44 protein-coding genes and 1 tRNA gene are annotated in these 47,543 nt (G+C 38.6%); 21 read left to right on the forward strand and 24 right to left on the reverse strand.

The features are described from left to right. Positions 1 to 90 precede the first annotated feature (90 nt). The 4 genes from GQR47_RS17200 to GQR47_RS17215 form a co-directional block, all read right to left on the reverse strand. The gene (locus GQR47_RS17200; RefSeq protein ID WP_165724207.1) at positions 91 to 1,131 is read right to left on the reverse strand and encodes a nucleoid-associated protein; all 1,041 of its coding nucleotides are present in this window, start codon (positions 1,129 to 1,131) and stop codon (positions 91 to 93) included. 107 nt (positions 1,132 to 1,238) lie between these two features. Next, positions 1,239 to 1,559, reverse strand: a complete 321-nt coding sequence (locus GQR47_RS17205) for a DUF4124 domain-containing protein (RefSeq protein ID WP_154903441.1) — start codon at positions 1,557 to 1,559, stop codon at positions 1,239 to 1,241. A gap of 394 nt (positions 1,560 to 1,953) precedes the next feature. Beyond that, positions 1,954 to 3,102, reverse strand: a complete 1,149-nt coding sequence (locus GQR47_RS17210) for a hypothetical protein (RefSeq protein WP_154903442.1) — start codon at positions 3,100 to 3,102, stop codon at positions 1,954 to 1,956. Between the two features lie 314 nt (positions 3,103 to 3,416). Next, positions 3,417 to 4,220 carry a DUF2306 domain-containing protein gene (locus GQR47_RS17215; protein ID WP_240915907.1) on the reverse strand — a complete coding sequence of 268 codons (804 nt, stop codon included), beginning with the start codon at positions 4,218 to 4,220 and terminating at the stop codon, positions 3,417 to 3,419. Between the two features lie 359 nt (positions 4,221 to 4,579). Between GQR47_RS17215 and GQR47_RS17220 the strand changes: the two genes are divergently transcribed. Continuing rightward, on the forward strand, positions 4,580 to 5,596 hold the full coding sequence (locus tag GQR47_RS17220; RefSeq protein ID WP_240915908.1) for an AraC family transcriptional regulator: 1,017 nt from the start codon (positions 4,580 to 4,582) through the stop codon (positions 5,594 to 5,596). Positions 5,597 to 6,044: 448 nt separating this feature from the next. On the opposite strand, the gene GQR47_RS17230 is transcribed toward GQR47_RS17220, so the two are convergent. Beyond that, complete coding sequence (locus tag GQR47_RS17230; protein WP_024596321.1) at positions 6,045 to 6,353, reverse strand: hypothetical protein; 309 nt, start codon at positions 6,351 to 6,353, stop codon at positions 6,045 to 6,047. Positions 6,354 to 6,737: 384 nt separating this feature from the next. Beyond that, positions 6,738 to 6,983, reverse strand: coding sequence for a DUF4235 domain-containing protein (locus GQR47_RS17235; protein WP_002958040.1), 246 nt, complete (start codon positions 6,981 to 6,983; stop codon positions 6,738 to 6,740). Positions 6,984 to 7,332: 349 nt separating this feature from the next. Here GQR47_RS17235 and GQR47_RS17240 point away from each other — a divergent pair, with 349 nt between their 5' ends. The 7 genes from GQR47_RS17240 (at position 7,333) to GQR47_RS17270 (ending at position 12,926) form a co-directional block, all read left to right on the forward strand. Then, positions 7,333 to 8,565, forward strand: a complete 1,233-nt coding sequence (locus tag GQR47_RS17240) for a cytochrome C (protein WP_154903444.1) — start codon at positions 7,333 to 7,335, stop codon at positions 8,563 to 8,565. 211 nt (positions 8,566 to 8,776) lie between these two features. Then, the gene (locus GQR47_RS17245) at positions 8,777 to 9,271 is read left to right on the forward strand and encodes a general stress protein (protein WP_002958042.1); all 495 of its coding nucleotides are present in this window, start codon (positions 8,777 to 8,779) and stop codon (positions 9,269 to 9,271) included. Between the two features lie 589 nt (positions 9,272 to 9,860). Beyond that, positions 9,861 to 10,430 (forward strand): superoxide dismutase family protein, encoded by a 570-nt coding sequence (gene sodC, locus GQR47_RS17250; RefSeq protein ID WP_154903445.1) that lies wholly within the window; start codon positions 9,861 to 9,863, stop codon positions 10,428 to 10,430. 16 nt (positions 10,431 to 10,446) lie between these two features. Then, positions 10,447 to 10,680, forward strand: a complete 234-nt coding sequence (locus GQR47_RS17255) for a ChaB family protein (protein WP_154903446.1) — start codon at positions 10,447 to 10,449, stop codon at positions 10,678 to 10,680. Positions 10,681 to 10,912: 232 nt separating this feature from the next. Then, on the forward strand, positions 10,913 to 11,527 hold the full coding sequence (locus GQR47_RS17260; protein ID WP_154903447.1) for an ACP phosphodiesterase: 615 nt from the start codon (positions 10,913 to 10,915) through the stop codon (positions 11,525 to 11,527). 84 nt (positions 11,528 to 11,611) lie between these two features. Then, complete coding sequence (locus GQR47_RS17265) at positions 11,612 to 12,547, forward strand: hypothetical protein (RefSeq protein WP_154903448.1); 936 nt, start codon at positions 11,612 to 11,614, stop codon at positions 12,545 to 12,547. A 37-nt stretch (positions 12,548 to 12,584) separates the two neighbouring features. Further along, on the forward strand, positions 12,585 to 12,926 hold the full coding sequence (locus tag GQR47_RS17270; RefSeq protein WP_024604747.1) for a YajD family HNH nuclease: 342 nt from the start codon (positions 12,585 to 12,587) through the stop codon (positions 12,924 to 12,926). Between the two features lie 3 nt (positions 12,927 to 12,929). On the opposite strand, the gene GQR47_RS17275 is transcribed toward GQR47_RS17270, so the two are convergent. The 5 genes from GQR47_RS17275 to GQR47_RS17295 form a co-directional block, all read right to left on the reverse strand. Beyond that, on the reverse strand, positions 12,930 to 15,107 hold the full coding sequence (locus GQR47_RS17275) for a response regulator (protein ID WP_165724208.1): 2,178 nt from the start codon (positions 15,105 to 15,107) through the stop codon (positions 12,930 to 12,932). Positions 15,108 to 15,402: 295 nt separating this feature from the next. Further along, positions 15,403 to 16,080, reverse strand: a complete 678-nt coding sequence (locus tag GQR47_RS17280; protein WP_138488585.1) for a DUF799 domain-containing protein — start codon at positions 16,078 to 16,080, stop codon at positions 15,403 to 15,405. Position 16,081: 1 nt separating this feature from the next. Further along, positions 16,082 to 16,429: a DUF4810 domain-containing protein gene (locus tag GQR47_RS17285; protein WP_008165258.1), complete on the reverse strand. Its 348-nt coding sequence runs from the start codon at positions 16,427 to 16,429 to the stop codon at positions 16,082 to 16,084. After that, positions 16,429 to 17,109, reverse strand: coding sequence for a CsgG/HfaB family protein (locus GQR47_RS17290; protein ID WP_076923668.1), 681 nt, complete (start codon positions 17,107 to 17,109; stop codon positions 16,429 to 16,431). Before GQR47_RS17290 ends, GQR47_RS17285 begins: the two co-directional genes overlap by 1 nt. Positions 17,110 to 17,531: 422 nt before the next feature. After that, entirely contained in the window at positions 17,532 to 18,185 is a 654-nt protein-coding gene (locus GQR47_RS17295) for a DUF1223 domain-containing protein (RefSeq protein WP_240915909.1), read from the reverse strand. Between the two features lie 177 nt (positions 18,186 to 18,362). Here GQR47_RS17295 and GQR47_RS17300 point away from each other — a divergent pair, with 177 nt between their 5' ends. Further along, positions 18,363 to 19,040, forward strand: a complete 678-nt coding sequence (locus tag GQR47_RS17300; protein ID WP_154903450.1) for a glutathione S-transferase family protein — start codon at positions 18,363 to 18,365, stop codon at positions 19,038 to 19,040. Positions 19,041 to 19,092: 52 nt separating this feature from the next. On the opposite strand, the gene GQR47_RS17305 is transcribed toward GQR47_RS17300, so the two are convergent. The 7 genes from GQR47_RS17305 to GQR47_RS17335 all read right to left on the reverse strand — a co-directional run bounded on the left by GQR47_RS17305 (position 19,093) and on the right by GQR47_RS17335 (position 29,583). Beyond that, positions 19,093 to 20,832, reverse strand: a complete 1,740-nt coding sequence (locus GQR47_RS17305) for a SulP family inorganic anion transporter (RefSeq protein ID WP_154903451.1) — start codon at positions 20,830 to 20,832, stop codon at positions 19,093 to 19,095. A gap of 257 nt (positions 20,833 to 21,089) precedes the next feature. Beyond that, positions 21,090 to 21,881: a hypothetical protein gene (locus tag GQR47_RS17310; RefSeq protein ID WP_058154191.1), complete on the reverse strand. Its 792-nt coding sequence runs from the start codon at positions 21,879 to 21,881 to the stop codon at positions 21,090 to 21,092. A gap of 309 nt (positions 21,882 to 22,190) precedes the next feature. After that, complete coding sequence (locus GQR47_RS17315) at positions 22,191 to 25,130, reverse strand: TonB-dependent receptor (RefSeq protein ID WP_154903452.1); 2,940 nt, start codon at positions 25,128 to 25,130, stop codon at positions 22,191 to 22,193. A 609-nt stretch (positions 25,131 to 25,739) separates the two neighbouring features. After that, positions 25,740 to 26,264 (reverse strand): DNA starvation/stationary phase protection protein Dps, encoded by a 525-nt coding sequence (dps, locus tag GQR47_RS17320; protein ID WP_024595435.1) that lies wholly within the window; start codon positions 26,262 to 26,264, stop codon positions 25,740 to 25,742. 236 nt (positions 26,265 to 26,500) lie between these two features. After that, a complete protein-coding gene (locus GQR47_RS17325; protein WP_024605487.1) occupies positions 26,501 to 26,869 on the reverse strand; it encodes a DUF2237 domain-containing protein in 369 nt (122 codons plus the stop codon). 135 nt (positions 26,870 to 27,004) lie between these two features. Next, positions 27,005 to 28,867: a bifunctional glutathionylspermidine amidase/synthase gene (gss, locus tag GQR47_RS17330; protein ID WP_154903454.1), complete on the reverse strand. Its 1,863-nt coding sequence runs from the start codon at positions 28,865 to 28,867 to the stop codon at positions 27,005 to 27,007. Between the two features lie 329 nt (positions 28,868 to 29,196). Then, positions 29,197 to 29,583, reverse strand: a complete 387-nt coding sequence (locus GQR47_RS17335; protein WP_154903455.1) for a hypothetical protein — start codon at positions 29,581 to 29,583, stop codon at positions 29,197 to 29,199. A 368-nt stretch (positions 29,584 to 29,951) separates the two neighbouring features. Here GQR47_RS17335 and GQR47_RS17340 point away from each other — a divergent pair, with 368 nt between their 5' ends. The 4 genes from GQR47_RS17340 to GQR47_RS17355 all read left to right on the forward strand — a co-directional run bounded on the left by GQR47_RS17340 (position 29,952) and on the right by GQR47_RS17355 (position 34,247). Next, the gene (locus GQR47_RS17340; RefSeq protein ID WP_154903456.1) at positions 29,952 to 30,785 is read left to right on the forward strand and encodes a mechanosensitive ion channel domain-containing protein; all 834 of its coding nucleotides are present in this window, start codon (positions 29,952 to 29,954) and stop codon (positions 30,783 to 30,785) included. Positions 30,786 to 31,026: 241 nt separating this feature from the next. Then, positions 31,027 to 33,099: a catalase gene (locus GQR47_RS17345; RefSeq protein ID WP_154903457.1), complete on the forward strand. Its 2,073-nt coding sequence runs from the start codon at positions 31,027 to 31,029 to the stop codon at positions 33,097 to 33,099. 103 nt (positions 33,100 to 33,202) lie between these two features. After that, positions 33,203 to 33,673 (forward strand): GFA family protein, encoded by a 471-nt coding sequence (locus tag GQR47_RS17350; RefSeq protein WP_058154198.1) that lies wholly within the window; start codon positions 33,203 to 33,205, stop codon positions 33,671 to 33,673. A 100-nt stretch (positions 33,674 to 33,773) separates the two neighbouring features. Further along, a complete protein-coding gene (locus tag GQR47_RS17355) occupies positions 33,774 to 34,247 on the forward strand; it encodes a VOC family protein (protein ID WP_154903458.1) in 474 nt (157 codons plus the stop codon). Between the two features lie 218 nt (positions 34,248 to 34,465). Here GQR47_RS17355 and GQR47_RS17360 read toward each other — a convergent pair. Next, positions 34,466 to 34,550 (reverse strand) — tRNA-Leu (locus tag GQR47_RS17360). Positions 34,551 to 34,941: 391 nt separating this feature from the next. Here GQR47_RS17360 and GQR47_RS17365 point away from each other — a divergent pair. The 4 genes from GQR47_RS17365 to GQR47_RS17380 all read left to right on the forward strand — a co-directional run bounded on the left by GQR47_RS17365 (position 34,942) and on the right by GQR47_RS17380 (position 38,590). Continuing rightward, the gene (locus tag GQR47_RS17365) at positions 34,942 to 35,931 is read left to right on the forward strand and encodes a fatty acid desaturase (protein WP_154903459.1); all 990 of its coding nucleotides are present in this window, start codon (positions 34,942 to 34,944) and stop codon (positions 35,929 to 35,931) included. 399 nt (positions 35,932 to 36,330) lie between these two features. After that, on the forward strand, positions 36,331 to 37,623 hold the full coding sequence (locus GQR47_RS17370; RefSeq protein WP_002958068.1) for an amidohydrolase: 1,293 nt from the start codon (positions 36,331 to 36,333) through the stop codon (positions 37,621 to 37,623). A gap of 234 nt (positions 37,624 to 37,857) precedes the next feature. Continuing rightward, positions 37,858 to 38,271, forward strand: coding sequence for a GFA family protein (locus GQR47_RS17375; protein ID WP_007377055.1), 414 nt, complete (start codon positions 37,858 to 37,860; stop codon positions 38,269 to 38,271). A gap of 97 nt (positions 38,272 to 38,368) precedes the next feature. Continuing rightward, positions 38,369 to 38,590 carry a hypothetical protein gene (locus tag GQR47_RS17380; RefSeq protein ID WP_154903460.1) on the forward strand — a complete coding sequence of 74 codons (222 nt, stop codon included), beginning with the start codon at positions 38,369 to 38,371 and terminating at the stop codon, positions 38,588 to 38,590. Here GQR47_RS17380 and GQR47_RS17385 read toward each other — a convergent pair. Next, positions 38,579 to 39,775 carry an MFS transporter gene (locus GQR47_RS17385; protein WP_154903461.1) on the reverse strand — a complete coding sequence of 399 codons (1,197 nt, stop codon included), beginning with the start codon at positions 39,773 to 39,775 and terminating at the stop codon, positions 38,579 to 38,581. The two genes, GQR47_RS17380 and GQR47_RS17385, sit on opposite strands and share 12 nt — an antisense overlap. 106 nt (positions 39,776 to 39,881) lie before the next feature. Between GQR47_RS17385 and GQR47_RS17390 the strand changes: the two genes are divergently transcribed. After that, on the forward strand, positions 39,882 to 40,676 hold the full coding sequence (locus GQR47_RS17390; protein ID WP_154903462.1) for a helix-turn-helix transcriptional regulator: 795 nt from the start codon (positions 39,882 to 39,884) through the stop codon (positions 40,674 to 40,676). A 7-nt stretch (positions 40,677 to 40,683) separates the two neighbouring features. Here GQR47_RS17390 and GQR47_RS17395 read toward each other — a convergent pair whose 3' ends face one another. The 3 genes from GQR47_RS17395 to GQR47_RS17405 all read right to left on the reverse strand — a co-directional run bounded on the left by GQR47_RS17395 (position 40,684) and on the right by GQR47_RS17405 (position 44,194). After that, complete coding sequence (locus GQR47_RS17395; RefSeq protein ID WP_165724209.1) at positions 40,684 to 42,744, reverse strand: TonB-dependent receptor; 2,061 nt, start codon at positions 42,742 to 42,744, stop codon at positions 40,684 to 40,686. Positions 42,745 to 42,818: 74 nt separating this feature from the next. Continuing rightward, entirely contained in the window at positions 42,819 to 43,475 is a 657-nt protein-coding gene (locus tag GQR47_RS17400) for a YoaK family protein (protein ID WP_154903464.1), read from the reverse strand. A 29-nt stretch (positions 43,476 to 43,504) separates the two neighbouring features. Then, the gene (locus tag GQR47_RS17405) at positions 43,505 to 44,194 is read right to left on the reverse strand and encodes a transporter substrate-binding domain-containing protein (RefSeq protein WP_154903465.1); all 690 of its coding nucleotides are present in this window, start codon (positions 44,192 to 44,194) and stop codon (positions 43,505 to 43,507) included. A gap of 123 nt (positions 44,195 to 44,317) precedes the next feature. On the opposite strand from GQR47_RS17405, the gene GQR47_RS17410 reads away from it, so the two are divergent. The 3 genes from GQR47_RS17410 (at position 44,318) to GQR47_RS17420 (ending at position 46,111) form a co-directional block, all read left to right on the forward strand. Continuing rightward, complete coding sequence (locus GQR47_RS17410; RefSeq protein ID WP_024595124.1) at positions 44,318 to 44,566, forward strand: TIGR03643 family protein; 249 nt, start codon at positions 44,318 to 44,320, stop codon at positions 44,564 to 44,566. A gap of 76 nt (positions 44,567 to 44,642) precedes the next feature. Continuing rightward, entirely contained in the window at positions 44,643 to 45,005 is a 363-nt protein-coding gene (locus GQR47_RS17415; RefSeq protein ID WP_002958080.1) for a hypothetical protein, read from the forward strand. A gap of 23 nt (positions 45,006 to 45,028) precedes the next feature. Then, on the forward strand, positions 45,029 to 46,111 hold the full coding sequence (locus GQR47_RS17420) for an endonuclease/exonuclease/phosphatase family protein (protein ID WP_154903466.1): 1,083 nt from the start codon (positions 45,029 to 45,031) through the stop codon (positions 46,109 to 46,111). 259 nt (positions 46,112 to 46,370) lie between these two features. Here the strand turns inward: GQR47_RS17420 and GQR47_RS17425 are convergent, their stop codons facing one another. Then, entirely contained in the window at positions 46,371 to 47,255 is an 885-nt protein-coding gene (locus tag GQR47_RS17425) for a hypothetical protein (RefSeq protein WP_154903467.1), read from the reverse strand. Positions 47,256 to 47,543: the final 288 nt, after the last annotated feature.

Raw genomic sequence — 47,543 nt, forward strand, 5'->3', positions numbered from 1 at the left:
AAACAGACTACTATGATAATTTAAACGAGTCAGGTAAAGTGGCCTGACTTAAACAAACTGGTCTCCGATGAACTCGGGGCGATTCAATAATTAAGTTTTAGAGCTCGTTTTACTTGCCTCTTCTTCCTCCAAAGCTTCACGAAGAGAGTCAGGTATTTCATTAATCAACAAAGTATCATTTTCGTAAACTACTTGTTTACCTAACATCTCCCTATCAAAACTTATTGATAGGCCATTACCTTTCCCTGTGATTTTTTTATAGCTTCGAAGCGTTGCTTTATGTATTACAATTTCTTCCGGTAAATCATAGTGTTCTCTAGCGTGAATTACAAAATCATCATTATTTTCAGGAAATACATGCTTACCTATATTGCTTAAGCAAACTTCCTCTCCATTTTTATTTTTTTGAGTAATATAGTCATGGGTTGAGGCTAGTTTCTGTGAAACACCATCGTCATCTAATTTACATGTCGTTCTAGCAAAATTTCTTACTGCATCTTTTAAATTGTTTGTTTCTATTTGAGAAGCATTTTTATCGCGTTGACATCCTATGAACTCTTCAAAATAGTCTCTAACTTCAGCAGCAAGGCCTGTTCTAAAACGAATATACCTTGTGGATAGACCATCCTGCCATTGCGTTAAGTTTATAGCAGCTCCTAAGTGTAATTTCTTAAGATCCAACACTTGGCTAGGTATGACATCTAAAGCAGTGTCTGATACATTAATTCCATCAGTTTTATTCAATATAGCAACACCTAACCATTCTTGCTTCCGAGATTCATATTGATAGAAGACTAAATAACCACCTTTAACGGTATTGAGTTGATTGTGTTTTAATATCCCTTCGTAAAGCTCTGCAAGATCTTTAGTTAAAGCTGTAAAGTCTTTACATTTTAGTTTGTCATAATGCTGGTTAAGCTTTTGCTCAAAAGCTGGTTGGAGATCAGTATCAGAATTAACGCCAAACTCACCTATACTTAAACTAGCTAAACTGAATAATGCTAGTAAGTCATCTGTTAATTTTGCTGCTAAGCCCTTAACTTCATTTTCTTTAGGCCTTAAATGCTTAGTTAAAGGTTCTCCATCTTTGTCTCGCTTAACCACATGGATTATGAGATGTTTTATTGACATAATTTTTCCTATTATATTTTTATTTTTGGATAAAATGTTTAACAGTACTGAGTCCAGTACCGTTATGATCTAAAAAGCACTCAGAGAAGGTTGTGTCATCATAAGTATCATAGCCATTTTTTAGCTTTAACTTCTAAAGCTAACAACTTCCTAGCGTCGCTATCATTCTGTTCCCAGCGCTTATAGTGGTTAACAATCTTAACGGGTGCAGGATTTTTCCATAATCTAGTTTGCTTTAAGAATTGGTTAACTAGTTTGCTAGGGTTCGCTTTAGCATTACTTTTGCCCGCTTGTACTTTGACTATTTGGGCATTAGCACTACAAGGCTGATCACTGAATGTGATTACATCGTTTACAGTGCATTTGTATACTTGTGCTGCGTTGAGTTGGGCACTCATTATTAGTGCAAATAATAAAATCCGTTTCACTTAAAATCCTTTTAAATAGTTACTTATAAAGCAGTATTACAAATCTTTCCCATCCACATAACTCGACCAACTACATGTAGTTGAGCTAAGCTTTCTTGAGGTACGAGTTGAGTCTCGTAGGCTGGGCTGTCTGAAAGTATTTTAATACCGCCTGTAAATTGGCTTTGTATGCGCTTTACCAGTAGGTGGCTGTCTAAGCCTATAATATGAATGCCACCTACAAAATACCTGTAGGGTCACCCATTAGAAAGTTTCGGTCAAGCACAATCGCTAGGGTCAGGTCTTTTTTTGCCTTTTGTGATTAAGGAAAAGTGCAAAACCTGCCCCTAGTAACCCCATTTAAAAAGGGCAATATTATTGCCCTTTTTTACACGCTTAAATTGGTAGTTTTAAACTATAGCGCGACTAAGCTTTGCTCTAGCATTGCCTTTATTTGTTTTACTATTTTAGCTTCTGTTTCAGGTTCGAATTGTTGTATACGTGGGGTATGAATATGCCCTGTAGGTATACTTGAATTAAGCGCATCGCGCAGGCGAATACTTCGGTACGATATTTCGTTAGACAAGTAACCACCGCCGCCGCCATTTACCGCAATACTATTTTTAAGATCGCCGTACGAACCCGCTTTATAGGTTTTTTCAAGCGTAGTGACTTCATGATTGTCGATAACTTTATAAGGGCCTTTGGCTTGTTGCATGTAAGTTACAGGCAAGCTAAATTTTACAAACTCATTGCCTGGGAGTGGTCGGCCATTAAGCTTTGGTATGACTGGGCTTGTTTGCGTTCCACCATACACAATATTGGCATTATCTGGGGCGGTTACACTGCGGCGTTTACCTGGGAAACGCTCTAAATCAAACTCTGTTCTGCCCATACTTACGGTTACTACCATGTCTACATTATTAAGTGCGTAGTAGGGGGCAAGTAGTGATTCTATTATACCTTGATCAAAGTCTTCGTAGCGCACAGGCACCATAACGGTGTTAATTTCTGCGCTCACGCCGTTGTAATTAATAACTTGGCCGTCGAGTAATAACGCCGCAACACCTGAGGGGTTACTTTGGTTTATGTTTTTATCGAGTAAAAAAGGGTCAAAGCCTGTTAGTAATATTTTTTTAGTGCTGCCTGATGAAAAAGCAAGGTCGGTACGGCCTCTACTGCCTTCCTCAAGTAGGGTTAGTAAAGTATTTAGTTGAGCCTGCGTAATTGAGAATTTAGGTGAAGTTGTGCGTATTACTTTACTTGAAAGCAGGCGTGCCCAGTAGAGCTCTCGGTCGTCGTAGTTACTGGTTTTTATTATGCGTTGCTTGGCGTTTTCCCACAGTTCAAAGCTAAAGTTTTGTACTAATGCTTTTGCACTTTTAAAGTCGTTTAATTCTTTAAATTGTTGCTCAAAACTTGATACTTGTGAGGTAAATGCATTTAAAACATTTGGCATTGTCGATTGGGCTTTGTTGATACGCTGTTCTTCAACAGTTAAAGGATTACTTAAAGCAGCGAATGAAGAGGCAATTAAGCTGGTCGCTAATAATACTTTGATCATAATACTCCTAAGATAAAGCTATTGTTTTATGTGTAATTTACTATCCTACTATTGCTAACTTAGGGCAACCAATTAACGTTGAATCGACTGAAATTTGCTTTTGTTGTTTGTTAAAAACCAAGGGGAGAGAAATTTTGCTTAATATATCAAGGGTCTAAATTATAGTTTATTGCTCATTGAGTTACTTACTATGTCTAGACCGCTATGAATAGAATAAAAAATACACTTTTTAAGTGATGACGTTTTTTAACTGTTTTTTACACTGTATTTGTCCACTTACATCGTTCTCTCTTCTTTAATGATTATTGAGTATGTTAGCCAACTATCGCTGGGTACCAACTTGCAAACACTACACCAAATAAGCCGACTAAAAATACAATGGATATCAACATCATTAAAGCAGCGGTGGCGATTATTATTACTCTATTAGACGTTTTACCTGCATACCTGACTAACTCAGCTATGAGCAGCGGCATAATATAAGAACATACGCTAATAGTTAACACGGTTGGACCTGTAAACGTTGCAGTATCAATTCCTAGTGAGCCGAACATTAAAAACCAGGCAAAAATCATCAGCCTAAAAAATAAAACGCCGTTTGCTGCAAGGTATAAACGTATAGCCCAAATTTTATGTTTAGTGATATTCCGCCTTCTGGCCGCTTGTACGGCTAATATACTCGCTAAAATAACCACGCAACCACCAAGCATAGTCAACACATGCATCAAGGTGTTACCAACGGTTCCTCTGGCTATCATAAGGTACATACCTGCTAAAGAGATGGTACAGGCTAACATTACGAACACGCGGCCATTATAGCGGTGAAACTTAGTATACTTTGCTCTTATTGCGGGTATTAGCTGTAAGCTACCGCCAATTATCATCACGATGGCGAGTAACACATGCAGAGCGTACATTGAATTGCCGGTGGGATCGTTGGCAACATAGGCGGTGCTATTTAGACGACTCCAGCCAGATATTCCCGTAGTGACCCCCGTAAGCCCGTATCCCAAGGAGAGGTAAATAACAAAGCAGGTTTGTGCCATTAACAGGCACGTGAACCACATTTTTTTACTCATCTCAAGTAGCTCATTGGGCGTTTTTTTTATTGTTTGCATTAACATGTGCTTTTCCAGGAAATCTTTTCAATAGCCCAAATATAAAGACTTTCATGGTGATTGCTTCTCAAATTCGGAATTTGAGCAACGATATATTGATAATTTTTTGTAATTAGTTAGGGCGGTATAGACACATTCACTAACAAAGTTTTTTTGCCAACATACATGTTAATTTGTACCATGTAATTCAGTCCACGTTGTTGGTTAAAACGTCATTTTAAGAGCACGCTATTATGCAAAATTATTCCCCTTATTATTTTCTTCTTTTTGTTTGTATGGGGTTAATGTTTTTAAATGCGCTGAAAAAAGATAAGCAGCTGGTTAATTATTTATTTGTGATATTTTGTGGCTCCCTTTGTATGGTGGCAGCACAAAAGCTCAGTGCGCAAAGTATTGGCGCGTATCAATATTTAATCGGGTTGTTCACTTGCGCAACATGTAATGTTTCATGGCTGATTGCAAGAACGTTATTTCGTGAGCATTCGCCAATTTCCCGCAGGCATGTGGCTTTTGCTGCAACCATTGCCGGCTTGATCATGTTTAATCAAACATGGCACTACTTAGTGAGCCTTGATCCTCAGCCTTTACCTGCCAATGATATAATGTGGCGCTTAAAGCAAGGGGTGAATGAGGTCACCATATTGCTTTCATCAAGTATCCTTGCGCTTTCTTTTTGGGAGGCGTTTAGAGGTTATAGTAAAAAAACACAGTCACAAAAAATGCAATCAGTCATCTTTGGGAGCGCTTGGGTTTTAGCTGTGTTTAATGCAAGTATTTTTCCTAAGTTTATTTTTAGCGCGGCTGAAATTGAGCTGTATAACCCCATTATCATAACTTCATCTGCACTTTTAATAGTATTTGCAATGCAGGGAGTTATGCTGCTTCAAGCAATTACTACTAATAAGCAAAAGTTAAATCACAATAGTAAGAGCAAGACTGCTTTTGATACTGATGATGTAAAAGAGTCTTGTGGTAGTGTTCATTACCAAGAGCAAGTGCCCTCAGAATTAATAGGAGGTATTGCTGAACTGATGAGCGAGCAGCAGTTATTTTTACAAACTAGCCTTAAAATTTCAGATTTTGCACAAGCGCTCAAAGTGCCGGAATACAAAATTAGTAGAGCAATTCGCTATCACTATAAAGTAGCTAACTTTAATCTGTTTATTAACCAATACCGTGTAAATTATGCGAAGACATTATTAGCAAGTGAACAAGCCAAAGAGTGGAGTATTTTGAGCATTGCACTTGAAAGTGGTTTTTCTTCTCTTGCTACGTTTAATCGTGTGTTTAAAGATATTGTCGGCGGTATTCCTAACGAATATCGAAAACAAAACGATGACTACTATAATAAAGGTATACGGGAGCTTGTTGATTAGCCAGCTACGTTAAATTATCTGTAAATAAACCAAAAGGGTCTAATTTTAACTTCATATCAATGGTCTAGATTTATAGTTTATTGCTCATTGAGTTAATTATTATGTCTAGACCGCTGCGAATAGAGTATGAGAATACGTTTAACCGTGTAATGAAACGTTGAGAAGGCCGTGAAAATACCTTTTTAGTGATGAGGGTCTGAAGTGTTTTTTATACTGCATTGAGCAAGCAAGCCTTCGTTTTAATATTGAAGTGCATTCTTATTGTTTTATGGCCAATTACCATCATCTGCTAATAAAAATCCCCGAGTCGAAATTGGTTTTTATGGGTTCTATTTTAAGTGCTCATAAAAGTAAAAAGCCGTTACGGCAATGCAATGGCTTTTCATTATGGTTTTATGTGCTTTGGCAATACGAGCGTAAGGCTTTATACCCCTTTAAAAATCTCGCTTTAATCATCTGGCCCTTTTAAGGTAAACACTAAATGTTTACGCATATCCTTTAAAATCACGCCTTTTTTAAGCATTGCGCCGCTTAAGCGTTTTTGCCATTTTAATAAATCTGGCTCTGCGGCTGCTAAGGCTTGCTCGTTTTCAAACTGAAAACACAGCAGTAGCGAACTTGGAAATAAGTGATATTCCACATCAAACCAGCATTGCAGCATGCCTGGGAGCTCAGCGCGGCCTTGCTCTTCTAATTTTTCAGCAGTATTAAGTACAAGCGCTTGCTGTTTTATTTGCACTGCAGAGAGTTTTTTCATTATTAAAATCCAAGTTAGCGGCTAAAAAATGCAGCCGGAATGTGGGCATTATACGCAAGCTTATAGGCAGGCAACAACTTTGAAAGGGAGTTAATGTCCAATAGAGTGTATCTGCTTAAAATAAAGGGTCATGTTGCAAGGCACCTCCAGTTTTTCAACCTATGTAGGTCGGATAAGTTGCGCAGCCGCGTCATCCGACTTTTTAAGTTTCATCACTGAACTCCGATTTGGGTATTAATATATTTTTTAGCTCAATAGTTAAGTAACCTTAACCTAGGCTTTTGCCAAGTTGCTTGCGACAACTGGGGAGTGGTTGTCGCAAGGCGCCTTTAGCGCCTCACCACACTACGCTTAATACTTATAAGAGGTATTAATTGGGTAGGTTTATTTGGAGCGGCGCTTGTCTAGTACGTAGCGTACGGCCATTCTTGCAACACCCGCACCAATACCTGAGACTACTGCCCATGTAACGGCCTCTTTAAGATCTGTTTCTTCGCTTGGTCTATCTTTTGGAGCTGGTTCGTTGGTAACCTTTTCCCACGATTTTTGTAAGGTTTTCCTTGTTAACATACCTGCAGATGCAGCGGCGAGACCTATACCTATTGTCGTAATTAGTTGTTTATTACTCATAATGTTCTCCTTTTTATAAATAACGGCAGCGTTATTTATGTATAACTCTTTAAGTAAGAATATTAATAACAGCAATTTACGTACCGATAGGCTGAGGCGCTTTTAAATCATAGCGTTCCTGTTTTATACAAATTAGTCGTTTAAAACCACACTCACATCACACTTTCACCACATTTATATACAAGCTAAATAACCATTGTAGAGCATGCGCAACTCTGCTCAAATCTTCTTTTTAGATATTAACTCTGCAATTTAACTTACCTTCTAGCCGGCTTATCGCACTCATTGCTGTACAGATAGTAAACACTTTCACCCTATGCTTTAATATTAAAAAACAAGGGAGGGCGTTATGAGTAAAAATCGATTTTTATTTAATAAATACGTTTTGGTAATGGCTGTGTCGGGCACTTTGGCTGTGCCGCTACCAGTGCTGAGCAACGATAAGGGGCCGCTAGTTGAGCAGCTTTGTGCTAGTTGCCATAGTTTAACTAACCTTGAGCGCAGCGCGGGTTATAGCCAGCAGGACTGGCAAACATTAATAAGCTATATGGTTGATGCGGGCGTAGATACCGCGCTTAATAAAGATATAAGTGCTTATTTAGCTGAGCATTATCCTGTTAACACTAAGCGCGAGTCTAAGGTTGTTGCTGGCGATTTAAAGCTTAGCTTTAAGTACTGGCAAGTGCCAACGCTTGGGCAGCGCGCTCGCGATCCGGTGCAAGGTAAAAATGGCATTATTTGGTGGGTTGGCCAGTGGGGTAATATTTTAGGCAGGTTAGACCCTCAAACCGGCGATATGAAAGAGTACACACTGCCAAGTGGTACCTATGCGCACAGTGTGTCGCTTGATAAAAGTCAAACCCCTTGGTTTTTAGGCAATAAAAATGGCACGGTTGGATATTTAGACTTAAAAACCGAAAAATTTAAAGTGTATAAAATGCCAAATAAAAATGCCCGCGACCCGCATACTGGTGTATTTGATGAAGCCGGAATATTTTGGTTTACCCTCCAGCATAGCAATATGATTGGCAAGCTAGACCCTACAACTGGCGATATTCAATTGGCTACTTTACCCACTAAAGGCTCACGGCCATATGGTATTAAGCTCGATTCAAAAGGCACGCCGTGGGTGTCGTGTAATGGTAGTAACTGTTTGGTTAAAGTTGATAAAAATACCATGGAGCTTAGTGAGATAAAACTCCCAGGCGCTAAAACGCATACTAGGCGATTAGCCATTACGCCTGACGATATAGTTTTTTATGTTAACTCTGGTATGGGTAAACTTGGCCGCTATAACCCCAAAAACGGTAAAATAACGCAGTGGGATAATCCCAGTGGTGAAAACAGTCATCCGTATGCAATTGAATATGCCGATAACGCCATTTGGTTTAACGAGTCAGCCAAGCGTCCTGAAACCTTAGTAAGGTTCGACCTTAATACCGAAACTATGCAGAGCTGGCAAATTCCGAGTAAAGAAGGAGTTTACTCTGGCTTAATTAGGCATATGCGCATGGGGAATAATGGGCTGATCATTCATCAAACAGCGACCAACCAATTAGCTGAAATTACGTGGAGTAAGTAATAATTTATTTTGTGTTAAAGCTGCGTACTGCTTATTAGTAAGTTTTCTTATATTAGGTAGGAGTTTTTTACAAAGCTTAGCAATTTTTACCTTTTAAATAAGTAAATTGATACAATTATTTATGTAAGATATTGATTTTTATTAGTTAAATTTGTGGTTTGGGTTTTGCTTAGTAGTAAGTGTATTTTCTTAAATAAATAAAGGAGTTATTATGAGTACCGTTATTACTGGGTTATTCGAAAGTGCATCACAAGCAACACTCGCAATTTATAGATTAGAAGCTTTAGGTATTAATGAAGCTGACATAAGCATTGTAGCCAACGACTCATACGCAAAGGAAGATTTTGCTGTAGACGAAGGTACAAAAGCCGCTGAAGGTGGCCTTGTAGGCGCGGCTTCAGGTGGTATTCTTGCTGCAATTATTGGCGGTTTTACTGCAGTAGGTACTGTAGCAACAGGTGGTACGGGCTTATTAGTTGCCGGACCATTAGTCGCAGCATTTGCTGCTGGTGGCGCAGGCGCCGCAGTTGGTGGTACTTTAGGTGCTGCAATTGGTGCGTTTATTCCTGAGCACGAAATTAAATATTATGAAGATGCCATTGAAAAGGGCTCTATATTAATTGGTGTTAAGTACGATAGTGACAACAAAAACGCTATTGAAGAAATACTTAACAATGCAGGCGCAAGTAACGTTTCTACGGCTTAATGCTAACTAATTAGTTTCAAAATTAATTAAAAAGGTGAAACTTAGTTTCACCTTTTTTTTCGTTTTTAACGGCGGAGCAATTATAAATATTAACGTAATTTTTTATCATTAAATAAACTCCATATATAAGTAAATTGGTTTTAAACATGCTTTGATTATAGAAAAGACTTATTTAGATAGGCGCTTTTTATTACATGTCGTAAGGCCTCCCTAACAACACCAACTCTCGAGACTACCGCCTATATAATAACGGCCTTTTTAATAGCTACTTTTTAACTTGGCTTGTCTTTTTGGGTTGGATCGTCGGTAATCTTCTTTTATGAGTTTTGTAAAGTTGCCATTCTGTTTGTAAATATGCCTTGGTTTTTGTTTAACTTTTGGGTGAAAGTCAGTTTTTTTAATTAACTAGCTATTTATTTAAAATTAATAAAAATTATAAATTTACTTTTTAATCAATAGATTAAAAATAAATAATACATAAATTCATGTTTACGCGTAGGGCTGGTATATACATTGAAACTACTTGTTTAATAGTCGCTTAATTTAGCGTTATTGCTTTATTAATTTGATACTAAACGAGGAGATGATGATGAATTGTTTGCAGTTTGATTCAAACGCTAAAAGACCTTTAACCCGCGTTTTAAAACCAGCTTTTGCGATACTACTTACCGGTGTGTTACTACAAAATAGTGCACTGGCTAATGTAAAAGTTCAAATGCACCAAGTAACTAAGTCAGGCCAAGGGCAATCACTAGGTACTATTACACTAACAGAAAATGATAACGGTGTTGTTTTTTCACCAAGTTTAAAAGGTTTAACACCGGGGCTGCATGGTTTTCATGTTCACCAATTTGCTAGTTGTGAACCCAAGAAAAAAGGCGAGAAAGTTGTGCCGGGGGGCGCCGCTGGTGGGCATTTCGATCCAAAAGCTAGCGAGCATCATGATGCTCCCTGGGGGGATGGTCATTTAGGCGATTTACCGGCGTTGTATGTAAATGAAAGTGGCCAAGCTAAATCGCCTGTTTTAGCACCAAGGCTCACGCTTGAAAAACTTAAACAACACGCAGTAATGATTCACGAAGGAAGTGATAACTATGCAGATAAGCCAAAGCCATTAGGTGGCGGTGGCAAACGTGTTGCTTGTGGCGTAATTGAGTAAATATAAGGAGAAAGTTATGCCATATAAAAATCGTGATGAATTACCTGAGTCGGTAAAAAATAACTTACCTAAACATGCTCAAGAGATATATCAAGAGGCGTTTAATAGTGCGTGGGATACCTATAAGGACCCTAGCGATAGAAAAAACGATGATGACCGCGAAACAACAGCGCACAAAGTAGCTTGGTCGGCGGTTAAAAATAGTTATAGCAAAAATGATAATGGAAATTGGGTAAAGTCGAGTAACTAGTTTTGATCAAACTAACAAAGCTAAAGCATTAAAAAGCCGCTACAGCATATTGTAGTGGCTTTTTTATAGAGCCCAGTGATTAATCACTTTTCTATTTATCCGTTAAACAATACTTTACGGCATGTTTGAGTAAAATTGGTAAGCAAAACCATAAGTACTGCTTTAAACACGAATGTGAGTTTGGTTTAAATTTGCGTTATTATTTATTTGTATTAGCCAATCAGAGAACACTTTGAATTATTTAGCTCATCTTTATTTAGCGCAGCCCACAGCCGATTCTCACTTTGGGAACCTGTTGGGTGACTTTGGTGGAAAAAGACATGTAAAGCACTTACCAAACACAGTTAAAAATGGCCTCGATAACCATTATTTAGTTGATAAATTTACCGACTCTCACCGCGCAGTTAAACACGCTAAACAATACTTTTCACCCGAGCGTAAACGCTTTGCTGGTGTGGCTATTGATGTGGTGTTTGATCACTTTTTAATTGTGCATTGGCAACGATTTAGCAAGCAACCTTTAAGTGATTTTAAGTACACCAGCTATCAGCTTTTAAATAACCGTATACCTGTTATGCCAGCGCGAATGCAGCATGTTGTAACAAGTATGACTAAAAACGATTGGTTTAAAGAGTACGAAACCGTTGAGGGAGTAGGGCTTGCGCTTGATAATATAGCCAAACGCATTCGTTTTACGAACACTTTTGCGGGCGCGGCTGATGACATAGCACAGAATTACGATGAATTAGAAGCCGTGTTTCTAGCGTTCTTCCCGGAGCTAATTAAGCATGTAAGTGAGTTTGACCTTGAAAGCCCCTCAAAAAATGGCATAAAGCGCATTATTTAAAGTTTTCATCAATTGTTAATCTTTTGTGATAAGTTAAGGTGAAAAAACGCTACTCTAATACAAATTAATTTTTGAGTGTTTTTAATGAATCGCAATTACTTGGTTATTGTGGGCTTTGCTGTTTTAGCGGCATTTCTATCTGGTTCTGTATTAGCTTTTGACTTCGACTTAAAATCGGTACGCACAACTATTTCAAATCCAAATACTAGCCATGCGTTAATATACGATGACTTGGCGCAGAGTAATCAAAAAATACTGTTTTCGTTAGATCCCATAAATAACCAGCGTGTGGGTGTGTTTTTTGATATTAACGACATTGAAATTGGCTACTCAGCCGATATTTTTGAAGATGATGTTGAAACAAAAACACTAGATATACTGCTCTCGTATAGAAAATTTAAAAATTCTAAAATCACATTTAACTATCAAACGCTTGAAGGGCTGCAAAGCACGGCTAGCAATTTAAGCGGCAATCAAACAGATCAAATTTTCTCGCAAAATACACGTTCAACCAAGTTTGAGCTATCTGGCCAACACAACTTTTATACCTTCAATAATAAAGAGTCTTTGTTTGAGCATTTTTTTCTTAATAGGCCAAAGCTAAGTAACAAATTTGATATGTCGTTAAGTATTGTTGGCGCGTGGTCTTTCAAGCATGTATCTCTTGAGAATAAAGATAATATTGTGTTTCAGGCTGATTTTTTAAATTCACCTGTGCCACAGGTCACTAAATTAATTTCTAATTCTTATGGGGCGAGTATTGGCTCGCTTTTATCATTTTCGTTACCGCATAATGTTCACGTATTTGCTAAGTACAAAGTAGGTAAAGGGCATATTCAAAACACAAACCCTGGGCTGGGGTTAAAAGATTCGGGCGCCGAAAAAGTCGAGGCATTCGGTGGTGGAATTTCTTGGACTTCCGACAATAAAAAACTTATGGTCGTACTACGTGCGTGGGAGCAAACAGGCCGGCATATAGATACTTCTTTGGGTGATTTGTCAGTAATTAAGTTTTTTTAGTATTGATCACCGAAATAGTAAATTTACCAGGAATACTATGAGTAAGAATAACGCAGTACCTCAGGCTTATGTGAAGCAAGAGGAAGGTTACCGAATTAAAGCCTTAAGATTGTACCCTTGGGTATGTGGGCGTTGTGCCCGTGAGTTTGAGTACTCTAATTTACGTGAGTTAACGGTGCATCATATAGATCATAACCACAGTAATAATCCAGAGGATGGCAGTAACTGGGAGTTATTGTGTATTTATTGCCACGACAATGAGCACAATAAATACCACGAACATATTATGTATGGCGGGTCGACTACAGAGCGAAAAGTTGAGGCTGCAACGCATTCTCCATTTGCCGATTTAAAAGCGATGCTTAATAAATCAAAGTAGCTACTATGATTTCAACTGTTTGGATAAAAACAAGGTTGTTACATCAGCTACTTTAATAAGTGACAGTTTATCTGCATGGCTCCATGAAATTTTTGAGCCAACACTTTCACAACAAATAACACCTAGTGGTTTGTTATCAATAAAGTAGATGTAATCAAGCAAGGAGTAAATGTTTGATGGTTCAAAATAAACCTTGGTTAAGTTTTTAGTGATTTCGTGGTTTCTCGCATCTGATGCGTCTAATACTTTATGCTCTAAAATATAGTCAAAGTATGCAGGAAAGTCTTCAGCTTTTAAAACTGCATTACTTACTATCTCATTTTTTTCATCAAGGCAAATTAAGCTATTAATGGCAGTATAGTCGTGATTAAACAACCATAGACTGACTCTGTCGGCATTTGAAATTAACTTTTTTAGCTCATTGCATATCTGTTTTAGCTTACGTTCACTCGTAATGTTTGGGTTACTAACTTTAACTGCTAAATTTTTGAGATTTGAGTTTTTTGGATTATAAACATTGAGCAAGCTATTTAAATGATCTTTATTAAATGGCTTCGTTAAATAGCCATCCATACCAATGTCTAAATAGTGTTCAATATCTGGTTTCATGGTGTTGGCTGTCATGGCAATAATTGGCGTTGTTTTACCTGTTTGTTGCTCTCTAATTATCTTAGTGGCTTGCACTCCATCCATCACTGGCATTTGAATGTCCATAAAAATTAAATCAACATGGTTGGCAAAAAAGTAATCAACGCATTCTTTGCCATTTTCGGTAAATATTACTTTTGCATTATGAGCTTGTAGCATTTTACTTACGACAACTTGATTTACTTTATTGTCTTCGGCAACCAAAATATTGCACCCTTGTAAATCGGTTATTTCTTGATTTGGTTTTAATAATTCATCGAGTTCTGATGTTTCAAAGCTTTGTTGGTAAGTAAATACAGAACCTTTATCTTCTTTACTCGTGAAGTTTATTTTGCCATTCATTAAATCACTTAGCTTGGTGCAAATGGAGAGGCCAAGGCCCGTGCCTCCGTACTTTCTAGATGTAGATGAATCAGCCTGATGAAACTCTTGAAATAAATTTTGCTGTGCAGCTTTACTAATACCAATACCTGTATCGATTATTTCAAATACAATATTTTGCGTGTTTAAGAGGTTCTCCTTTACAGTGACTTTAAACTCTACCTGGCCTTGTTGTGTAAATTTAATCGCATTTGAGCATAAGTTATTTAAAATTTGAGAAACTCTGACAGGGTCGCCTTTTAGGGTTGTAGCGATATTTTTATCTATAGATGGAATAAATTTTATGCCTTTATCTGTGGCTTGTTTCATTAGTGGATTAATTACATTGTTAATGACTTCGCTCAGGTTAAAGTTAATATTCTCAATATTTAATTTACCCGCTTCAATTTTTGAAAAGTCTAAAATATCATTTACAATATTTGAGAGTATATTCGCGGAGCTTAAAATACTCTTTAAGGCGTTATCTTTTTGTATATTTGAAGTCTCTGCTAGTCCAAACTCAGCTAAATTTAAAATGCCGTGCAGCGGAGTTCTTAGCTCATGCGACATATTTGCTAAAAATCGACCTTTTAGAGTGTTAGCTGTATCAGCTTCTTTTTTTAGTTCTTCAAGATTTTTATTATGTATTTGTTGTTGTTTTAATGCAGTGGCCAGCTTTCTGTTGTTTAACCTGAGCTCAAGTTGTGCGATAACTTCTTTGCCAAGTATTTTCAGTGCGTTAATTTGTGTTTGAGTTAGCTTTTTTGGCTGGTCGCTGATAACACATAATGTACCAATTGTGCTGCCACTAGGTGTAACTAGCGGTGTGCCCGCATAAAACCTAATGTTTGGATCGCTGGTTACTAGAGGGTTATCATAAAAACGTTCATCAAGTAGAGCGTTTTGTATTTCAAATACTTGGTCTTGCAGTATTGTATGAGAGCAAAATGCGATATCTCTTTCAGTGGAGTCTACATCGATACCATACTTTGATTTAAACCACTGCCTTTGTGGATCAACTAAGCTTATAAGTGATATGGGGGCCTCACAAATATCAGAAGCAAGTTGAGTTAAATCATCAAATACTTTTTCGGCTTCAGTATCTAATATTTCATACTCGTAAAGGGCCTTTAATCTAGATTCTTCGTCAGCTGGTATTTGTGCTTTTATCATAGTAATGCTCAATATTTATATAGATTCACTATAAGAGTAATTTAGTGATAATGACAACTTTAACATGTAGAACCGGCTAAAAAAAAGACATTGCATTTTGCTACTCTATTATTACTTTTTTGAAATGTTTTTCTATTGTGACTAATATTGGTTTTTAAACTCGTATTTTAAAATCTGCTCTAAATACTTAAAAGTAACTTTGCTAAGCTTTTTAGTTGAGTAAGCTGTTATTAAAAAGGCCGAATCCCATTTAATGGTTCGGCCTTTTAAAGCTTTAGGTTAATAACAATAAGAGTTATTTTTTCTTTTCGCTTGGTGCTGGTTGGCCATAATTAGGTGAACGAGGTCCATATAATAAGCCGTTGTAAACATCTGAAGAAAGTAAGCGTGTTGAAGTCATTGCTGCGATTTCAAAGCCTTTATCGGTTACCGTTTCAGCAATTTGATTGATTGCTGCAATAACAAGCATACCTACAAGGCCACCACCGCCATTACTTTGTTGTTCAGCTGAAGAGGCTCTTGCTTTACCTTGCCATAATTGCTCGCCAGTGCGTAAATCAACTAGTGAGGCTGACACAGTTACAGCTGTTTCGCTAGAAATTACAACATAGCTAGTACCGTATTCTTCAATAGTGATGTAAAGCGCAGAGTCTGCACCAAAAATTTCATGTAATTTATTCACCGGTACTTGGTGTACGTCGCTTGCAACAGTGAGGCCATTACCTTTAAAGGTTTGATCAACTAAAGCAACAGGAAAAACATAAAAACCGGACTCAGCTATAGGCGCGACCATTTGAGTCATCACACTGTATGGTGCAATTACTTCAGGTGTATTATTTAGCGGAGGTAAAATAATAACTGAGTGAGGGTCTGCTTGTTTAAATGCTGTGTAGTCATGTGCTGGTGGAGGTGAAACACAACCAGCGAGTAATGCGACTAATACGATCGCTGTGTATGATTTTAAATTAAGCATGTTAAGCGCCTTTCGCAGATTTTAGAAGGAAGTCGATGTAATGAACTGATTCTGGGAAAAGTGATTTCTCAGTTTCGAAGTGAGTAGTGCCTAATGAAGGATTACCCGTTTCAAAGTACAGCATACCTAGGTGAGCATGTAAGCCAGGTGCAACATTCTTACTTTTGTTTGCGGCATCGGCAATAATTTGCTCAAGCATACTAATTTGCTCTTCGGCTGTTACGTCATCTGCTTTTAAATAGGCGTATACGGCAGTGCTATAGTCGCCGTAATAGTAAATAGGTTCTTTCGTTGAGTTACAACCCGTTAGGGCTATACAAACAAATGCTAAGGTAATTAGCTTTTTCATTATTTATTGCCCCATTGGCCAGCTTCAAGACCAGTAACTAACTTGTTAACGACTTCGCGAATAGCTAGGTCAAGTACTTTGCCATTTAATGTGGCATCGTATGAAGCTGTGCTACCAAAACCAATAACTTCACGTTCTGATAGGCTGTATTCACCAGCACCTTGCACTGAATAAATAACTTCTGATGTAGTAACATCAACAACATTAAGCGTTACTTTAGCATAAGCAATTTGCGATTTACCTTTACCCAATAAACCAAAAAGCTGGCGATCGCCAATGGCTTTACGGCCAAACTCTGTTACATCACCAGTTACAACAAATTTAGCACCGCTAAGAACTTGTTTTGTACCTGTTAACTTTGCCTCTTCCGCAAGGGCTGCCATATTGTCGCGATCAAGCACACTAAAGCGATTTGTTTGTTGTAAGTGGCTCATTAGTGTTGTTTTTGCTTGGCTACCTAAACGGTCTTGGCCTGATGCAAATATACCATTTTGAAAGCTCGAACGGTTTACAAACTGACCTACGACTAGTTTGCTTTTTGCACCTGAGTAGGTTGTGTTATAGCTAGCAACAGTTGGTGTTTCTATTACTTTTGATGATGTTGTAGCACACCCAGCTAAAGACGAAGCTGTAATTGCAGCGATTACAATTGTTTTAATGTGGCTTTGGTTAATTCGCATAAATTTTTGTCCATATAGATAATTGCAGAAGTTTTTATTGATAGGCGCTTGATTTTTATACTTATAAGTCAATTACTTATTTCAAGAGTCCATTCAACTTACTTTATAAACAAAAGTTGATGTAAATACAATGTTATTTATGTTTTATACAGATACACACAATGAAAAAGAATAAATTCTTTGTAATAACAATGCTAATTCATTAGTTTTTAAATTATTGAAAGCCTTTTTCTATAGTTGATATACAAGGAGATTTATTGCGCGCTGAGTTGTTAATTAGTAATTTTATTCAATTAACTGTAATTTTTAAAACCAATCGGCTGCAACTTGTAGTGGGGAAGGATCGCCTTTTTTAGATACCTAAAACACTAGGGCTTGCTTTGTTGGCGATATTTTTTTAGCGCGAGGCAGGGTTAAGTCAGCTAATGATAATTGCTGCTTGGTCTGCATGTCATTTTGCTCGTAGCCAATAACAACAAAGTCGGTTTTAACTTATGGCCTGCGTTTTCGCCGCTGTGTATTTGTGTTTCTATGCCAAAGCCTAACAGAGCTACATGGGCTATTAAGTTTTGGTCAGTATTATCTTCGATATTAACAGTATCGTATTCGAGATTAATTTTACTGTTGTTTATAGTCGCTTTTAAATTACCTAAATAACGGGCTTTAGCTACAGGAATAGCTTGTTTATAAAACCAACTTTGCCACCCGTTGCCGTTAACCATAAATCCTGGAGTAGCTACAATCCTACTTTTACCGAGTGCCTTATACGTGCGTTGTCTTTTACTAAACACAGCAGAGACAAACGGGTCTTTCCAACCCAAATAATCCCAATAAGTAACATGAAAATTAATAGGGATTAAATCAGTCCATAGTTTTTCATCATCTGTAAACGTTGAAATCCAGCGCTCTGCTGGTGGGCAGCTACTGCAACCTTGCGACGTGTAAAGCTCTAAAAAGGTAGTCGGATTAGCTGTACTAGAAATAGTTACTTGCTCAGCAGCTTGGCTTTGAAAGCAAAAAATTATTAACCCAACAAGTGAGATTAAAAATGGATGGGATAGTGCTTTAAAAGGCATGTTACTTCTCGCAAAGGCTGATATTGCATTCAGCCTAAATGATATTTACGAAAGTAGTATCCCGAAATACTCACAATTAAATCACGTTTTAACTGTGTATTTTACTTAGTTAAAACTTAATTTGAACACCCGCTCAAGTTGTGCTTTAATCGTTGCTCAATTATTGAGGAACTTTACATGATTAAATTTTATTTTCACCATACTCCTAACCCAATGAAGGTTGCACTCTTTTTAGAAGAAACAGGCTTACCGTTTGAACTTGTTCCTCTTGATACTTTAAAAGGTGAGCAACATACACCTGAATTTAAAGCAATTAATCCAAACGCTAAAGCGCCAGCAATTGTTGATGGTGAAACACGTGTGTTCGATTCGAATGCTATTTTAATGTACCTTTCTGAAAAGTATGGGAAGCTTGAAGGCAAGGGCGAGGACCGCGCTGAAATGCTGTCGTGGTTAATGTTTATCGCATCTGGTTTAGGTCCGTATTCAGGGCAAAGTGTTCACTTTAGACACATGGCGCCAGAAGGGCTTGATTACGCGGTTAATCGTTATTTACGTGAAGCGCAGCGCCATTACGAAGTACTTGATACTCACCTTGAAGGTCGTGACTTTATAGTGGGTGATACGTATACCATTGCTGATGTATCTGCATGGGGCTGGATTGATAAAGCACCGGTTGTATTAGGTGAAGAGGGTTTAGCACCGTACCCAAATCTTAAGCGTTGGTTTGAAAGCATTGATAGCCGCCCAGCGGTTGCACGTGCACGCGCAATTGGTACTGATATAGCCTTTAAAAAAGAGTTTGATGAAGACGCTAAAAAAGCGTTTTTTCCTTCAAACTACCCAAAAGTATAAAAAGTAATTAGCACTAAACAGCAGATCAGTTAGCTGATCTGCTTATTGTATTTTATTGCTGTGTGAGCGGTTCTTTATTTTCGTCTGACTCAAACAAGCTAACCTCTTGCGTGTGCTGGCTTACGCTATTTCTTTTTAGGGCGATGTATAAATCTGAGTGAATATATATACCTTCTTTTCCTGACTTCATTCCTGCAATATCAAACCACGAAAGTAACTGACGTTTTCTACCTGCAAGCTCAAGCCTTATATCACGCTTTTTAAATATAACGTCGAGATCTGCAAGCATGGCCATTACACTTAAATCTAAATGAGTAAAGCAGGGCACAGCGTCAATTATTACACATTGTGTATCGTCTTTTTGCCTTGCGTATTGCTCAAGTAATCTGCGTTTAAAGTAGCTGGCATTAAAGTAAGTTAAAGGTGAATTAAAGCGATAGATGAACACACCTTGCACTGCTTTTGCTTTATCTGTGGCGTCTAAACTTCTTACTACACCGTTAACATCTACGCCTAATATGTTGTCTGTTGGGCGCATAACAGTGCGAATAAATTGAAATAACCCTAGTAATACAGCAAGTGTGATCCCTGGTATAACGCCAATAAATAACACCGCAAGTAAGGTGGCTGAGGCGAGATAAAATGCCTGTTTGTCTTTTCGTTTTAATTGCCAAACAGCTTTTAAATCGAGTAAGTGTACAGAGGCAATAATAAGTACAATACCTAGCGCTGCGCTTGGAATAAATTCAAGTGGGGCTGTTAAAAATACAGCTATGAGCGCAATAATAGCTGCTGCAATTATTGATACTAACTGTGTTTTACCACCTGTTGCATCGTTAACCGCGGTGCGTGAGTCGGCGCCACTGACGGCAAAACCTTGCGAAAGAGCTGACGCTATATTGGCAATACCCAACGCTCTAAATTCTTTATCGGCGTCTATGTCGTAGCCATTTTTAGCAGCAAAGCTGCGGGCAGTTAGCATCATACTAACAAAGCTCACGATGGCTAAGTTAAGTGCGGGTACCACCAGCTCACGAATAATCCCTAAATCAAAAACAGGGGTATTAAAAACGGGAAGTCCGCCAGTTACGGTACCAATAGTTTTTATATCAAGCTGTTTTAAATCAAAAATCCATACTAAAAGCGCACCAAAAGCAATAGCAAACATAGATGCAGGCCACCTGGGCTTTATCCGTTTCATGGCAAAATAGATCGCCAGTGTAAACAAAGCCATTAATAAGGTGGGAACATGTGTTTGCGCTAGGTATGTGGGCACACCACCGAGGCGTTCAAGTAAGTAGCGCTCATCAAAAGTAAAACCAAATACTTTAGAAAATTGACCAACAATAATAGTGATGGCTACGCCGTTTAGTAAGCCCATTAAAATAGGTTTAGATAAAAAGTCGGCTAATACACCTAACTTAAATTTACTGGCTATAAAGCACCAAAAGCCGGTCATGGCGGTCATGGTGACAACAAGTTGCCAATGCTTAAAGCTGTCACCTGCAGCAAGAGGTGTTACTACAGCGGCAATAACGGCGCAGGTTGCGGCATCAGGGCCGACTATTAATTGTTTTGAAGTACCAAAAAGTGCATATAGCATCATTGGCAGTATGCAAGAGTATAACCCTACGGCGGCGTTAACACCGGTTAGTTGTGCGTAAGCAATGGCAACAGGTAAAGCCACTGCAGCTACTGATAGCGCCGCCCTTACATCATCAGCAAACCATTGGCGTTCATAGTGCAGCAATGTATTTAAACCGGGCATAAAATTATATAAACGCGACAGCACTTTAGTTTTCCTGCTAATAGTTACAACGTTTTGATAGTAAATTTAATATTCAAATAAGTATAGCTAGGACGACGGTTATTTTAATAAATTGCAGGTGATTATTTATCAAGATATTAAATTTATAATTTGGCAAAAAAGTGAAAATTGAATTTTCCTGAGGTGTCTTTTAATCAGCTTATGTGCGTAGTATTAATGTACTGATATTGAGCACCTCAAGAAATCACTAAATCTAAAATCTAGTTTTAAATTTTTTAAGATTATTTAGCACCACATGCCGGATATAACTCAAGCACCTCTGTTACTACTTGTCCAAATAAGGCTTGTTCTTGCTGTGTTAAATCTATAGCAGGAATAAATGGCATTGTGTCTGTTAATTCCGAGGTAATGATTTGATAAAAGGTCATCGCTGTAAGGACATTCCCAGCATAGGATGCATGATTACCGTCGGCACTATGAAGGTTTATACTAGGCATTATTTCTAATACTCGATTCCACACGAAGCCAACTGGCGCTATGCAGCTAGGTTGTTTTTGACTGATTGCTAAATGGAGGTCGTAAACCTGCTTTGCTTCTGCTGGATCCCCTTTTTGAGGATGCTCTGGAAATAAAATAGGTGTAATTTTATGCTCTTTTGCGTTCGAGATTAATCGCTCAGTTGCGCTTGTAGGGTAGTCAGTCGAACCTGATTGTGAGTACTTTTGGCCTTGAAAAATTGCATGACTCCAGTTATCACTTTTTAATTTATCGACATTCGCATTTACTGCGACTATTTCATCTAAAAATCGACCACTGACAGTCGTTATTTTGACTGAAGTGCTAGGTAACTGGCTTGTAATAATTATTTCTAATAAGCCCCCTAACTGTGAACTATGGCTATTACCATAGATAATTATTTTGTAGTCACTTAAGGGACTGTTATTAATAACCGCTTTTGATTGTGGTATTTCAATGCTTTCAGCCTCTTTTGTTTTACTTCCCCCAGAGCCGCATGCTGTTAATAATAGTAATGATAATGTGATTGATATTGTTGTTATGTATTTTAGAAACATTGTTAATCCTTTTTTCGTACCAATTATAAGTACAGCTTTAGAATACTAGACATTTTATAACCAAGCTGCAAGGTTGCTGGTTTTTAGTGCAATGTATGGTGTTTAGTTTGTGCGCTAAAGGTGAAGTGCAGAAGGTTGATATTGTTTACGCGGTATCTAAATTTTAGTTTGGGGTATTATTCAATGATAATTTTATTGCTTTAAATAAATATTTAGTTATAAAAATTGTGCGATGTTTTAACACAAGTGCCACTTTTTTATAGACGTAAAAAAGCCTGCATAAAAGCAGGCTTTAGTTTTTAGGGAAAATTAAAATTTAGCGCGAATACCAAAGCTGTAACGGCGATCCGCTTCAGTGTACTTCCAAGCACCACCTAGTTCAGATAGGTAAATAGAAGGCTCACCCGTTAAGTTGGTCGCATTACCTACTAAGGTCACGTTTTCGTTAATATCCCAGCTTGCAGAGAAGTCTAACTGGCCTCTGTCGTCACGGTAGTTATTACCGTAAACAGTACCTTCTGCTGAAATACTGCCGTCTGAGTTAATATTTTCTACACGTTTCTCGTTTTCAGTATCTAAGAAACTGTCACGGTAGTTATAAGCTAGACGAGTAGAGAAACCTTCGTATTCCCAAAATACTTGTAAGTTATACGTATTTTTAGAAATATCTAATAACGGGTTACCGTTTGGTTGCTCGCTGTCTGCGTATGTGTAGTTTGCGTTAATGCCTAAGCCAGAAAATGCACCAGGTAGGTCTGTAAAGAACTGTTGATAACCAACTTCAAAGCCTTGTACTGAGCCGTTTTCACCGTTTACATTTTTAACAGTATCGATACCCGTTAGTCCTGCGTCACGTAAGCCTGCTACATGGTTAAAGCCATCAGCATCTACTGGGAAGTCAGTTGCATCCGAGTAAACTAGGTTGTCTTGTGAAACACCTGCAACGTCAAGCTGACATACTTGGTTCCATTGAGTTACGTTTTGACCTGTTGAAGTGCTTGATGCCGCTACACAGCTACTTTCGTTACTTAAGAAAGATTCAACATCTTTATAAAATACTGCGAAAGAAATTACGTTACCTTGGTCAAAGTAATGCTCTACAGATAAGTCGTATTGCGTTGCACGATATGGTTCTAAATCAATAGAGCCTTGCGTTGCACCTGTAATGTCGTTATTAACGTCAAATGCAGGGCTTAGTTCGCTAAAGTCAGCGCGGCGCATAACTTTTGCAGCAGCAAAGCGGAATAATGTTTCGTCTGAGTAGTTATACGTTACGTTTAAGCTTGGTAAAAAGTCGCTGTAGTCATTGTCGCCAGTTACTTTTTCGCCATTAAGAAATACGCTTGATTCTAAATCTGTAGTTACATAACGACCACCCACAATTGCAGTGATGTTATCAAAGTCTAAGTAGGCTGATATATACACGGCAGCAGTATCTTCAACTACGTTGCGGTATGCGCTTTCTTGGAACTCTTGGTTATCTGAAAGACTACCTGTTGACGCTAGGTTAGTACCTGCAAGTAACTGCTGAAGCTGAGCGTAAGTATTGGCCGGGTTAGATAAACCGTTGTAGCTTAAAAAGGTTAGTAGGTCGTTTTGTCCCGAATGACCTAATTGGTCAAATGAGTTGTCGTGGCTAACTGTTGTAAAGCTATTTGAAAAAGCAGCGTTGTAGTCATCAACCCATAAAGTGGCTAACGAACCGTCTGAGTCGTTAAATGCATTTTTATAAATGTCTTTAATTTCTACTTTGTATTGCTCATATTCGTAATCGCGGTTAGTAACACGTACACCCGCTTTTACTTTAGATACCCAGCTTAAGCTGCTGAGTGGCTCAAACATTTCAACATCAAAACGAATAGCTGTTTCGTCATTGTCTGTTCTTCTATCTTCACTTTTAAACGTACGAAGTGCTAAGTTTTGTGGGTCAGTAAATGCATTAGGATCTGAATGAATGATGCTTGGTAATTTATTACCGTCTTGAGAAAATGCACCATCATATAAATGATTTGTTAGCTGAGTTCCACCACTTGCTTCAAATGTTGATTTTTCGATTGGGCGAAGTGTAAATTCAGAATCAGGTCTTACGCTTTCTGATGATGCTACCGCAATTTCACCAGAGATTTTGATACTGTCAGTAAGGTTCCACTCTGCACCAAGTGCATTTGAAAACGAGTCAGTTTCACGAAAGTCACTGTATGTTTTAGGAATACCAAACTCGTTTGTTAACGTGTAATTATTTACGCCGTTAGCATCTTGAGTTGTATTTGCATCTGTTGATAGTGAACCTGCGACACCTAAAATAGAGTTACCAGCTTGTTCACCTGAGCGCTTTGTGCCGCTTAAATCAAGATACACCATGCCATTACCAGATTGTGGTGCCCATTGAAGAGATAAATTTACAGCAGTTCGTTTACGCTGCTCTACGTATTGTTCAACACTGTGCTCGTCTCTTACGATAGCGTTGCCACTAGGTGTATTACCTTCTTGGCTATTAATTTCGATATCTTGAGGTTTAACACGGCTAGATGTTTCATCTTGGCGAATTTCGCGATCTTGGAATGAAAACATAGCAATGGCACCAAAGGTACCCATTTCATCAAAGTCCCAGTTGTTACCAATTGAACCACTAAAAATAGGAGCTACATTTTCTGTTTTATCAGCGTATTCGCCATCTAATGAAACTGCGCCAGTTAGTTTATCTAACTCTAATGGGCGAACTGTCTTTAAACTAACTGTTCCGCCTAATGCACCCTCAATCATATCGGCAGTAGGAGACTTAACTACTTCTACTGTTTTTAAGAAGCTTGATGGGTAATCTTGCAAGCTAATGCCGTCACGAGAGTCACCAATAGTAGAGCGACCATTTAATTCAACACGGTTTTGAGGTAAGCCACGAATCGAAACACTGTCACCCACACCAAAATCGGTATTAATAGATACGCCAGTAATACGTTGCAACGCTTCTGCAATATTATTATCTGGTAACTTACCAATGTCTTCAGCAACAACCGCATCTACAATACGTCCGTCAGTACGCTTAAGCATAGCGGCGGCTTTCATACTACCTAGCATGCCTTTTACTTCAATAACTTCAATGTCTGCAGCTGCCGTTTCTGAAGCTGCGGGAGCCTCTTGCGCTGCAATATTTGAAGAAGCCATTAATAAAAGGGCTGCGGCACTGATTGTTGTAGAGCTACTTCTTTTATGCTTATTAATTAATGTTGAAGTAATTTGATTGAGTTTCATGTATCTCTCCCGTTTGGGTACGACTTGCGTCATTGTGTGTGTGTTGTTATTTGGCTTGGTTAACCAATTTAACTATTTCTTTCCTGTGGTGTGTCATACAGGTGGTATGGTTGAAATTAATCCAATTCAACTTTGTTTACAACCTTTGTTTACCAAAATTTCACAATGTGTATTACAAAAACCTCTTTTATTTTGCTTATATTTAATAAATTTAATGGCTTATAGGGTGTTTTTATTTTTTGTATTTTGAATGAATTTTATTGAAGTATCTGTACCAAAGGCATTTTTATATATTATTTGTACTATTTAATACATTTGTTAGTACTATTTTGAAATTTTATGTCGTACTTTTATACGTGTTTAGTTTACTTTTTAAGTGATATTGAATTGGAAGAGCGACCATTAAAAGTTCTAAATGATTTATAAATTTGCGAAATAGTGGAGAGGTTAAAATAATTAAAAATCATTTTGGTAATACCAATTTTCTATTGTTTTTATATTGATTTTGTACTAGCTGGGGTGGGGGCGGTAAGCTAGGTAGCGATAAATAGATTTTTACGCAAAAAAAAGCCCAGCATAACAATGCTGGGCTTTCTTACTTTAGATGTATTAGCTTTGTAATTCGCCTGTAGATGATTCTAAATGTGCTCGTATGAACCACTGAAATTGCTCTAAATCGGCTAGTTGGCTGGTGATCATATCTTCAGAGACCGGATCTAGCTCAGAAAGAGTCTCAATTGCTTTGCGGTGATCGGCATTAACGCCATTATATACTTTATCAAGCGCAGCCAAATGTTCGGTTACTAGGCCTTTGCCTACTGAGTATTCGTCCCAAGTACGGCGATCTACAATTGATTTTGGTGTGCCAACAGGTACTGCACCAAGAGTCGCAATTCGCTCTGCAATTGTATCTGTCATTTCGCGTACAATGTCTACTTGCGGGTCTATCATTTCATGTACGCCAATAAAATTAGGTCCCACTACGTTCCAGTGAATATGCTTTAAAGTTAGTTGTAAGTCTATCAATGCAACCATGCGGTTATCGAGGGTAGCTATTGTTTTTTGGGCTGATTCGTCACTCATACCTGGCGCGGTAAATTTAGTTGTTTTGTTTGATTCGTTATTGTTACTCATAATTTCTCCTACATTAAGTAATGTGTTGCTCATATAATATGTTGCGTTATGAGCATGACTTAAACTTAATGAAGCAACTGTTATGCCGTAAGTTGCTTTATTTGAAAAGTGATTCAAAAACAATTGGTTATATTTTAAATTAAGGTTTCTAAGGCTGCAGAGGAGATTGGGTTTTTGAAAAGCCTGCATATATTTGTAAAATATGCAGACTTCGATTTAGTTACTCTTAGGTGTATTTAAACGTTGGCTATGTATTCGTGCGCTTTTAAAACATCGAGCGGCACTATTTCTAATGATTTTTTATTTGTAGCCTCAAGCACCACTGGTGGCGCAACGTTTGCTGAAATAGCATGAAGCCATCTTACTGCACACAAGCACCATTTATCACCGGCTTTTAAACCTTCGAAATCGTAAAGAGGGTTCGGGCTTATTAAATCGTTACCTTGTGATTTTGAAAATTGTAAAAATTCATCAGTCATAATTGCACACACACTGTGATTGCCAAGATCTGATTCTGGTACATAACAAAACCCTTCACGTGTGTAGCCACCATTACCGCAACATAGTTTTAAGCGTGTGCCGAGTACATTAAATTGATTCGCCATGAAATACCTTAATTTGTGGTGTTTAATAAATTTACTCTAACAGGAGTAACTCGCTTGAGATAGCTATAAAACTTAAAAGAGGGAAGGGCTACACAAACTTAAGCCCGCAGCAAATTGCGGGCTTAGTATTGTTTATTATTTAATACGCAGCGCCATACAATCGCTATGACCGTTTATGATCATGCTTTTATCAACACGCACGCCACCACCAGAGTATTTACCGGCGGCTGTAAAACTACATATTTGTACAAAGTAGTCGTCTACTTTAGGCAGTGCAAATAGTTGTTGGTATATTTGGTCTTGCTCTGCAAAGTGCCCCATTGTTTTTTCTATAACTTGCTGCTGCTCATCAATAAGTTGAATATTAGCGCCACAGCGTCCTACTATTGGTTTAACTACATAACCGGATTGTAATAACTCGTCGTTAAGCTCAAACGCGGTATTAAGTAAATATTTATGATTAGGGAATAAGCTCCACAGTATTGGCAAAATAGCCTTGTTACTTGGAATTAATGTCCACAGCGGTTCAAACACCATGACATTTTTACGCAGTAATACATCGACTAAGCGCGGCGTTTCACCAGCTTTGAATTGTGGTTCAAAGTTATCACCTAATGATTGGTCGGCTTCGCATTCTTCACGAATTTGATCAAGTGCGGTTTCCCACGACCACGTTTTCCATACATAACTCAGTTGTGCGCCATCAGTATCTACTATGTTGCCTGACTCATTCCAGCAAAGTGTGCTTAAGCCAATTACTAACTTACATTCAAAGCCTGCGGCTTCAATAGCTTCTTTCATAAATAATGCGTGGTAATGTTCTTCTGGTTCATCATCTTGCAGAATATGAACAAGACCTTTTACCTCACTTTTACGCCATGCTTTTACGAGATCTTTAAATAAATTTTGGCCTGCATCTACACCTGTTTTAACGCCAAAGTGTTTTGCCCATTTACCCTGAACTTTGCCGCTTTCCATGTAACACGATGCCGAATCGCAATTGTATTCGTAAACTTTTAAACCTGCTGCTGTTAAGGCAAAGTCAAACCGGCTGGTAATTAATTGGTTTAAGCGGTTATCCCACGATTGGCGAATTTTATTAAGCACAACATCGGGTAAATTAAACTTTTCTAATAACTCAGGGTGCTGCAATACATAGTCGGTTGCATGCATAAATAAGCCATGCAGCTCATTTGTTGCATGCTCAATGCTTTGCTGCGCCGTTTGAGATATTGCAAAGTAATTATGCTGATCCTCATCTACGGATGTAAGTTTATGGCCTTGCATCATTTCTACGTAGGCAGCTTCATCGTCATTCGCAATATTTAACCATGACTTGTTTGCTTGGCCTGTATCTGCTGCTTTATGGGCTTCTATAGTAAATAAGTCAGTGTTTAGCTCAAACGTTGGCTCAGCATATTCTGTTTCATCAGTTTGTGTCATCCAACCTAAAATAGTGGCGTCGCTGTAAGAGCACTCAATCCAATAGTCGCCATCTTTAGTTACTTTTGCTTTTAGTTCACGGCACCAGTTTTGATTTGTTGGCCATATTTGATGCCCTACATTTTGCTCAGCAAGACGTATTTTATCTTCATGCACTTCAACAATGACAGCAACATGACCTGTTTCTTCAAACTCGCCGCCTTCTTCCCATATAAGTAAACTACCTACTTGAGGGTGATGTTTAGCACCATTTTTAAACGCGTTTAGTGGCAATCTGTTTTGGCTATTTACATCGCGCACTGAACGCAGCTCAAAAATATCGTAAGCCATGGCTATGTCATCAAAAATATAACCATGATTGAGGTACATCCATCTACGGGCAAATTCAACGCATTGCCATTTATAGCCCATGTAAATACCGTCTAGGTAACTACGATAGGCGCTACGATTAGGATAAATGCTTTCATCAGCCGTATCATAATCAGATGAGTAAACAGCAACATTACCAGGTGCATAACCTAATAAAGTACCAAAATCACTAGCAGAAGATTTCATAAACAAAGATGTTCAAAATAAGGTGTGATAATTTGCTGACTATATGAGCCAAACTGCGTTATGGCAAGATATAAAATATGCTTTTACGAAGGGGGATAAGTAAAAAATTACTCATTCATTAAAGAGTGGAAAGATGGGAGAGTACTCTTACTAATAGTATAAGGTTTGGTACCTTTTGACTTTTAGCTGGTTGAAAGTTAGCAATATTTTTGACGTAATTATTACTGTTTAAATCTCAACTAAAAAATGGAGAAGCTATAGGTAACTTCTCCACTTTTATTATTCATATTTAGTGTTTTTTATAATATGTAAAGCAGGTTAACGCGCTGCTAAATCATTTCAGCATCTATATGGCGTATTAGGTTTGATACCCAATTAACATATTGGCGGTGAATTTTTTTGCCGTTGTAGTTTAAGTTAATAGAGTCTTTATAGTTGATTGAGTATGCCGTTTTGTCATACGCAATATCGACAGTTAATTGATGTGTGCGAATATCCAGTACACCTTTTATTTTACCTTCACTCAAAGGCGTACACTTCCAACCAAGCTGAATACATGCCTTTAGAATACCTTTTTCTACGTCAGCTTCACTGTTGGTAATTGTTGATGTTTGCGGAATAGGGTTTTGTTCAAAGTCTCTTACTGCAACAGATGTTGAACAACCAGCAAGTACAGTAAGTGCTACCGCTGTAACTAAAATTGAGTAATTTTTCATAATAATCCTTTGTTTTAATTTCATCCAATTGTGATGTCTCGCCAATATATGCGCGCTTAGGTGAGATTATCGGTAAATTGATAGATGAGTGCCAGCAATAATTAGAAAATTAAGAGAGTTAACCGAGGGTTATCTCGGGTATTAGCTTTATTTATGAACTAGTTAAAGTTTAATTATTTAAGCTATAAACCAAGGGGTAAAGCAAAATTATGTGTTGAAAGATTTACATGAGCGATGACATGTTTTGAGGGGAACGCTCTTTCGTTATGTTTTAAAATACTCCTATATCCGTACTTTAGTTAATTTTTTGTTAAACTATTGCGTTTGGCATAGCAAAACTAGCTAAAAGTTTTAAAACAGGAAAAACAATGGAAGACATAATAAACAACATTGATATTAATCAATATTTACCCGCTGCAATTACGTGGGCAACCAACATATTACTAGCAATTGCAATTTTACTTGCGGGCTTATGGTTAGCGGGCAAAGTACGCAATTTAATTATTGGCTTGTGTCATAAATACACTCATCTTGACGATACGCTTTTTCGCTTTTTAGGCAGCATGGCTCGCTACATCATATTAGCGTTCGTTATTATTGCTGTGTTAAATCGCTTTGGTGTACAAACAGCCTCTATTATTGCTTTACTCGGTGCTGCGGGACTTGCTATAGGCTTGGCGTTACAAGGTGCAATGTCGAACCTTGCCGCAGGCGTTATGTTGCTAATATTTAGACCTTATAAAGTGAATGACTTTATTGAGGCTGCAGGGCGTTTTGGTAAAGTAACAGAAGTAGATATGTTTACTACTATTTTACAAACGTTCGATAATAAACAGGTTATTATACCAAATAGTCAAATTTGGGGCGCGCAAATTATAAACCATTCACATCATCCAATTCGTGGTGTAGATATGCATTTTGGTGTTGCTTACGGTGAAGATACAACGGTTGTACGTAAAGTTATAGATGGGGTACTTGCAGCGCACCCACATATACTAAAAGATCCAGCTCCTTTTGTTGAAGTAGAAACACTTAACAACAGCTCAGTAGACTTTTTAGTAAGGCCATTTTGTAAGGGCGAGCATTACTTCGATATTCTTTACACTGTGCCAGAGTTAATTAAAAAAGCACTTGATGACAACAACATTGAAATACCTTTCCCACATCGTAAAGTTATTTTAGTTAACGAGAATAAAGATTAACTAAATTTAAAAATGCATAAACCTAAGAGCACTTTTAAGTGCTCTTTTTTGTGTGAAAAAGTTACATACCTGTGTAACTTTTTCTTTTATAAATCATCTCAAATACTACATTGTTATCTGTACAGCCCTTTTTTACTAGGTTGGATGGCTGGTCTTTATTTTGCATTTGCATAGTCGCTTTTAGCTTTAAAGCTCATAAAAACTATTGACCCATTAAATCAAACTGTATGAAGGACTAAACATGGCTGAATCATTTAAATACTCAGGTAATAAAGGGCATGGCGGCGAATTGCATCAAAAAGCGTCGGATGAACACCCTACCATGACCACCGCGCAGGGCTGCCCTGTAAGTGACGATCAAAACTCATTACGTGCGGGCAAACGTGGCCCCGGATTATTAGAAGATCACATAATGCGCGAGAAGATCTTTCACTTTGATCATGAACGCATTCCTGAGCGTGTAGTGCACGCTAGAGGCTATGGTGCACACGGATATTTTGAAACTTACGACACGCTTGAAGATTTAACCTGTGCAGATATTTTTCAGCGAAAAGGTGAAAAAACGCCTGTGTTTACTCGCTTCTCTACGGTTGCAGGTAATAAAGGATCACCAGATTTAGCACGTGATGTACGCGGTTTTGCGGTAAAATTTTATACCCAAGAAGGAAACTGGGATTTAGTGGGTAACAATATACCGGTATTCTTTATTCAGGATGCAATGAAGTTTCCTGATTTAATTCATAGCGCTAAAGCCGAGCCTGATCGTGGTTTTCCGCAGGCGCAAACAGCACATGATAACTTTTGGGACTTTGTGAGTTTGTCACCTGAGTCAATGCACATGGTTATGTGGGCAATGTCTGATAGAGCTATTCCACGCTCTTTACGCTTTATGGAAGGTTTTGGTGTTCATACCTTTAAATTTATTAATGCCAAAGGTGATGAAAAATTTGTTAAATTTCATTGGAAACCAAAAGGCGGAATGCAATCTGTAGTATGGAACGAAGCACTTAAGCTAAACGGCGCGGACCCTGATTTTCATCGCAGAGACATGTGGGAATCTATTGGCAACGGCGACTTCCCTGAGTGGGAACTAGGTGTACAGGTGTTTGATCAGCAATTTGCTGATCAATTTGAATTTGATGTTTTTGATGCCACCAAGCTTATACCTGAAGAGCAAGTACCAGTGCAAATTGTTGGTCGTATGGTGCTTGACCGTGTTGTAGACAACTTTTTTGCAGAAACAGAGCAAGTAGCATTTTGTACTCAAAACATTGTACCGGGGCTCGACTTTACACCTGACCCGCTACTGCAAGGTCGTAACTTTTCATACTTAGATACCCAAACCAAGCGTTTAGGTGGTCCTAACTTTACGCATATTCCGGTCAATGCGCCTAAATGTCCAATGCGTCATTTTCAGCAAGATGGCCACATGGCAATGCACAATCCAAAAGGGCGTGTTAATTATGAGCCAAACTCATGGAGCGGCGACGAAAACAACCCGCGCGAATGCCCAGTACATGGCTTTAAAAGCTCAAAGGAACCTGAAGTAAACGGCGGTGATAAACTGCGTTATCGCTCAGAAACATTCAGCGATCATTACAGTCAAGCTCGTCAATTTTATTTAAGTCAAACAGAGGTAGAGCAGGCGCATATTCAATCTGCGTACGTGTTTGAGCTGTCTAAAGTTGAGCATTTGCCAATACGAGAACGTTTGGTATCGCACTTGTTAAATATTGACGAAACCCTCGCAAATAAAGTTGCCGAAGGACTTGGCTTGCAAGAAATGCCAGATCCGGCAGAAGCTGCAATGCCAACACGTAAAGACTTACCTGTATCTGATGCGTTAAGTATTTTGAAAAATGCGCCCAACACCTTCAAAGGCCGTAAATTAGGTATTTTAGTAAGTGATGGCTTTAATGCAGAAATTTTTGAATCGGTTACCAATGCACTTAAAAGTGAAGGTGCAAACTTTGAAATTATTGCCCCGCAAGTTGGCGGTGCTAAATGCAGTAAAGGTAAACACTTTAAAGCTGATCAGGTTATTAATGGTGGTCCATCGGTTTTATACGATGCGGTACTTGTACTCACCACCGAAGATGGAGCTGAAAAACTAGCTGCCATAGCAGAAGCTAAAGACTTTGTAAGTGATGCGTATGCACATATGAAATTTATAGGCTTTACAAATGAGGCTAAGCCTTTATTTAAAGCGGCAGGCCTTGATGGAAAAGTAGATGATGGTTGGATAGATTTAGAGGCACATTCAGCCGATAAATTTATAAATACATTGCGTAATTTAAGATATTGGGAGCGTTAGTAAGCTCAATAATTAAAAAACCACAGCATGTAATTGTTGTGGTTTTTTTTAGCTCACCTAGTTAAGGTATTAGTTCAAGCCAACAATAAATATTGGATATATTATGAAGCTTAATGGCGCTTGTCACTGTGGCAAAGTGGTATTTACGGTCAACTCAAAACACCCTTATCCTTACAATTTATGTTACTGCTCTATATGCCGTAAAACCGCAGGGAGTGGCGGGTTTGTTATTAATTTAAACGCGCAATACAGCACGCTTGAGGTTACAGGGCGTGAACACATAACTATTTATCATGCAAAAATAGGCGATAAAATCAGCCCTGCAGAGCGTCATTTTTGTAAGCATTGTAGTGCTAACTTGTGGTTATACGATGCACGTTGGCCTGAGCAAGTTCATCCCTTTGCTGGTGCAATAGATAGTGAGTTACCCATACCGCCAGAGCGCACTCATTTAATGCTTGGTAGTAAAGCAAATTGGGTAAATGCGCCCATTAATGAAGGTGACAAGCAGTTTGAAGAATACCCTGATGAAAGTATTGCTGCTTGGCATAAGCGTTTAAACCTCGAAAAGTAACGCAATTTTTTGTATGAGCTAAGCTTAAATTTAGGGGCAATTAAACGCATATTTAGTTAATTAAATATTAAAAATCACCGCGTAAGTAAAGGAGAATATTATGGCAGTCTCAGCAATACCAAAAGGGTTTCATTCCGTTACACCTTATTTAATTATGAATGACGCACAAAAAGCGATAGATTTTTATTGTGATGCATTTAGTGCTGAACACGTAATGCAGATGCCTTTACCTGATGGTGGAATAGCCCATGCAGAAATAATAATTGGTGATTCGCATATTATGCTTTCAGATAATGGTTCTGAAGAGCATTTAAAAACCCCAAAAGAACTCGGTGGTACAGCGCTAAGCCTTATGCTTTATGTTGAAGATGTTGATACCGTGTTTAAAAAAGCAATTGAGCTTGGTGCAACAGAAATAAGACCCGTACATGATCAGTTTTATGGTGATAGGACCGGCACACTACAAGACCCATTTGGTCATATATGGATCATTGGTACACATAAAGAAGATGTTAGTGACGAAGAGTTAAACAATCGAATTGGGAATATAACAAATCAAGAGCAAGACGCATAACTCGCATGCTAATTAGATTTATGTACCTTTCTAATTACATTGATGGCTTTAATGGAAGGCTTGTAGCTTTTGCTTCAGCTTAACTAGGTTTTACCTTGTTATCGACACGGTTTTCTTACCTAAAAGTAGCTCACTTAGTAAAGCGAAGTGGTATAGATTACTAGTTAAATTTTAGGCATAAAAAAACCTCAGCCAATAATTAGCTGAGGTTCAAAAAGTGGTACCAGCGGCCGGACTCGAACCGGCACTCCTTTCGGAAGGGGATTTTGAATCCCCCATGTCTACCAATTTCATCACGCTGGCATAATTTTTCTTTAATCTTTTAAGCATAAAAAGATAAAGAAAAACCACTTAAAATAAAAAGGATACTTATATACCTCTTATTCTGTATCCGCATTATACAAACAAAAGAGGGGGCGGCAAGCCTTTTCTTTTATTTGCATAAACAACTGGTTGATAATTAATCGTTTATAGCAAGGAGACTCCATCGGTGAATTTTTTAAGTCTTTTTGGGCTGATATATAAAGCGAATATTTTGGGTTATGAGTACTATTAAACTGTTATGCGATTGAATAAATAAGCAATTGAACTATTGATAATAGTGAATCGTATTATAATAATTATTCCTGCTTTATGCCGATTTTGCGCTTGATTCAGGTATTATTTGTACAACAAGGTTTTTAAGACATTAATTATGACCCAATTAAGTGCCAAACAGAACATTCAATCGATTGTTAAAGCTATTAAGGCAGAAGAAGCATTACTTCGTCAAAAATACCCATTACTTGAACATCAAAATACCTTAGGGTTAATTATTTTATTGCTGTCGCTTAGCGCATTAATTGGTGTTGGTGTTTTATATTATTTAGCCCTAATACCTGCTTGGGTGTGTATAGTGCTTGCGGCTATTGCTGCGTCTATTTCCCATGAGTTAGAGCACGACCTTATACATAAACAATACTTTAGCAATCAGCCTTTCATGCATAACTTAATGATGTTAGCAGTATGGTTAATGCGGCCAAATACTATTAGCCCATGGTACCGACGTAAAATGCATTTACACCATCACAAAACCTCAGGCACACAACAAGACCTAGAAGAACGCTTGGTGGGAAACGGTATTAAAAATCCATTTTTACGTGCGCTAGTTATTGTAGATGGGTTATTAGGGCTAATTATTTCTACTAAACGTTTTAGAAAAGAAATTAATGGCTTTAGTTTTTCGAGTGTTTTTAATGCGGGATTTCCGATAGCGACTGCGTATTTTGCTGTTTTATATAGCGTTATTTTATTTCATATTGTTGATTTATTTATACCACTTTCGCTAAATTCACCTAGTTGGTTGTTAAGTACAATGGATGTGTTTGAATTTTTAATGGTTGTGCTCATTGTGCCTAATATTATTCGTTCAAGTTCGCTTAATTTTGTTACCTCAAGCATGCATTACTATGGTGGCGTTAATAACATACTTGAACAAACTCATGTACTAACGAGTCGTTTATTTATGCCGTTTCACTTATTTTGTTTTAACTTTGGTAAAACGCATACCATTCATCATTTTGTGCCAAATCAGCCGTTTTATTTACGCCAAATGCTAAGTAAAAAAATACTTAAAGTAATGGCGCAGCACAACGTGCGCTTTAATGATTTTGACAGCATTAAAAATGCGAATGCTTATAAATAATTACCTCCAACATTAGGAGGTTCTACATTGCTATTCTTATTTTATAGTTTGAATAGCGATTATGTACCAAGCCCATTACCCGTGAATTTACTCTATCCATCGCAACGTTTATTAAGCCCAACTGTCCGCGCTTTGGTGGACTATTTAGTGCCATTTTTAAATCAACAAAAGCAAAAGTGGTAGGCTTAATTAGCGCTAAAACTTTAAACTAAAAATAGATAAAACCAGTGAAAAGTGAAGTGGCCCTTCATAGTTGAGCATCTAGCTTAAATGGGATTGATTATTGTAGAGCCTTCAGTAATAGTGGTTATAGAGCAAACTAATTATGTTCTCAATAATACATAAGGGTTCGTGCTCATCAATATTATAAAACCAATAAATATAATAAGGACAAACAGGATGAAAAAATCACTAATTTCAATAGCGTTGGGCTTTGCTGCCCTTAGTGCGTTTAATGCCAATGCAAACATTGATCAGCAAGTTAAAAAGATAGAGCAACAGGTTATTGATTGGCGACGTGATTTTCATCAAAACCCTGAGCTTGGAAATCGCGAAACCCGCACAGCAGGTATTGTCGCTAAGCACTTAAAGTCGCTGGGTATGGAAGTACAAACAGGGATTGCTTATACAGGTGTTGTGGGGCTATTAAAAGGTGCAAAGCCTGGCCCGACAGTAATGCTACGCGCAGATATGGACGCGCTGCCAGTTACTGAAAAAGCAGATGTTGATTTTAAATCAACTAAAACCACCAATTACCGTGGTGTAGATGTAGGCATAATGCATGCTTGTGGGCACGACACGCACGTGGCTATGCTAATGGGCGCTGCACAAGTGCTTGCAAACATGAAGGATGAGCTACACGGTAATATTATGTTTGTATTTCAGCCTGCAGAAGAAGGCGCACCTGAGGGGGAAGAGGGGGGCGCTGAGTTAATGCTTAAAGAAGGCATATTTAAACAATACAAACCAGAAGCTGCTTTTGGGTTACACATAACATCTAGTTTGCACAGCGGTAAAATTGGCTATAGAAGTGGCCCAGCAATGGCCAGTGCAGACCGGTTTGAAATAACAGTACATGGCAAGCAGGCACACGGCTCTGCACCGTGGACTGGGGTTGACCCCATTGCCGCAGCTGCGCAAATAGTAACAGGCGTAAATCATATTGTTAGTCGCCAAATCAACATTACCAAAGAGCCTGCTATTGTCTCGTTTGGTAAGATAGCGGGTGGGGTACGTAATAATATTATTCCTGAAGAAGTCGAAATGGTAGGTACAATTCGTAACTTTGATATGGATAACCGAGCACAAATATTTGAAAAAATAAAAACCACAGCCACGCACATTGCTAAATCGTCAGGTGCAACTGCAGAGGTACACATTCACGAAGGTTATCCGGTAACGATTAATAACCCAAAGTTAACTGCGCAAATGTTACCTAGCCTTAAAAAAGCAGCAGGTAATGAAAACGTAGTTGAAATGGGAAAAATAACCGGCGCAGAAGACTTTTCGTTTTACGCATTAGAAGTGCCGAGTGTATTTGTATTTTTAGGCGGCACACCAAGTGAGCAAGATTTAAATACAGTGGCTAGTAATCACTCACCTTATTTTTATGCCGACGAATCATCGTTTAAAGTAGGCACTAAGGCGCTCAGCCTGTTAGCTGTTGATTATTTAAACGCACATAAAAGATAGCTTAAACAGACCACGTTACGCTATTAGCTTAACGTGGTATTGCTGTTTTATTTAAAACATCGGATCATGTTTTTAGCACTTGCTCAACTTTTAAAAAATCACTCTCAAAAATTAAAAATCTAACCGAACATACAAATGAACCGGCGAGCAGTTTTTTATATTTTAAAAATAATGAATCGATATTGCCGGTCTTATATCTCGATTCAATCTTCATAAGCATTAAGGATTTAAATAATGGAAATTACTGGAAGCTGTTACTGTGGTGAAATTAAATACCAAGCAAAGTCTCAAAATAACAACGCACTTGTTTGCCATTGTAGCGATTGCCAACGTATGTCGAGCGGCCCATTTAGAGCAGTCATAATTGCAGAGCCAAATTCGGTCGTGTTTACCCAAGGTGAGCCAAAAGAGTTTGTTAAAACAGCGCAAAGTGGTAACAAGCGTGCGCAAGGTTTTTGTGGCACATGTGGTACAACACTTTATGCAACTAACGAAGCTAAAGCTGACCGTGTATATGGCTTGCGTATTGGTGCAGTTGATCAGCGTGATCAGTTTACGCCAACAGCACAAATTTGGGCTAAATCAACATTGAGCTGGTTGAGCGGCTTACACGAAGTACCTGCGTTTGATACAACCCCACAAAACTAGTTATTTGGGGTTATCAGTATTACTTTTTTAGTAAGCGGTTTGAAATTTATTTAACCAAATGACTGTCTACTTATAAGTCAGTCATTTGGAGAATAATATGTGTAGTTCACCTAAAAGCAGCCGAGCAGTGAAAAAAACAGCCATTAGTTTTAATGATGAGCTTACTCAAGAGCAGCGCTTGCGTTTTACTGCAAAAGCTAATTTAGCACAAGAGCGCCGCGAACAGCGCGAAGTAACGAATAAACGCTATGAGCAAAAGCACGCGAGTAGTAAACCTTCGTCTGGTTTATTTTCGTGGTTACAGCAGCTAGTTAGCTGATTTAGCTAAAGTGGTGTTTTTACCACTGCCCAAACCACATAAAGCACACAGTACTCCGGCAATAGCGCACAACCACAATGGCGCACTCCAACTGCCTGTTGTAGTGTGTAATGCACCAGCTAGCATAGGACCAATAGCCGCGAGCAAATAACCTACGCTTTGCGACATACCTGAAAGCGACGCTGCTTGTTGCGAATCGTCAGTTCGTAAACTAATAAACGACAGCCCCAATATAAAACATGCCCCAGAGCAAAAGCCCAGCATTAGGGTCCAAACAAAAGCAAAGCTAGGCATGTAAAGCAGCCCCAATGCACTGAGTGCACTCAACATGGCTAAAATAAAGCTAAGCGCGCTTTGATCTTTTAATTTGGCAAGTAACGGAATTAATATTAAACCCGGTAATGCAGTCGCTATTTGAAAAGCACCATGATAAGCACCTGCTTGGGTAGCTGAGTGACCGGTTTCGGTTAATATGCTTGGTAACCACGTAATAATTATATAATTTAAAAACGAGTTTAAGCCCAGCAGTAGGGTAATTTGCCATGCTAGTAAATAACGCCATACACTTTTTGACGTGTCAGTGTGTTGAGCAATACTCGCGGGTTTTGTGTGCTTACTTAATTGCGACATCCATACAATAATGCTCGCCAAAGTAATAAGAGCTGATGAGCCCAGCGCAAGTTGCCATCCTAATCCGTTTAACTGACTAAGCGGAAATACTAAAGTAGAAAACCCACCCGACACCACGCCCATAGTAAGCACGTAGGCTGAGGTCATTAACGCAACCTTTGCAGGGAAGTCGCGCTTAATTAAACTTGGTAATAATACGTTTGCGATGGCAATGCCCACACCAATAATAGCGGTACCTACAAAAAGCATGGCTGAGGTATTTATTACCCGCGCTGCAACCCCTGCAAGTATAAATAACAAAGCCACAAACAAGGTGCGCTCTAACCCTTGCTTTTTAGCAAGAGTTGCCGCCATTGGCGATGCAACCGCGAAGGCAATGAGTGGCAGTGTTGTTAAAAAACCAGCTTGCGATGCGCTAAGCCCAAAGTGATTAATAATTTGTTCAAGCACAGGTGCAATACCTGTAAATGTGGCGCGTAAATTTGCGGCAATAAGTAATATGCCAAGCACAAGTAATATGCCAGCAAAGCGTGATTTAGGTGTGTTATTTAACAAAAGGGAAGACCATTAAAGCTAATACTTAATGGGCGCTAGTATAAAGGCTTAGTAAAAACTATAATTTAGAGATAATGACATTAAATAACTAAAAACAGACAAAACTATGTTTGATGCAATTGGTTGGGACGACATTAAAAATTTTGAAACTATGGCGCAGCCCATAATAGCCAAAATAGAGCATGCCCATGCAAGTCACGAAATACCACTACATACCCATCCAAAAGGGCAATTAATTTTAGCGCTGCATGGGTATGTAACGTGTGAAGTATCGGCCAAAATGTGGATGGTGCCCACGCACAGTGCAATTTGGATCCCAGCACAAAAGGTGCATAGCAATAGGGCGTCTGATAACGCGCAGCTTTGTCATTTATTTATTGATAGTAGTAAAAACGGTATGCCGCTAAATACCTGTACGTTAGCTATTACGCCGTTGGTTAAAGAGCTAATGTGTGAGTTGGCTGGGCATAATCAGCACTATACTTTAAATAGTAAAACAGCGCGTTTAGCGCAGGTGTTATTTGATCAACTTATTGATATGCCCGTACAACCACTGGATTTTGTATTATCTAAAAACGAGGTAATTCAAACCATGAGCGATCAGCTTATAAACAAGCCAAACAACCGAAAAACACTACCACAATGGGCTAAGCAGTTTGCATTAACTGAGCGCACATTAGCGCGGTTAATTAAAAAAGAAACCGGTATGACATTTGGAAAATGGCGTACGCAATTGCATATAATTACAGCCTTAAAAGCGCTTTCTGATAAGCAAAGTGTGCAGCAGGTGTCGGAGTTATTAGGGTATGAGTCGGTGAGTGCATTTATTACTATGTTTAAAAAGGTAATGAAAAAGTCGCCCATGAAATACATGAGCGATTTAAATCAGCTTAGCCTTTAAATAAGCATTACCACGTATAAGTTGCCGAAAGCATCGCGTTACGAGGCCTACCCGGGAAGTATCTGTCGCCGGTAAAACTGGTGTAATCGGCGCGCTCTGCATAGGCCTCATCAGTTAAGTTAATAATACGAGCAAGTAGCTCAAGATTACTAGTAACTTGCCACTGTGCGCGTAGGCTTAAAACATCATGCCCTTGGTATTTATTTAAGTTTTCTGGGTCGGTGTAGTAGTTACCAACGCGGTGCCACTGCAAAGCAAATTGCGCGTTGTTTAATGCCTGCCATGTTAAATCGAGATTAGCAATATTACGCGGCGCGGTATCTATGTCGTTGCCGTTTATATTTAAACCGTTAAGTATTTGGTTGTTAGTGTAAGTATGCTTTGCGTGAGTGCCAGCAAAGTTAAGCGCAAGCGACTTAGTGAGCTGGTAGTCAAGCTCAAGCTCAATACCACGATGGCGAGAGCTGCCATTATTTACCGTAAAAAAGTCACTATCGCGGTAAATCGTATTGTGTTTACTCATAGCGTAAACCGACACGCCATAACGTAGTTTTTCGTAAATTCCTTTAATACCCAGCTCTGCGTTATTGGCTATTTCGGCGCTTAAATTTGCAGTAGTTTGCTCGCGTTGTAATTGGTATAGTTCAGCCGCTTGTGGCGCTCTGTAACCGCGAGAAAAGTTTGCATAAAGCGTGTTATTTGTATTGTACTGATAACTAACCCCAAGCTTTGGCGATAGATTACTAAAACTATTTTCCCCACTCTCAGGGCGGCTGTATCGGCAGCCACCAAAGCCGCATTCTGTGCCATCGTCTTTTGTTCTACCTGCTAGCATATTATTGGTGTAGTCGTACTGCATATGCTCGTAGCGCACACCTGCGGTAAGTAACCATTTATTTAATTGCCAATCAACCGATGCAAAAGGGGCATAAAGCGTGGCGTTTACATCGTAATCGTAATGCTTACCTTGTGGTACTGTAGCAACTAAAAATGCAGAACCTTGAGTGGGCTCGTTTTGGCTTTGAGTAAAGTCGGCTTGCGCGTATTCGCCATCAAGCCCTAGGTTTATTTTTATATTACTTTGTAAATTATGTTGATAAAGCGATTGTACGCCAAAACCTGTTTGGCTGTTTTTTTCAAGCGGTGTGCCGGGTAAAAAGTGCTTAAAAAAGTCCATGCTTTGGTCGCGAAAATATAACGTAGTCGAGAGCACATCATTGTTATTTAATTGCCATGTTGCATTGCTCCATGCTCTAAATGCGCGTGCTTTTCTAAATGCGTCAGGGTCAAAGTTTTTTTGCGCGAGGTCTTCGTTTTTATAGCTTTCAAAGCCTGTAATAAATCCCGCAGTTTGCTGATCAAGATTTGTATAAGTAAGGCCTGAGGTAAGTAATAAATTATTATTTGAATAGCGATGGCGAATATTTACTTTTTGTTGCTCTACGCTTTCGTCGTCGCGGTAACCGCTATCGTCGGTAACACTTGCGTTAATGCCGATACCGCTGTTGCCGTAATCTTGCCCTGCGCGTAATTTGTAGCGAGTATAACCGTACGAGCCATAATCTAAACCAACTAAGCCACCGCCTTGTGTGGTGTCGGGCGTTATTACATTAATAACACCATGCACAGCGTTTGAGCCATAAAGTGCAGAGCCAGGGCCTTTTAGTACTTCAATGCGCTGCGCCATTTCGCTGTGCGCCTCAAATAGCTCGTTTATGTTACAAAACCCAGCGGCTCTCAGTGGTATGCCATCCTCCAAAGTCAATATGCCACCACAAGCGCCAGCGCCCGAAAGTACCGGAGAGCGAAGTGCGGGTAAATACTCTTGGCCATTTCCGCGTTGAATATTAGCCCCTGCTACACGTTGCAGGGCTTCTTCAATATGGGTAGGCGCTATGCTATTTAGCTGCGCTTCGCTGAGTGTACTTATTGATAAAGGGAGTGGGGTAGATAGTGCTTCAATACGTGATGCCGTAGTTGTTATGGTTTCTATTGCATCATTGTTTTGATTATCGGCAAACGCGGTGTGGCTAATGGGTAATATCAGCGGCAAAAAATAAGGTTTCATACATTCCTTGAAAGTAATCTATATTGCATTGCCTCTATAATATGCGGTTTTAATATGCATTTAAACTTGTTGCGTTAAAGCGTACGTAACCTATAAACCCGATACGTAATTGATAAAACAAAACAAGCCACAGCAGGAAATACCAAAGCCAGCACTAAGTAATGCTTAAATAAAACGTAGCCGGTTATACCGCCTAGTAAAAAGCCTGCAATAATGAGTAAAAACATAACGCCTTTACGGATATCAAATTGCTCACCTTTAAGCGCTTTACCTAGCATTAAACCAAGGTCAGTAAAAATACCGGTTAAATGTGTCGTACGTATAACAGCACCACTGTAATTAGTTGCTAGCGCATTTTGTAACCCACACGCAGCAGACGTTAAAACAATGCCGTAAACGAATGTGTTTTTGAGTAAATAAGCACTCGCAAGTAGTAGCAATCCTTCAATAAAAAGCAAAGTGTCGTAATGACGACCAAGTTTTAATGAGCCACCAGAGAGCAAAAAGCCCGACAGTGCCGAACCCAACATAAAGCTAATAATTATTGAAAGTAGCAATAAAGCAGCACTGGGATTAGTTATTGCTTTAATACCAAGAAAAGTAACAGAGCCAGATACATGCGAAATAGCCTGGTGCTCAAATCCTAATAAGCCTACAGCGTTTACTATGCCCGCTATAAATGCGAGCGTAAACGCGCCATATTCAACCCACTTTGGTAGTTTTGTAAACATTGGTTATCTCTTAACGTGTACAGTGTTAATTATTGAGTTTGTGCTTTAAAGCGCTTTATTTGCTCATCAACTAATTTTGTATCTATTACGCTACGCTTAAAAGCAATGTAAGTAGGAAACGTAAACTCATTGAACTGCCTAGCGTATACGTTTTGATATTCCTTTGAGTACCACAAACCTGCTTGATAGTTAGTTATTGCGTATTCAACGCGATTTTTTTCTAGCAGCTCAAAAGTGTCTTTAGTTGAAAGTGAGCGAAGCAGATTATTCTCATCAAGTTTATACTTTTTAGCAATAACCTCAGGCACAGCAACACCGCGTAGCATCGCTATTGGGGTATTTGATAAATCGTCAGTGAGTAGTTTATCTTTGTTTAAAGCAAATAAACCATACTTAGTAGTATGCAAGGGCACGCTTGTAAAATCTAAATACTTTGCTCGTTCCTCTGTATTGGCCAAAGAGAAATAGCAGTCGTAGTAGCCCAGCGCCATTTCTTTTTTAACGCGCGCCCATGGCAGATGAATTACGTCAATTTTAAGATTCAAATTACGCTCAATAAAGGTTAAGTATTCAATATCTAAACCTGTGAACGTATCGCTTTTCTCATCAAATATAGTAAAAGGCGGGTAGTGAGTTGTTACGCAGCGCAAAGTCTTACTTGGCGCTGCAAGTAATAATGAAGGTAAAGTTAAAGCTAAAAACAGAAATATTGCGCGCATAAATAAAAATTCGATATCTTTTAAAATACATAAATTGAACGCCAATTATACAGTTACTGAGCTTAATTGCATTGATCTAAGTATTTTTACCTAGCGTATAAGTTAAATTTTGTGAGATATACCATGTTTAACGCAGAGCAGCAGTCACGCATTATCGAAATGGCGTGGGAAGATAGAACCCCTTTTGAGGCAATAGAGCAGTTATACGGATTAAAATACCCGCAGCTGGTGGTATTTATGCGCGAACATATTTCAAAAGGCAGTTTTAAAGTGTGGCGTAAACGCCATGCTGGTCGTAAAACAAAACACTTAAAATTACGCGATCCCGCTATTATGCGAAGCCACTGTAAAACACAATATAAACAACGTTAAATAAGTGTAAGTTGTTTCATATGATGTTCAGCCGTATTTGTTAACCTTTAGCTATTAATTACGCTAGAGATTATTTATGAGAGCACTAACATACACAACACTAATAGCATTGGCTTTATGTTCAATAAGCGCAGACGCAAAACCGCATAAAGATAAGCATGGTCATAAACACGGCCATAATAAGCATCATTCACATAAACACAACGACAATGACTACCTTTCTAAAAAAGAGGCTAAGCAGTTAATTCGCGCAGGTTGGACGCCACCAGGGCTAAGTAAAAGCTACCACAGAGGCGACTATTTAGATCGTGATTTATATAAACGAGGTAGAGTGATTGAACGCTCTAGAGATAATGGTACAGTGAGTATAGAAATAGACCGTACAGTTATCCATATGGTGCACGACACCCGAGAAATACTTTCAATTTTAAGTCGCTAAATTAACTTTATAAGGATATTAAAATGCTTATTGCGCTGGCTATAATTATTGGATTTTTTTTACTGGTTACCTTGTTGCCTATGTCGTACAGCCAGCATTACTTAGTGCGTAGCTGCGACTTTGTGCGCTTACAGGTATTTTATATTGCCAGTTTTGTAGCCGTTACATCGCTGTTTTTATTATGGCAAAGTAGCGCAATAGGCTACGTGTTTATAGCCTTAACCTCATTACTTATAATGATTTTACAAGGTAAATGGATTTACCCGTATACGTGGCTTGCTAAAAAAGAAGTGCAAAGCGCACCAAAGCATATAGACCACAGCGTACGAATTATGTCGGCAAATGTACTGATGTCGAACCATAAAAGCGAGCAGCTAATTAGCCTTGTAGATGAGCACCAACCCGACCTACTTATTACGCTTGAGAGCGATAGCTGGTGGGAAAATAAATTATCAGTCATTAAAAAAAATTACCCGTATTACATAGAATGCCCTAAAGATAATCGTTATGGCATGCACTTATACAGCAAGTTTAAAATACTCGATGCACAAATATGTGAGCTAATAGAAGAAGATATTCCCTCAATTCATATTTTGTTTGAAAACGATGAAGGCCTGCAAATGCAAGGTCACTTTATTCACCCCGCACCACCAAGCCCGACCGAAGAAGACTCATCGCGCCCGCGCGACTCTGAGCTAATAATGGTGGCTAAAGCACTTAAAAACCCAACACGACCTACCATAGTTGCCGGTGATTTAAACGACGTAGCATGGTCGCGTAGCACCCGTTTGTTTATGCAAATAAGTGGCTTTTTAGACCCTCGAAAAGGCCGTGGTTTTTATAACACCTTTCATGCAAGCTACTTTTTTATGCGTTGGCCGCTCGATCACTTATTTCACAGCGAAGGCTTTAAAGTAAAGCGTATTAAGCGCTTAGCTAAGTATGGCTCTGATCACTTTGCACTCCTTACTGAGCTTTCTTACGAAAACGCTAATCAGGAGTCACTAGAAGATAAACCCGAAGATCTAAAGCATGAAGAAATCCAAGAGCTTGCTATGAATAAGGCAGACAAGCGAAAAGTGCCGAGGTTTGAGGAAGAGTTATAGCTATTAGGCAGTGTAGGTCGGATAAGTGGCGAAGCCACGCCATCCGACAAAAATAATGAATTGGCTAGCAACAACACGACTACCACGTTTATGTTGTCGAGTGGCTAGAAAGTGCCATAAGCCGACTATCAGCCGTAACTCGCTTCTGCCTCAAAATGAGTTAACGTAAATACTCTATAGCTTAGCTTTGAACGAGTAGCTGTAATTGAGTTATATGGTTTTCGTTGCTACACCTACCTCTATAAATGCAATAAATATTTTAGGTGTTATTCATAATCTTCGTTCCAAGGCCTTCAAGCATAATTCTATAAAGTTCATCGTGAACAGCATGAAACTCTGAGGTGCTTTCCCCATCCCAATTATTTGATACTTTATGGTATTTTCCATGTGCTAAAAGATTACGAATCGAATATTCACCCATAGTCCGACCAACTTCTGCAGATATATCTTTGAGCCTTGTATTAAAAGCTTTTTTAGACTCTCTCTTGTCATGAAAAACGACATCAAGCAAAGATTTCAGAGATTTTTTCATATCTGTTTTCTGTGGGTTATCTGCCCACTCAATTTCAATAAATGACCAAAGACCCAAGTACCCAAGAAATGGGTCTGTACACCTCAATTCTTTCAAGTAACTAAGTTGGTTAAAACACTCATTAAATAGAGAGCGCTCAGCAATATTTTTTGCCAATAGGAAAGTGTCATCAGTATCTTCTAACAAAAGCTTACGAATCGTATACCTTGTCTCTTGTAAAGTAGGATTTGGGGGTTGCCAGTCAACGGGAACTCCATAGTCATCGATCGTAATAGTGCCGTGATTACACAGTGCAATATCGCTCTTAATCCTCATGAGCAAAACGAATAATTGGCCTACTTGATGAGAATATTCATTGTTCAGAGAAGCTTTAGGAAATACCCAAATTTTATCATTGGGAGGAAAGCCCACTGAATAAAGCATATCGACAAATACTTTCCCATATTCATTCAATGGAGATTCACCATCTCTTACACTATTAGTATTGAAAAATGAAAGGTATTCCGAATCGGTAATATCACCTTGTATATTAGAATTAATAGTTAACCAGTATGGTATCTGAGTCATCACATTACTTAAATTATTCTTTTTTAGCATCATAACAAATTTCATTCTTATCTGTGAGCTGGAACTTAATTCATTGCTAAATTTAGTAATTTATAAGAGCGTTTGGTGTCAAAGCTTGACTTCATACATTAAAAATCTTCAATGTCTGCTCATATCACAGAACCGACCTTTCTGCCTAACTCACTACTGTCCAAAAACGAGCTTACTCGACCGTCTGCTTCTCGCTCACAGCAGGCTTCAGGAAAGTGCCAATTGCGGACATTGTTAACGCTCGCCTAATACGCCTTGCACTGGCGGGCTTTTTGCGTTGCTTGCTAAAAGTGTGGCTGCCGG

This window comes from Pseudoalteromonas sp. Z1A2 (assembly GCF_011378755.1).
Lineage (GTDB): Bacteria > Pseudomonadota > Gammaproteobacteria > Enterobacterales > Alteromonadaceae > Pseudoalteromonas > Pseudoalteromonas distincta.

Coding starts and splice junctions, on each gene's coding strand:
- GQR47_RS17365 (WP_154903459.1), top strand. CDS start 34,942: ATGACCCAATTAAGTGCCAAACAGAACATTCAATCGATTGTTAAAGCT.
- GQR47_RS17405 (WP_154903465.1), bottom strand. CDS start 44,194: ATGCGCGCAATATTTCTGTTTTTAGCTTTAACTTTACCTTCATTATTA.
- GQR47_RS17290 (WP_076923668.1), bottom strand. CDS start 17,109: ATGCGAATTAACCAAAGCCACATTAAAACAATTGTAATCGCTGCAATT.
- GQR47_RS17410 (WP_024595124.1), top strand. CDS start 44,318: ATGTTTAACGCAGAGCAGCAGTCACGCATTATCGAAATGGCGTGGGAA.
- GQR47_RS17230 (WP_024596321.1), bottom strand. CDS start 6,353: ATGAAAAAACTCTCTGCAGTGCAAATAAAACAGCAAGCGCTTGTACTT.
- GQR47_RS17325 (WP_024605487.1), bottom strand. CDS start 26,869: ATGGCGAATCAATTTAATGTACTCGGCACACGCTTAAAACTATGTTGC.
- GQR47_RS17370 (WP_002958068.1), top strand. CDS start 36,331: ATGAAAAAATCACTAATTTCAATAGCGTTGGGCTTTGCTGCCCTTAGT.
- GQR47_RS17215 (WP_240915907.1), bottom strand. CDS start 4,220: ATGCAAACAATAAAAAAAACGCCCAATGAGCTACTTGAGATGAGTAAA.
- GQR47_RS17315 (WP_154903452.1), bottom strand. CDS start 25,130: ATGAAACTCAATCAAATTACTTCAACATTAATTAATAAGCATAAAAGA.
- GQR47_RS17355 (WP_154903458.1), top strand. CDS start 33,774: ATGGCAGTCTCAGCAATACCAAAAGGGTTTCATTCCGTTACACCTTAT.
- GQR47_RS17285 (WP_008165258.1), bottom strand. CDS start 16,429: ATGAAAAAGCTAATTACCTTAGCATTTGTTTGTATAGCCCTAACGGGT.
- GQR47_RS17270 (WP_024604747.1), top strand. CDS start 12,585: ATGAGTAAGAATAACGCAGTACCTCAGGCTTATGTGAAGCAAGAGGAA.
- GQR47_RS17245 (WP_002958042.1), top strand. CDS start 8,777: ATGAGTACCGTTATTACTGGGTTATTCGAAAGTGCATCACAAGCAACA.
- GQR47_RS17390 (WP_154903462.1), top strand. CDS start 39,882: ATGTTTGATGCAATTGGTTGGGACGACATTAAAAATTTTGAAACTATG.
- GQR47_RS17340 (WP_154903456.1), top strand. CDS start 29,952: ATGGAAGACATAATAAACAACATTGATATTAATCAATATTTACCCGCT.
- GQR47_RS17375 (WP_007377055.1), top strand. CDS start 37,858: ATGGAAATTACTGGAAGCTGTTACTGTGGTGAAATTAAATACCAAGCA.
- GQR47_RS17210 (WP_154903442.1), bottom strand. CDS start 3,102: ATGATCAAAGTATTATTAGCGACCAGCTTAATTGCCTCTTCATTCGCT.
- GQR47_RS17295 (WP_240915909.1), bottom strand. CDS start 18,185: ATGCCTTTTAAAGCACTATCCCATCCATTTTTAATCTCACTTGTTGGG.
- sodC (WP_154903445.1), top strand. CDS start 9,861: ATGAATTGTTTGCAGTTTGATTCAAACGCTAAAAGACCTTTAACCCGC.
- GQR47_RS17380 (WP_154903460.1), top strand. CDS start 38,369: ATGTGTAGTTCACCTAAAAGCAGCCGAGCAGTGAAAAAAACAGCCATT.
- gss (WP_154903454.1), bottom strand. CDS start 28,867: ATGAAATCTTCTGCTAGTGATTTTGGTACTTTATTAGGTTATGCACCT.
- dps (WP_024595435.1), bottom strand. CDS start 26,264: ATGAGTAACAATAACGAATCAAACAAAACAACTAAATTTACCGCGCCA.
- GQR47_RS17345 (WP_154903457.1), top strand. CDS start 31,027: ATGGCTGAATCATTTAAATACTCAGGTAATAAAGGGCATGGCGGCGAA.
- GQR47_RS17300 (WP_154903450.1), top strand. CDS start 18,363: ATGATTAAATTTTATTTTCACCATACTCCTAACCCAATGAAGGTTGCA.
- GQR47_RS17265 (WP_154903448.1), top strand. CDS start 11,612: ATGAATCGCAATTACTTGGTTATTGTGGGCTTTGCTGTTTTAGCGGCA.
- GQR47_RS17235 (WP_002958040.1), bottom strand. CDS start 6,983: ATGAGTAATAAACAACTAATTACGACAATAGGTATAGGTCTCGCCGCT.
- GQR47_RS17220 (WP_240915908.1), top strand. CDS start 4,580: ATGGTGGCAGCACAAAAGCTCAGTGCGCAAAGTATTGGCGCGTATCAA.
- GQR47_RS17335 (WP_154903455.1), bottom strand. CDS start 29,583: ATGAAAAATTACTCAATTTTAGTTACAGCGGTAGCACTTACTGTACTT.
- GQR47_RS17200 (WP_165724207.1), bottom strand. CDS start 1,131: ATGTCAATAAAACATCTCATAATCCATGTGGTTAAGCGAGACAAAGAT.
- GQR47_RS17400 (WP_154903464.1), bottom strand. CDS start 43,475: ATGTTTACAAAACTACCAAAGTGGGTTGAATATGGCGCGTTTACGCTC.
- GQR47_RS17310 (WP_058154191.1), bottom strand. CDS start 21,881: ATGTTTCTAAAATACATAACAACAATATCAATCACATTATCATTACTA.
- GQR47_RS17240 (WP_154903444.1), top strand. CDS start 7,333: ATGAGTAAAAATCGATTTTTATTTAATAAATACGTTTTGGTAATGGCT.
- GQR47_RS17280 (WP_138488585.1), bottom strand. CDS start 16,080: ATGCTTAATTTAAAATCATACACAGCGATCGTATTAGTCGCATTACTC.
- GQR47_RS17425 (WP_154903467.1), bottom strand. CDS start 47,255: ATGAAATTTGTTATGATGCTAAAAAAGAATAATTTAAGTAATGTGATG.
- GQR47_RS17350 (WP_058154198.1), top strand. CDS start 33,203: ATGAAGCTTAATGGCGCTTGTCACTGTGGCAAAGTGGTATTTACGGTC.
- GQR47_RS17275 (WP_165724208.1), bottom strand. CDS start 15,107: ATGATAAAAGCACAAATACCAGCTGACGAAGAATCTAGATTAAAGGCC.
- GQR47_RS17420 (WP_154903466.1), top strand. CDS start 45,029: ATGCTTATTGCGCTGGCTATAATTATTGGATTTTTTTTACTGGTTACC.
- GQR47_RS17395 (WP_165724209.1), bottom strand. CDS start 42,744: ATGAAACCTTATTTTTTGCCGCTGATATTACCCATTAGCCACACCGCG.
- GQR47_RS17415 (WP_002958080.1), top strand. CDS start 44,643: ATGAGAGCACTAACATACACAACACTAATAGCATTGGCTTTATGTTCA.
- GQR47_RS17255 (WP_154903446.1), top strand. CDS start 10,447: ATGCCATATAAAAATCGTGATGAATTACCTGAGTCGGTAAAAAATAAC.